Annotated in this window: 37 protein-coding genes and 1 pseudogene (1 of these 38 only partly in view); 24 read left to right on the top strand and 14 right to left on the bottom strand. The window is 46.3% G+C overall.

Annotated features, from left to right (window positions below; genetic code table 11):
* From NDI44_RS05810 to NDI44_RS05825, 4 genes are all read left to right on the top strand, one after another.
* Positions 1-281 carry the final stretch of a retropepsin-like aspartic protease gene (locus NDI44_RS05810; RefSeq protein WP_190412760.1) on the top strand. 622 nt of this gene lie to the left of the window's left edge, so only the last 281 of its 903 coding nucleotides appear in the window; its start codon lies off the left edge, out of view; the stop codon is at positions 279-281.
* A 389-nt stretch (positions 282-670) separates the two neighbouring features.
* The gene (locus NDI44_RS05815; protein WP_190412761.1) at positions 671-2,332 is read left to right on the top strand and encodes a D-Ala-D-Ala carboxypeptidase family metallohydrolase; all 1,662 of its coding nucleotides are present in this window, start codon (positions 671-673) and stop codon (positions 2,330-2,332) included.
* 344 nt (positions 2,333-2,676) lie between these two features.
* A complete protein-coding gene (locus NDI44_RS05820) occupies positions 2,677-3,291 on the top strand; it encodes a gamma-glutamylcyclotransferase (RefSeq protein WP_190412762.1) in 615 nt (204 codons plus the stop codon).
* Between the two features lie 194 nt (positions 3,292-3,485).
* Positions 3,486-4,430 (top strand): phosphodiester glycosidase family protein, encoded by a 945-nt coding sequence (locus tag NDI44_RS05825; protein WP_190412763.1) that lies wholly within the window; start codon positions 3,486-3,488, stop codon positions 4,428-4,430.
* Positions 4,431-4,658: 228 nt separating this feature from the next.
* Here the strand turns inward: NDI44_RS05825 and NDI44_RS05830 are convergent.
* From NDI44_RS05830 to NDI44_RS05845, 4 genes and pseudogenes are all read right to left on the bottom strand, one after another.
* Positions 4,659-4,958 (bottom strand): annotated as a pseudogene (locus NDI44_RS05830) (DUF433 domain-containing protein).
* A gap of 195 nt (positions 4,959-5,153) precedes the next feature.
* The gene (locus NDI44_RS05835; protein WP_190412764.1) at positions 5,154-5,966 is read right to left on the bottom strand and encodes a short-chain dehydrogenase; all 813 of its coding nucleotides are present in this window, start codon (positions 5,964-5,966) and stop codon (positions 5,154-5,156) included.
* A 196-nt stretch (positions 5,967-6,162) separates the two neighbouring features.
* A complete protein-coding gene (gene bchH, locus NDI44_RS05840) occupies positions 6,163-10,029 on the bottom strand; it encodes a magnesium chelatase subunit H (RefSeq protein WP_190412765.1) in 3,867 nt (1,288 codons plus the stop codon).
* An 89-nt stretch (positions 10,030-10,118) separates the two neighbouring features.
* The gene (locus NDI44_RS05845; protein WP_190412766.1) at positions 10,119-11,750 is read right to left on the bottom strand and encodes a hypothetical protein; all 1,632 of its coding nucleotides are present in this window, start codon (positions 11,748-11,750) and stop codon (positions 10,119-10,121) included.
* A 567-nt stretch (positions 11,751-12,317) separates the two neighbouring features.
* On the opposite strand from NDI44_RS05845, the gene NDI44_RS05850 reads away from it, so the two are divergent.
* Positions 12,318-13,391: a peptidoglycan-binding protein gene (locus NDI44_RS05850; protein ID WP_190412767.1), complete on the top strand. Its 1,074-nt coding sequence runs from the start codon at positions 12,318-12,320 to the stop codon at positions 13,389-13,391.
* Positions 13,392-13,563: 172 nt separating this feature from the next.
* The gene (locus tag NDI44_RS05855) at positions 13,564-14,013 is read left to right on the top strand and encodes a hypothetical protein (RefSeq protein WP_190412768.1); all 450 of its coding nucleotides are present in this window, start codon (positions 13,564-13,566) and stop codon (positions 14,011-14,013) included.
* 58 nt (positions 14,014-14,071) lie between these two features.
* On the opposite strand, the gene NDI44_RS05860 is transcribed toward NDI44_RS05855, so the two are convergent.
* A complete protein-coding gene (locus NDI44_RS05860) occupies positions 14,072-15,106 on the bottom strand; it encodes an S-layer homology domain-containing protein (protein ID WP_190412769.1) in 1,035 nt (344 codons plus the stop codon).
* A gap of 96 nt (positions 15,107-15,202) precedes the next feature.
* Between NDI44_RS05860 and topA the strand changes: the two genes are divergently transcribed.
* From topA to NDI44_RS05885, 5 genes are all read left to right on the top strand, one after another.
* Positions 15,203-17,413, top strand: coding sequence for a type I DNA topoisomerase (topA, locus tag NDI44_RS05865; protein WP_190412770.1), 2,211 nt, complete (start codon positions 15,203-15,205; stop codon positions 17,411-17,413).
* A gap of 1,016 nt (positions 17,414-18,429) precedes the next feature.
* Entirely contained in the window at positions 18,430-22,665 is a 4,236-nt protein-coding gene (locus NDI44_RS05870; RefSeq protein WP_199304835.1) for a type I polyketide synthase, read from the top strand.
* Positions 22,666-22,784: 119 nt separating this feature from the next.
* Positions 22,785-25,184: an SDR family NAD(P)-dependent oxidoreductase gene (locus NDI44_RS05875; protein WP_199304836.1), complete on the top strand. Its 2,400-nt coding sequence runs from the start codon at positions 22,785-22,787 to the stop codon at positions 25,182-25,184.
* A 112-nt stretch (positions 25,185-25,296) separates the two neighbouring features.
* A complete protein-coding gene (locus tag NDI44_RS05880; RefSeq protein WP_190412771.1) occupies positions 25,297-32,229 on the top strand; it encodes a PfaB family protein in 6,933 nt (2,310 codons plus the stop codon).
* A gap of 185 nt (positions 32,230-32,414) precedes the next feature.
* Positions 32,415-34,070 (top strand): PfaD family polyunsaturated fatty acid/polyketide biosynthesis protein, encoded by a 1,656-nt coding sequence (locus tag NDI44_RS05885; protein ID WP_190412772.1) that lies wholly within the window; start codon positions 32,415-32,417, stop codon positions 34,068-34,070.
* A 135-nt stretch (positions 34,071-34,205) separates the two neighbouring features.
* Here the strand turns inward: NDI44_RS05885 and NDI44_RS05890 are convergent, their stop codons facing one another.
* Positions 34,206-35,114: a LysR substrate-binding domain-containing protein gene (locus NDI44_RS05890; RefSeq protein WP_190412773.1), complete on the bottom strand. Its 909-nt coding sequence runs from the start codon at positions 35,112-35,114 to the stop codon at positions 34,206-34,208.
* 227 nt (positions 35,115-35,341) lie between these two features.
* Here NDI44_RS05890 and NDI44_RS05895 point away from each other — a divergent pair, with 227 nt between their 5' ends.
* Positions 35,342-36,223: an aspartoacylase gene (locus tag NDI44_RS05895; RefSeq protein WP_190412774.1), complete on the top strand. Its 882-nt coding sequence runs from the start codon at positions 35,342-35,344 to the stop codon at positions 36,221-36,223.
* A 144-nt stretch (positions 36,224-36,367) separates the two neighbouring features.
* Positions 36,368-37,246 carry a hypothetical protein gene (locus NDI44_RS05900; RefSeq protein ID WP_190412775.1) on the top strand — a complete coding sequence of 293 codons (879 nt, stop codon included), beginning with the start codon at positions 36,368-36,370 and terminating at the stop codon, positions 37,244-37,246.
* Between the two features lie 176 nt (positions 37,247-37,422).
* Here NDI44_RS05900 and NDI44_RS05905 read toward each other — a convergent pair whose 3' ends face one another.
* Positions 37,423-38,028, bottom strand: coding sequence for a thioredoxin family protein (locus NDI44_RS05905; RefSeq protein WP_190412892.1), 606 nt, complete (start codon positions 38,026-38,028; stop codon positions 37,423-37,425).
* A 72-nt stretch (positions 38,029-38,100) separates the two neighbouring features.
* Here NDI44_RS05905 and NDI44_RS05910 point away from each other — a divergent pair, with 72 nt between their 5' ends.
* Positions 38,101-38,505, top strand: a complete 405-nt coding sequence (locus NDI44_RS05910) for an NIL domain-containing protein (protein ID WP_190412776.1) — start codon at positions 38,101-38,103, stop codon at positions 38,503-38,505.
* 37 nt (positions 38,506-38,542) lie between these two features.
* On the opposite strand, the gene NDI44_RS05915 is transcribed toward NDI44_RS05910, so the two are convergent.
* A complete protein-coding gene (locus NDI44_RS05915; protein WP_190412777.1) occupies positions 38,543-40,696 on the bottom strand; it encodes a HEAT repeat domain-containing protein in 2,154 nt (717 codons plus the stop codon).
* Positions 40,697-40,774: 78 nt separating this feature from the next.
* Here NDI44_RS05915 and surE point away from each other — a divergent pair, with 78 nt between their 5' ends.
* From surE to NDI44_RS05935, 4 genes are all read left to right on the top strand, one after another.
* Positions 40,775-41,452, top strand: coding sequence for a 5'/3'-nucleotidase SurE (surE, locus tag NDI44_RS05920; RefSeq protein ID WP_190412778.1), 678 nt, complete (start codon positions 40,775-40,777; stop codon positions 41,450-41,452).
* 97 nt (positions 41,453-41,549) lie between these two features.
* Positions 41,550-41,738: a hypothetical protein gene (locus NDI44_RS05925; RefSeq protein ID WP_242030430.1), complete on the top strand. Its 189-nt coding sequence runs from the start codon at positions 41,550-41,552 to the stop codon at positions 41,736-41,738.
* Positions 41,735-41,992 carry a hypothetical protein gene (locus tag NDI44_RS05930; RefSeq protein ID WP_190412779.1) on the top strand — a complete coding sequence of 86 codons (258 nt, stop codon included), beginning with the start codon at positions 41,735-41,737 and terminating at the stop codon, positions 41,990-41,992. Before NDI44_RS05925 ends, NDI44_RS05930 begins: the two co-directional genes overlap by 4 nt.
* Before the next feature lie 11 nt (positions 41,993-42,003).
* Positions 42,004-42,939, top strand: coding sequence for an NAD-dependent epimerase/dehydratase family protein (locus NDI44_RS05935; RefSeq protein WP_190412780.1), 936 nt, complete (start codon positions 42,004-42,006; stop codon positions 42,937-42,939).
* A gap of 68 nt (positions 42,940-43,007) precedes the next feature.
* On the opposite strand, the gene pgsA is transcribed toward NDI44_RS05935, so the two are convergent.
* From pgsA to NDI44_RS05955, 4 genes are all read right to left on the bottom strand, one after another.
* Positions 43,008-43,535 (bottom strand): CDP-diacylglycerol--glycerol-3-phosphate 3-phosphatidyltransferase, encoded by a 528-nt coding sequence (gene pgsA / locus NDI44_RS05940; RefSeq protein WP_190412894.1) that lies wholly within the window; start codon positions 43,533-43,535, stop codon positions 43,008-43,010.
* A gap of 110 nt (positions 43,536-43,645) precedes the next feature.
* Positions 43,646-44,284: a sugar transferase gene (locus NDI44_RS05945; RefSeq protein WP_347276560.1), complete on the bottom strand. Its 639-nt coding sequence runs from the start codon at positions 44,282-44,284 to the stop codon at positions 43,646-43,648.
* A 466-nt stretch (positions 44,285-44,750) separates the two neighbouring features.
* Positions 44,751-46,637 (bottom strand): hypothetical protein, encoded by a 1,887-nt coding sequence (locus tag NDI44_RS05950; protein WP_190412782.1) that lies wholly within the window; start codon positions 46,635-46,637, stop codon positions 44,751-44,753.
* A gap of 74 nt (positions 46,638-46,711) precedes the next feature.
* Positions 46,712-50,338 (bottom strand): hypothetical protein, encoded by a 3,627-nt coding sequence (locus NDI44_RS05955; RefSeq protein ID WP_190412783.1) that lies wholly within the window; start codon positions 50,336-50,338, stop codon positions 46,712-46,714.
* A gap of 530 nt (positions 50,339-50,868) precedes the next feature.
* Here NDI44_RS05955 and NDI44_RS05960 point away from each other — a divergent pair.
* The 4 genes from NDI44_RS05960 to cobT all read left to right on the top strand — a co-directional run bounded on the left by NDI44_RS05960 (position 50,869) and on the right by cobT (position 54,224).
* Positions 50,869-51,576: a Crp/Fnr family transcriptional regulator gene (locus NDI44_RS05960; RefSeq protein WP_190412784.1), complete on the top strand. Its 708-nt coding sequence runs from the start codon at positions 50,869-50,871 to the stop codon at positions 51,574-51,576.
* Between the two features lie 58 nt (positions 51,577-51,634).
* Positions 51,635-52,162 (top strand): universal stress protein, encoded by a 528-nt coding sequence (locus NDI44_RS05965; protein ID WP_190412785.1) that lies wholly within the window; start codon positions 51,635-51,637, stop codon positions 52,160-52,162.
* Positions 52,163-52,276: 114 nt separating this feature from the next.
* Positions 52,277-53,032, top strand: coding sequence for a DUF2232 domain-containing protein (locus tag NDI44_RS05970; RefSeq protein WP_190412786.1), 756 nt, complete (start codon positions 52,277-52,279; stop codon positions 53,030-53,032).
* 91 nt (positions 53,033-53,123) lie between these two features.
* Positions 53,124-54,224, top strand: coding sequence for a nicotinate mononucleotide-dependent phosphoribosyltransferase CobT (cobT, locus tag NDI44_RS05975; protein WP_190412787.1), 1,101 nt, complete (start codon positions 53,124-53,126; stop codon positions 54,222-54,224).
* Between the two features lie 92 nt (positions 54,225-54,316).
* Here the strand turns inward: cobT and NDI44_RS05980 are convergent, their stop codons facing one another.
* Positions 54,317-54,694: a hypothetical protein gene (locus tag NDI44_RS05980; RefSeq protein WP_190412895.1), complete on the bottom strand. Its 378-nt coding sequence runs from the start codon at positions 54,692-54,694 to the stop codon at positions 54,317-54,319.
* A 490-nt stretch (positions 54,695-55,184) separates the two neighbouring features.
* Between NDI44_RS05980 and NDI44_RS05985 the strand changes: the two genes are divergently transcribed.
* Positions 55,185-55,820, top strand: coding sequence for a phycobiliprotein lyase (locus tag NDI44_RS05985; RefSeq protein WP_190412788.1), 636 nt, complete (start codon positions 55,185-55,187; stop codon positions 55,818-55,820).
* Between the two features lie 49 nt (positions 55,821-55,869).
* Complete coding sequence (locus NDI44_RS05990; RefSeq protein WP_190412789.1) at positions 55,870-57,024, top strand: extracellular solute-binding protein; 1,155 nt, start codon at positions 55,870-55,872, stop codon at positions 57,022-57,024.
* Here the strand turns inward: NDI44_RS05990 and NDI44_RS05995 are convergent.
* A complete protein-coding gene (locus NDI44_RS05995; RefSeq protein WP_242037060.1) occupies positions 56,972-57,646 on the bottom strand; it encodes a hypothetical protein in 675 nt (224 codons plus the stop codon). The genes NDI44_RS05990 and NDI44_RS05995 overlap by 53 nt on opposite strands.
* Positions 57,647-57,671: the final 25 nt, after the last annotated feature.

Below are 57,671 nucleotides of genomic sequence, written 5' to 3' on the forward strand. Positions count from 1 at the left end.
TTCTGGATACAGGGGCAAGTAAAACGTTGATCACCCGACAGATGGCTTATGACCTAAAGGTGAAACCCGTAGGAATGGCGAACGTGAAGACGGCGAATGGAGTAGCTGGAATATACTTTGGGTTTGTTAATTCGATTCAACTAGGTGGAAATCTCGTCAAAGATGTGCTGGTAGGAATCGGACAACCCGACTTGGACATTGGACTGCTAGGACATGACTTCTATGACGGCTATGACATCACCATTAAAAAAGATGTGGTGGAGTTTCGTCGCCAGCGCTAAAGTAAAGAGCGCGATTTTCAATTGGTTACAGTGGATTTTGACCTCTTCCTACCCCTCCCCCTATAAGGCTACGGTGTACGGACAAAGCGCTCTCAGACCTAACCCCCAACCCCTTCCTTCGTAGGGAAGAGGAGCAGTATTCAAAGCCCCTCTCCGTGTCGGAGATGGGTTTGGGGAGAGGTCAGCCGACTTGTGTGTACACCGTAGCCTTATAGGGGAGAAAGCTAGATTTTCTGGCTTCTCTGTCCGCAAAGCGGACGCTTGGGGCGTCACCGTGCCGTTTAGTTAGCGATCGCACTGATTGATATTTATTCTAGGAATCACTCTGGAAAAGCTTCGGAACGGGTGCCAAAGTCATAGAGTGGTTAAGTGGGTTATCAAAACTGGCTATGCCAACACTGACACCAGACCAGCGCAATTACTACTACCTCTTAGAAGCGGAACGAACTGGCATTCACAAGCCGATTCTGGCAGCGCTTTATCAAGTGCTATCTTCACCGCAGTTTTCGGACGGAGAAAAGGGACTGGGCATCTCCCCAGCGAATCGCATTCCCCTACAGGAGGTGGATTCTTTTCCCAAACAAGTGCAATATGCTGCCAATACTATCCGCAGTTTAAGTAACAATCTGGTCGCTCAGGGGTGGAAAGGAGCGGATCTGTGGGACGTACAAAAAGGGCGCTACAGCGATCGCTTTATTCAAGCTGTGGCTGATGGTTATGCACCGCCAGCAAGCGAACCGACAGCAGCGCGGTTGGAAGCCAGCGATGCCAAGGCGTTACTGCAAGCGTACCTAAAAGACATCGAAACCGATTTCAGTGCGGAAGGCTTGCCCCACAATCTTGCCTACCTGGATAAGGCGCTACTGACCCTAGTGGAGCGAGTTCCAGAATACTATACTGGCTTGCCTCATCAACGGGATGCTGCCCTGGAAGTGGTGCGGATGTGGCGTCAGATGGATACAGAAGAAGCCGCGATCGCGTCTTTGCTGTCTCCTGGCACTGTCATTGGCGATAACTTCGAGGAATCCCAGATGGATGTTCCTCTCAAGCAATTTATCCAGCGAATTTCTCCCAATTACTCCGGTTATCCCTATCAGCGAGAAGCCCTGCTGCGGCTAGCCCAGCTGTGGCGTCAGCTAGAATCGCGGGAAGTTGCGATCGCTTCTTTGAAAAACAACACCTCCGCCGATACAGGGATTAAAATTGTCGATCCGGCCCTGATTGCCTTTATCCAGCGCATTCCGCAGTATTATCAAGCTTCAGGCAACCAACGCAACGCGCTAACTGAATTAGTTCGGATCTGGCGAAAGTTGGACTCTCGCGCTTCCGCGCTGACATCATTGGGAATCGACCCTCTACTGCTGAGTGGCACGACGAGCGATCGCACCAAATTATCGAGTCTTGCTGCCCAACTAGATCGAGAATTGCTGAATTTTGTTCGGCGTCTGCCGATTGAATATAAAGAAATCGACCACCAACGAGAAGCTTTAATCCGCCTGGTTCAACTTTGGCGCGATTTGGCAACCAGAGATCAAGCCATTCGCTCCTTATTTGAGGATCTCAAACGCATGAATCAGGCACGGAAAGATTCTCCGGACGCCGCACCCAAGCCTGTCCCAATCGCTGTCGCCAAGCGTCCCGACAGGTGGACGCTAAGGAATATTCAGCTGTCTGCCCCCATCGTTCCGGATGGCAACTTTACCTGGGCAGAAGCTACCCACGGCGGCACCCGGATGCCTCCTAACCAGGCAACGCTGGATGCCATGATCCGGATTGCGAGACTCGCACAAAGGGCACGCGATCGCATTGGGCGACCCTTTATCATCACTAGCTGGTATCGACCTCCAGCGATCAATCGTGCAGTTGGTGGGGCAAGATACAGCCGTCATATTGTTGGAGATGCGATAGACTTTCTCTGCGAAGGTCTTTCTGGCGATCAACTTTACTGGTCTCTCGACCCTTGGTGGCCCGGTGGTTTGGGTCGTTACACCAGCTTCCCGAACCTGTGTCATCTTGATGCGCGAAGCTATCGGGCACGCTGGCGAAACTAAAGTGAGGCACAGACGTACACAAATGCTCCTTTTTCCATCAATGGTGAGGGGTTAGGGTTAGCTGACAAATCTTTCCGTATAGGTTGGGTTTCCCGCTGTTGAACCCAACCGCAGCCAGTGTTTCGTTGGCTCCGTGCGGGAATGAAACCCAACCTTGTATTTGTACTTCCGCAAGGAAACTCCAAAATATTTGGCTTTTTCAACCCTACCAATCTTTATCCGGTTTCCGGAGGAGAAAACAAAAATTTAATCTACGGTTTGCCTATCGGGATATGAAGGTATACAATAAAAACATTCTGCTAGAATCATGTCCATAGTAAAAACATTTCTATACCTATAGATAGATGAGCGATCGCATTGGACACTTAAAACACACCTGGGTACAATCTCATAATCCTTCACATCCAGCATTGAGATTGCAACAACAGCAACAAACAGAGCCGATGTTCTACTATTTTGCTTACGGTTCTTGTATGTGCCCGGTCGATTTAAAGCGTACATTCGGCGAGAACACCCATAGTTACGTGATTGGTGCTGCCACACTGAAAGGATATCGGCTAGGATTTTATCGTCGCTCAGCGCTTCGTAACTGTGGTGTTTTAGATATGGTAAAAGATCCATCAGCCTCAGTTGAAGGAGTTCTGTATCGACTACCGTGGAGATTGAGCGATCGCTTAGATGAACGCGAAGAAGTCCCTCAAGGCGGTTATCGCCAGGAAATGGTCAACGTTTCCTGCCAAGGTCGGACATATACCAGCGTTCGTACCTACGTTGTCGTTAACAAATTAGCAGAAGAACTCGCCCCCAACGACTGGTACTTCAACGTTGTCCTGCGCGGTGCCTTAACCTGCGGGCTTCCAGAACAGTATTGCTGGCAACTGTTTAACCATATGCATCAGTTACAACAGCGCCATTGGGTCTCATCAGTCTCTAGGGTTCGTTTAGTTAGCGGTAATTGATCGTTCGTCATTCGTCATTAATGATTCGTTTTTGATCAGAAATTCTGAGCAAACACCTAAAAGCTCATGACAACTGACAATTAGCTCGTGTTTATTATTTATTAAAATACTTGTAGGGTGGTTAATTTTCACCCTCATCCTAGGTATTGCTAGGCTTAAAATGTAAACATACATTTTTTGTAAATTCTTGGTGTATGTTTACAAAAGCAAAATTTCTAGCCACATTCTTAGTAATATTTATTATTTTATCTGTTGTTCATGTTTATTCCAAAAATACTTCAACGAGTCCTCAAGTTCAAGCACAAAAAATAATAAGCAGAGAAAATACAGCTAATAATTTATGCGATTGCCAAAGCCAAGAATGCCAATTCAGCATAGAATTTATCAGAACGGATCATCAAGGAAATACAAAGGCTAAAGGGGCAAATTATGTTCTTATTTTTGATCCAAAATCTCCGAAACTAGATTTTAAGGTTAGTCTTGCTTTAGCCCATGAAATTTATGCTAAAGATGCTAAAGGAAGATTCCGCAAAGAATATGTTCCAAAACAATTTCATGAAATTATAGCCGATGATAATGCAAAACTAAATGGCAAAAAACCGATTGCAGCCATTAACGGGGATTATATAGATCCTGAGAATAAACCCCAAGGCTTGAACATTTCGAGGGGGGTAGAATATTCGGGTTTATTTAAAGATAAGCGGTCTTCCTTTGGAATTTCAGAAGGTACAAAAGCGCGAAAAGCGACAATCCAGATTGGGAAAAGAAACGAGCAAAATTTAAACTATAACTTAGTAGGAGGAAATGGAAGATTTTATAAAGATGGAATATTTAAAGATATTTGTAATGACTTGGGAGAATATGCCTGTCAACACGAAACCAGCCGCTCAATGGCAGCGATTACTTCCAAAGGCTATGTAATTTTATTGGTTAACAACGTCGAAACCGATGGACCATTGTATCCTGATAAGTTTGATGATGTCCTGAAAGGAATTTCTAAAAACCACTGTTTAGGAAATATTCAGGAAGCAATGTTATTTGATGGTGGGTTTTCAACAGCTTTTTACTATAACAACAAAATCTATGTAGAAAACTCTAATCCAATTGGCTCAGTTTTCTTAATTTATAAAACCGAGTAAAACTTTATTAAGCTACTTCTCAATTCAAGATACAGCAGTTCCCTATTGGAGCTAGTCAGGTTTAACTTCATCCCGTTCATAGAGAGGTTTTTTTTATATTCCCTCTTGTGAAAGTTCGCGGGTTGGGGTGAGTTTCCAAGTCTATATTGAGCTAAGAGTGAGAACTGCTATAAACGGTACACCAATCTTGTTAAGCGAAGCCTAATTTGTAGCTGCTCTAATTAAAAATTAGATTTTTATAGTAATCCTAAATGATTCGGGTACCCCGTCGGGGTCAAACTTAGCTTCATTTTGCTTGCGTATTTCACTTGCGCGTTTTTGCCGCTGTTGCAAATACACTTCAACTTCTTGCCGATGCCGTCAATAGTAGCTGATTACAGCATAAATATTCGCTAACTGCAAAGAAGGATATTGAAACACAATTTCCTCAGCAGTCGCCCCGGAATTGAAAGCAGCTACAACTGTATCTAATGTTACCCGTGTTCCGCCCACACGCACCAAACTATGAGCGTTTACTTTTAAAGGAATAGTTCTGCACTAATTGTTGAAAGTGTCATAGCACATTCACCTTAGTTATTGTTTTGGTTATAGATATATTTTATGACTTTTGCAAAACTAATATTTATAGGAGGAGAGATCGCGTCTCTCCAAATCTTCCTTATGAGTTGTTATTGTGTACGGTGAAACAGCAAGCGAAGCGGCGGGTTGCGCTTCGCTAACAATTCACTTAAGTTCATTATGGATTTCAGAAAGTAGTTTTTCTACTTCTTTGGTTTTTGCTTCTCTATTCGATCTTTCCAACTTCTCATCCAAAATTAGTTCTATTCCAATTTTGACTGCATCAAAATATTTTAAACATTCCTCCTCGCTTAACTCATGGATTCCTTTACTTAAAATAGAATAGATAATTCTATTTCTAAATAAAAAATCTGGCAGAAATTCTTTTAGTAACCCTATTTTTTCATCCATTCTACTCCTGCAATAAGTTTCCTCATTCCATGAATCTTTTTTTATTTCTATTGCTTCTTGATGAGCTTGTTCAACTAAATCTTCAAATATTCTTCTTAAATAAACAAAAGAACCAATTCCAACTCCATGGCTTACAAGACCAATAGCCTTACTCAACTCATTATACTTTTTTGTACTTAAAATTTTTTTATACTTACCAATTTTATTCAAAGTTAAGTCAGCAATTGAAGGGGCTTGTCCAAACTTTTGGATTTTCTCATTGTACACTTTAAAGCAAAAATCTATTCTATGGCTTGCATTTCTAGAACATTTATAAACATTACAAAATATTCTTTCGGAAAAGGCATAAGTCTTTTTGTACTCAGTCGTACGTTTCTCAAAGTCGTGTATAAAAGTGCTATCTTTTTTGCACTCTATGCAATATGCATCAAGAGTTTCTCTAAAGAATTCGACATCTAGAACTTTTGGCCAGTTCTCTCCAGTTATATCAAATGTTTTGTAAAGAGGAACTCTAAAAAAGAATTCAAGAGAAGATGGAAAGTCGTTATTCTGATTAGTATCTACCATTTTTTATCCTTCACAATCACGATAAAATACTTAAAGTTGCTTTAATCAAAACTAATATAGCGTTTCCTCTGTGGGTGGAATATATCGCGATTCTGACGTTCGATCGACCTTGGTAGGGACATGGTATCGCCTTGTCCCTACAGATGTATCGCACCGAATCAAGAATTTCTATATATCCCTAGCATATTATTTATGATTAATCAACAGTAACGCCTTCAATTTCCGCCTCCGATAGCTCATACAATTCACGTAGCTTCTGTAATTTTTCCTCATCTGGTTGCCAGAAACCCCGCCCATTTGCTTCGATCATTCTGGCGACAATATTGCGGAAAGCTTCGGGATTTGCTTCTCGCAATTTTTTCGCCATTTCTGCATCTAAAGCATAGGTATCTGCTGCTTGTTCGTAAACCCAATCATCGGTAAAATCAACAGTCCCTCCCCAACCAATTAACGCTGTCATACGTTGGGAGATTTCATAAGCACCACCGGAACCTTGATTCGCCATTGCTTCTGCCCATTTGGGGTTCAGCAATTTGGTACGATACTCCATACGAAGTAAATCGTCTAAGTTGCGGGGAGTGGTGTCTTTAGAGAAGCTTTCGACGAAGCTGGCGCTAACTTTTTTACCACGTTGTTTTTCTGCGGCTTTTTTCAAGCCGCCAGTGTTGGCGTAATATTCTTGAATATCGGTAAGACCATATTCAACCGAGTCGATTTCTTGGACAATGCGATCGCTTGTTTGCAACAACTGCGTCAGCACTTCCGGTCTAGCTTGTCCTTTGTCTTTTCTACCGTAGCTGAAGACATTGCGATCGCGCCAAGTATCGCCCAATTCATCGCCAGATTCCCAGTTACCATCGGTTACGCGATCGTTCACTAACGAACCAAAATCACCGGCGGGGTTAGAAAATAATCGCGCTGAGGGATTGTCTATACCTTGAGATTTCAACGCTAAAGCGTGTTTGCGGATAAAATTTTGGTCTTCCGGTTCCTCAGCATCAGCGGCACGTTGAAACAAATCATCCAATAATTCAATAATGTTGATAAAGGTATCGCGAAAAATTCCTGAAAGATTCCCCAACACATCAATACGCGGATGACCGACTTCTGCGATTGGTTTCAATTCATAACGGACAATTCTTCCCGTACCTTCCTTAACAGGTTCAGCACCTACTAATTCCAGTAAAATTCCCAGAGATTCGCCCTTTGTTTTAATGGCATCCAATCCCCATAACATTACCGCCACAGTTTCCGGATAAGAACCCTGTTCCTTAAAATGCTGATCCATAATCTTTCTAGCAACTTCTCGACCCCTTTCGTAAGCGGCTGGTGAAGGCATCCGATAGGGATCTAAAGCGTGAATATTCCTACCCGTTGGCAACACACCAGCACCATCCCGCAACAAATCACCACCCGGTGCAGGCGGAATATATTCACCATTAAGTCCCCGCAACAGATTAGTAAGTTCGTCGCTGTTTTGTTGCAATAAATCGCGAATTTTTATTGCTTCATCTATTAAATCTGGAAAATTAGGATTGATGCGAAATCTAACATATGGATCAGTTTTGGTTAAATATTCCCAGTGTGCTGACAATGCTGCCTGTTTGTCTTCGCCTTTAGCAACTGCTTCAATAATGTCTTTTGGCAATTCAAAGTAAGCATCTAAATAGCTAATTAGCCCTTCTGGAGTTGGTGGTTCCCCCAGCGTATGCAAACCAGATGAGAAAAGACGATTTTCTAGAACTTGCAGATATTCATACAGTTTTACTAAATAAGAATTAAAAACATCTGCACTGAACAGTCTGGCATTCTCAGGAGAGAAGTCAATACCCAAGCGTTTAGCATCCTCAAAAGGACAATCTGCATCCAAACCCGTATCTACAATCTTTTTACAAATCGCTTCCTTGAGGGCGTAATTTTTTTGCGAGTCTTCCCGATACTCCGCGATTAAATCGCGCAGCGACACCAATTCTTTGTACAATCCAGCACGACCATAAGGCGGCACATTATGGGAAATCAGCACCCCGTAGCCGCGACGCTTTGCCAACATTGATTCAGAAGGATTGTTCGCCGCATAGATATATAGATTGGGGATATTTCCTAGCAGAATATCAGACCAAGAATAGCCCGTATTACCGAGCGGAGATCCGGGCAACCATTCAACCGTTCCGTGCATTCCGAAGTGAACGACAGCATCAGCTTGAAAGTCGTTTTGCAACCACTTATAGAAGGCGGCGTACTGAGGATGAGGTGTTAAATCGCGCTCAAAGATTAGCCGCATCGGGTCGCCGGAAATTCCCAAGGGTGGCTGTACGCCTATCCAAATATTTCCTAGTTGTATCCCTCCAATTTGAAATTCATCTCCATAAGTTTTGATGCCAGTTCCAGTGAGGGATTTCCACTGTTTTTCGATGCGAGTCGTTAGCAAATATCCCAGCCAATTTTCTAAGGTTTTAGCGTTAACGCTTGTACTTCCCTGAACTCCGCCGTCAACGGAGGTGAATGATCTTGCCCCCTCCCCGTTCACGAGGAGGGTTGGGGTGGGGTTCTCATCCGCTTCTTTCACCAGGCGAATTAATTCTTCCCCATCTTCCGGTAATTTTCCGACGTTGTAGCCTTGGTCTTTAAGGGCGTGAAGGAATTTAATAAGACTTCGAGGTACATTCAATAAAGCCGCTGTCCCCGTCGCCCCATATCCAGGCGGAAAACCATATAAAATTACGGCAATTTTACGTTCAGCCGTTGGCTTTTGTCGCAGGGAAATCCATTTTTTCAACCTTCCAGTTAAACGTTGAACTCGTTCTGGAATCAGATAAATATCTTCTCCTACTAATCCACCGAGGGGAACAGGATCGATTGCCCCATCCAGTTCTGGCAAAGCATATAAAACAACACTTTGTAACCCGCCCACACCCTGCCGCGTCCAAGAATGGATATCTTGAATTAGTAGCGGTGCAGCGACGATATAGGGTACATTCTTGGCAGTTAGAATGCGTTTTGCTACTTCCACTTGTCGCCCTGCTTCCATTGACCCCGCAGGGCCACCGACCAGAGGAAAGCCAATCGTAGAGACAATTGCATCTACTAGAACCGCATCTTCGGACAGAGATGAAGTTTCAAGATTACCGAGTTGTCGCTGTTGCATTTCGTAGTCTGTGGTCATCCAATCCCGCACCGCCACATGACCTTCGACGCCGTTGATAAAGATTGGCAAAGGTATCAACCCAGCTTTCTCAAAGTGGCGAATTAATTGGGAAATGTAAGGCTGTGTGGTGATTACGTGCTTGCGATAAAGCAGAATGCCGACAACTGGGGATTGGGAATTGGGAATTGGAAATTGGGAATTGGAAATTGGTGAATTCTCTTTGTTTTTATCTTCTCCTTTGCGAAGCTGTCGATACCATTCCAAATACGCCCTTGGAGATTCAAAAAAGCCTTGATAATCGGGATGCAGTAATCCCATATTTGGAGTTTCAACTGGCGGCGGAATTTCTCCTACCTTTAACTGCAAATATTTCTCTGCCAGCGCCCAGAACATGGACGCGACATTTTCTGTTCCACCAGCGTTCCAATAACCGTAAATAATTAGCCAGTTGCGTAAGTCTTGCACTTTTTGCACTGGCACAAATTTTAATAATTTTGGCCCAACTTTTAAAAAGCTAATATAACCGGCAAGTTTGTCTTCTTCTCGCCCGTTGCTGAATTTGTCGAGAATAAATTTAACTGGCTTGGGCATCCCCTTGGGTTTGTCGCCAATTTTGAACGCGCCTATCTGAGTGAGGCTCATCAATTCCAAGGCTGACTCGAAAACGAGGCGAATCGGAATATTTTGCACCCTTTGGCGCAACCACATGACTTGGTCGTAATCAAATAGCAGACTGCCAAAAAAGACATCTGCCCCTTGGAGTGCGGCTTCTACGGCGTCTGGTTCCGTCGTGAGGGCGCGATCGCTAAACACCCGAATATCCAACTCCGGACACCTAGCCTGAGCCAAATGAGCTGCCTTCCGGTACAAGTCAGCGTTGAATGATTCAAACCCAGCAATTAGAACAATGCGTTTCATGCCCAGAGAGATTAAAGGTTCCTACTTTCGATCTTAAGCAGGAACCTTGGGGATGGGATGCCTAAGCCCACCCCGACCTCAGATTGCTTTTAGTAACTCGCCCTGAGCATCCCGCTGAAGATATTAAAGTTCTTATCAATCAAACCGATTAAACTCTGAGCATTAGAGAGCGATCGCGGTGGGTTAGAAATCAGCGTATCTAAGGCAATCAAGCGATTAAAATCAACTTTGATGTCACCAGTCCGCTCGGTTTTCCCATCGCTTTCATAAAACTTGACCCCCGCCTTCTTGTGCATAATCTCAATCAACTCCTGCGCCATGATGCCATAGCCAATGGTAGTGGGATGAAGACCATCCAAAGAGAATAAGCCGCCTTGAGTGCGACCTGTTGCATCAGATTTAAAAAAGCGGGAATCTGGTACAGGTGAAAGTGCCTGAAGCTCAGGTGGCAACTCGTACTGACCACCCACTTCATCCCACCAAGTCGGTCTGGCTTCGGGGTCTTGAATATAGCGCCTGGATGCCAAGCGATCCAACAAGCCAGCCATTTCAAACAGATACCAATCTCTACCTTCCTGTCGAGCCTGAAGCACCGCCTCGGTTATAGAGTCGTTGTACTGGTCAATGGCACTATCAATGGCTCGTGCTTCTTCCTCTAGCAAGTAGGGATGCTTATTGGGATCGAAGTCTTCTTCGGTAAGCCAAGGCAAGGAGTAGTAAGGGAAGTATCGAGATCCCGGCTTAGCTTTTTTCCCTTCATTGTCTTTATTGATACCACGGGCAAAAGGAAGGATGGTGATGTGAGGAACCGTTGCCAAGATTACATGGCGAGCACGGATTTGCTTAACTTCCTCAACCAGCTTGTCCAGTTCAGCCTTAAAGTGAATCGGACGCCAGACAGTATAGCGATCGTTGACCGCCATATCGTCATAACCTTCAGCAGTCCAAGCTGCCTTAAATGTCAGAATACTACCCAGCGCATTGTTGCCACCGATGATAACAAGCAGCGTTTCAATGCCGTTACCATCGCTTTCTTGCGTCCCCTCAGCGCCCAGTGCTGCCGCCGCTTGCAGTGGTGTCAGCGCGTTGCCTTGTGCATCCCGCGCCGAATTCAAAACTCGGATAGCAGCGCGTTCGTTATGGTACTCAACAACCTGCCGGAGATAATCGTCTTTGGGCGGATTTTTCCGAATGATGTCTAGGCAAATGTCCGCAGTACGCGACAGGGTATTCCGCAAATCCCAACCATAGACCGCCAGGTTGTGATTAATCCCTCGTTGAATTGGGAAGCGGGAGCCTGCGTCACGTTCCCAATAATCCTCTATATCGTCCATGTAGTGGCGTATAAACAACAGCGCTGGAGCGAAATCCAACCAGTTGATATCACCAAACTCCCGATCGAGTTGTCGAGCCAGATGTTCTAGGTTCAGCGGAAATCCATCTCCTGGGCCGTCGTAGGTGGGATAACGCATCTGGTTAGACCAGCCCATTTCCTTGGCAATCATCATCGGATAGGAGAGGCTAGTATTAAAGATTGCCCCACTTTGAAAGCCGTGAGAGAGAGAGTCCCCAATCGTGACTAGCCGATGCTTAGGAGTTCCTTGTCTACTCACTTCAACGGCAATGCCCAGACTGGGATCTGTAATGGGTTTTCGCGCCTGTGCCTGAATAATTACATCGTCTGGCGTGCGATCGCGCATTCGATTTCCAGAGTCTGCCATAAAGTCTCCTTATTAAAAAAAGCGAACATTCGTTACCAGATGCTCCACAACCGATGAGATAAAATCCGGAATTTGTGTTAAATCAGCAGCGGTTTCAAATTAGCCGGTAGAATCTCTAAGACGATAAGATTCAATTAAATATTGTAGCAATTTGTAACAATATTTAAATCTTTTATTTGAAAACTGGACAGAAGATTAGGTAGAGGTTTTACTATAAAAGCCACCTCAAGTTCAAGAAAATTTAATTTCATAAAAAAGCCAGATAATTAATTAACTATTAATTATCATAAGTTGGAGGATTGATTTTAGGCATAATGTATTTTCCAAAATGTAATTATTAGAATTAAATAAGAAAATAGACAGAAGATGGAAATAATAACTAAAGTTATATTATCGAAACTTATTAAGCATTAAGTTATAAAATGCAAGTGTATCGCACAAGCAGTGTAACTCTCATCTGCTGCGTTCTTTTGTAGCGTTAAAATAGCACAAAAGCTAGACTTGCTCGATGGCTTTTTCTTGGCTAGTTAACAGAAAAGTTAGCAATACTGAATTCAGGTGGAATCTATGGCTTTTAATATCAGTGCGCTGAAATTACCTACACTCAAAATGGGCTCTAATGGAGCAGCAGTCAGTGCTTGGCAAAGCTTTTTAAAAGAGGCTGGTTATCCGATAGGAACCGTTGATGGAGACTTTGGCAAGATTAGCGATACAGCTACCCGTAGTTATCAGCAAAGGAATAACTTGCCGGTTAATGGAGTTGTGGATAATACCACCTACACCAAAGCTTTGAGCGACGGTTTTCTTTATAAAGTTCCCAATCTTACGGCAGCAATGTTGCTTGCTTATCTGCGCTTTGGCGAGGCAGAGGTTAAAGATTTACAAAAGTCTTTGAATACTATATTGGTTCCCGACTTAACCGTAGATGGAGACTTTGGAGCTAGAAGTAGCCAAGGGTTAGCCCAAGCTTATCTCCAAAGAGATGTGCGCTTGCGTGATGAATTGGAAAATCTACTTTCTGCAACGACTAAGCAGAAATTAGGCGCAGATTTTATCCCAGCAATGGATATCCTCAACGCCTATGCCAAAAGAATTCGATTTCGCTTGAGTGGTCCGCATTGGTATGACAACTTTCCGACTAGCCGCTCGATTTCTGATTTAGCTTCGCCTTTCCGAGAAAAGGTAGCAGCTTTTCAAAAAGCTTTAATTGATGCGGGTGCCCAAACCATTATTGCCGCTACCTATCGACCTCCACAAAGAGCTTATATGATGCACTATTCGGCTCGGATTAGTCGAGGAGAAATCAGAGCAGAAAATGTACCAAATATGGCGGGAGTTGACATTGAATGGGTACATTATACGAACGCTGTAGCTGTGCAAGCTGCACAACTGATGGTAGATGAATTCGGGATTGGGGGGAATCCGGTGGCTCTAAGATCTCGCCATACTGAAAGGCTAGCCATCGATTGGAACATTACCTGGGAAGGAATTCTAAAAATAAAAAAGAGAGATGGCACCCTGGTGAATATTGGCGCTCCCACGAATGGTGCCAACAATACGGCTCTCTATAGTGTGGGTGCATCTTATGGCGTATTTAAGCTAGCAAATGACCCGCCCCACTGGTCAGTTGATGGTCGCTAAGGCTGAGGAGTTTTTTGAGTTAAGATTTTGAGTTTAGATTGTAGAGACGCGATTTATTGCGTCTCTATTTATCGATAGTTCAGAAATTTAGATTGGGCAACAGTAAAGCAAAATGGTATGAAAACAAAAGGTAAACTTTGCTGATTGCCGAACATCTACCCAACTGAGAGCTATGCAAGTTCAAAGATTTGACCTTAGCGCGGTTATCATCCGCACTACTGCGATCGCTCTACTGGCATTAATCGCTGGCTGTTCATCCGATCCATATACAGAATCAGCACTCCAGCCAACCAAATCCTCGAATCGCGCCGCTACTACAGCAGAAGTGGGTTTAGCACGTCACTTGAAACGCACCAAAGCCAAATTTTACGGTGCATATTGGTGCCCTTTCTGCACAAAACAGAAAGAACTGTTTCCAAAAGAGGCGCTTGGCTATATAAACTACATTGAGTGCGATGCGGGCGGTAAAAATCCGCGTCCAGACCTCTGCACAAAGGCAAAGATCAAAGGCTTTCCCACTTGGGAAATTAAGGGGCGGCGTTACTCAGGTCTGCTTTCTTTAGAAGAACTCGCCGAGCTATCCGGGTATAAAGGCGATCGCAACTTCCAAAACCGAATTTGATGCGTGTCGCCAAACGCTTCGCTCAAACGAACAATGCCATGCCCCTACGATGGTTCCCTCATTGTGGCTGCACAACGGCTGGAGAGGAAATTGGTTGTGCTTGTCCGGCTTGTACGAGAGCTTGATAAATTGCAGCAGCCACCTCAGCACGAGTCGCCGCTTGATTCGGTTTGAGCAAGTTTTGATTCGGATAGTTAATCACAAGACCGGCTGCTGTAGACGCTGCGACACCTTGGGTCGCGTACTTAGGAATCTCCTTAGCGTCTTGATAAGTCTGCAAAGCTTGAGCCGGATTGGACGGTGGTTTCAGCCCTAAGCCGCTAGCAAGCGCAACCAAAACTTGCGCTCTCGGAATTTCTTGGTTTGGGAGAAACCGATTTCCCGGATATCCTTTCAAAAAACCCGTTGCCACAGCTTGCTTGATTCCAGCTTCAGCCCAGTACCCAGAGGGGACATCTTTAAAATTCAGAGCATTCTGAGCCGGTTTTTGACCAAAAGCTTTCCGCAACGGAGCCGTAAATTCCGCTCTCGTGATCGGTTGATCGGGGCGAAAAGTGCCATCGGTGAAACCCGCGAGGATGTTGCGCTCAACCAGCGCTTGAATGTAAGGACGCGCCCAGTAATTATCCGGAACGTCGGAAAAGTCGATCGGTTTAGCTGGTGCAGAAGCTGTGGGGGCTGGTACGGGAACAACCGCCGCTGGGGCGGAAGGCGCGGGTGGTGCTGCGGGAGCGACTGAGGGCGCTGGGGCAGAAGGCGCGGGTACGGGTACGGGAATCGGGACGCTTCTCGATACCGTGTTTGGATCGTCGGGTATGAGTAGCGTTGAGTTTGGGTCGCTCGGTGAAGCAGAAGGTGCCGGAACCGTTTGCTGGGTGGGCGATTCTCCGGGTATCACCGTTGGTAGCGGCGCTGCTGGCTTTGGACTCGCCGTGGCGTCAGGAGTCGGCAATCCGGTCAAATTCAACCCTGGCTCCCTTCTACCAATTGACCAGAAGAAAATCGTGCCAATCACGCCGAAGGCAACAACAATGCCAATCAACTCATCAAAGCCAAGCCGAGAGGAACGTGGATCGGGGGGAGGTGATGTCATTTACCTGAGTTCATGCAGCAAGTAGCTTATACCCTAAAATGCCTAGCTAAGTCATCCTTCTTAAAGCAAGAATTAAAAATTTTTGGAGGACAGAGTATGAAACTTGTTTTAATTGAAAGTCCTGGCAAACGGCAGAAATGGCAGAAAAGCCTTGGTTCTGGCTACCGAGTGATGGCAAGCATGGGTCACGTCGTTGAGCTGGCTAAAGACGGGGAAGATGCACTGGGATTTGACCTATCAGGCGATCGCGTTACTTGTCGATTTGTCCCCCGTGGCGACCGAGGCAAAAAGGTTCTCACAGAATTAAAACAAGCCGTCAAATCAGCAACCGAAGTCATATTTGCGACAGACCCAGACCGGGAAGGTGAGGTCATTTCTTGGCATCTGGCACGAGAACTCAAGGTAAAAAATCCCCGGCGAGTAGTGACGAGCGAAATTACAGAAACTGCGATTAAAAAAGCAGTGAGCAAACCCCGTCCCCTCGACCAGAACTTAGTAGATGCAGCTCTTCTGAGGACGTGTCTCGACAAGCTAGTTGGCTTCAGAGGCTCCCCTCTGGTTTGGTCGCTCAAAAACGGAGCCAAGTCAGTCGGTCGGGTTCAAAGCGCAACCTTGCACCTATTATGCGATCGCGAGAGAGCAATTACAGCCTTTGTCCCTGAAGATTACTGGTCTGTTTACGTTGACTACGCCGAGGGGTTTCGAGCCTTTTATGCCGGACAAGTGAATCGTTCCGATGAGCCTGAAGTAGAGGAAACCGATGATTCTGAGTCTCCTGACAGCAAAAAAGCTGCTGAAGGAACCAGAGTGACAACACAAACTCAAGCGGATCAACTGGTAGCGATGGCGAAGAGTCATCCGCATCAGGTAGTCAGCACCCAAGGTAAAGTGAGTTTCAAAAAACCACCCGCCGCATTTACTACCAGTTCCCTTCAGCAAGCAGCAGGAGCGCGTCTAAAGCTGAATCCAGAGAAAACAATGCAAGTGGCGCAAAAGCTGTACGAACAAGGATACATCACCTATATGCGTACAGATAGCCCAACTTTATCTGAGGAGTTTTGCGCTTCGGTGCGGAAGTATCTGGAGCAAAATGACCCAGAGAATGTCCCCCAAAAGACGACTGTTCGTAAAAGTGCAGCGCTGTCCCAGGAGGCGCACGAGGCAATTCGACCGACAGAGATTACCCGGCTACCATCCGTCATTAAAGCAGAGTTAACACCCGAAGAAGCTGGATTGTATGATTTGATATGGCGACGCGCGATCGCTTCTCTCTGTCAACCAGCGCGACTCCTGAAGACGAAAATTGTCACGAAATCTGGTAGCGTTACTTGGCAAGCTTTGGGTCAGGTGCTACAGTTTGAGGGCTATCTGCGCTACTGGCGGGACATTGGCTCAGACCAAGTGTTGCCGACGCTGAAAGAGGGGCAATCGCTTACCTGTACCCAAGCGGGTGCCGATCAGAAGCAGACAATGCCACCACCCCGCTATTCTGAGTCTAAGTTGATTCAGGTGATGGAGAAACAGGGGATTGGGCGTCCTAGCACCTATGCTCCGATGGTAAAGACTTTGAAAGAGCGGGAGTATGTGGTTCTGAAGAAGGCGTTGCTCGTTCCGACCCAGCTAGGGATGGAAGTTGATGAGTTTTTGGGTCGGGTGTTGCCTGAGCTGATTCGTGCAGATTTCACGGCAAAGATGGAGCGGGAATTGGATGCGATCGCTCACGGTAAGCTGGACTGGCAAAAGTATTTGACTAGCTGGAACCGCGACTATTTTGCCCCAGCACTCAAGAAAGCCGGGGCAAAAATTCCCGTTTCTATGCCGACTGTAACGAATCCAAGCCGAGTTAAGGTCACTCCACCTGTTTGTGAACCCCCGGATACTCGCACCGATACTAGCACGGAGACTCGGTCTGAACTTACTAATATTCGGTGTCCGAAATGCAAACATCCAATGACGAGGGTTTACTCGAAGTCTAAAAAACTTCAAACAGACCATTTTTTGAGCTGTGATGAGCGCAATAATGGCTGCGGTGCTGTAATGTTTTTTAACGTATCCACGCTAGAGTATGAATTGCCTGACGCTAAGCGGAAAAATCCGCCGCGTTCTGACAAGCCTTCTCAGCATTCTTGTCCGATTTGTGGCTCTTCCCTAGAGCGTTACAAATACACCAAAAATGGTCAAGATAAGGTGATGTTGCGTTGCTCTAACCCGAAAACCAAACAAAATAAATGCAAAGAGGTAGCCTTCTTTGAGAGTAAAAAAGGTAACTGGTGGTCGCCAAAATTTGGCGAGCTTGGCGCGGAGTAATTCAGTAAGAATGCGTAGCTATACCTGTGGCTTAGTTTCTTGATTTACAAAGCGCCTAATTGAAATACGTTGTTTGCTTGTGGTTTAAGGGTCTGGCGTGTACGCAATCATTATTAAGTTTTAACTAAAAAATAAACGCCAAGTCAGTCCCCCAATCCCTCAACTTGAATTGCCTTCTATTGGAGATATATTTTAAACTACAGCAAAACCATTCACAAAGAACAGCGGCATCTCAACACTTTGGTAGTTGCCCTTACACATAGCTGGAAATAAAATAGCTATGTGTAAGCATACTTTGGTTGGCATCAGTAGTTAATAGCATCACATTTATTTAAAGGTTTTCTTCATACATAACAATAAATATAGCTAAATTTAAAGTGATAGCAGACCTTATTTTTACTACAACGCTTAATAAATTTAAAAAGTATTTTTGTTGTTTTAACCGTTGTTTTAATAAAAAGTTGGACAAGAGAAACTTACCTATTTTTTTATAAATTCTAAAATCAAAACTAAAATAAATACACTCTTTTACCTTTTCAAATTGAATCAAATTTAAATTGCAAAAAATTGAAACCTGTAGTTTCAGCGTACTTGCGATTCTAAATTACCAATTTTAAATACTCTAAGTTTTACTGTGCCTGGGTTTTAACCCCTAAAAATTTTTTTAACCACGATCCCTTAGCTTTATACCCTGTACCCAAGGCTGGGTAGGGAATCTCAAAAAAACTGTTTATTATACCATAAAATTTCAACCATAAGAAAATTTGTTAAAATAGTTAACTTGCTTCAAGGGACTGAAATTGCTATTATTTAAATTCCTGATTTTGCCTATCTCCGTGCAGCCTACAAAGCTTTCGCCCAAGCTGAGAATATAAAGCTGGGTGTACCCACTCGTGTGAAAATAAACAGCAAACTTCCACAGGTTTAAATTGAGTGGATATACAACTACACTAAAGCGGAATAACTTGGTATCATAACCCTTTGAACCAGGAACGTCACTAGCGTCAGGTTGAGGAATGAAGTCTGATAAATCATTGATAAACAACAAAATTAAGCGGCAACTGCAACAAACACCAGTGGCGATTATCGGAATGGGTTGCATTTTTCCGCAAGCCAGGACTCTAGAAGAGTATTGGGAAAATATCATTACAAAAACCGATTGTATCTCTGATGTTCCTCCCTCACGCTGGCGGATTGAGGACTACTACGATCCAGATCCCAAGGCACCGGATAAGACTTATTGCAAACGAGGCGGATTCATCCCGGATATTGATTTTGATCCGATGGAATTTGGGCTGCCTCCCAATATTCTAGAGGTGACAGATGTCGCCCAAATGCTCTCGTTGGTAGTTGCCAAACAGGCAATGGAAGACGCTGGTTACGGTGAATCCAGAGATTTTAATCGGAAAGGCACAGGCGTCATTCTGGGCGTAGGGGGCGGGCAGAAACTAATTACGCCGCTAACTGCCCGTTTGCAATATCCCGTTTGGGAGAAGGTTCTTAAAAACAGTGGTGTATCTGACGAAGATACCCAAAAGATTATTGAGAAGATAAAACTTGCCTATATCGGCTGGGAGGAAAATTCTTTTCCGGGCATGTTGGGGAACGTGATTGCCGGACGAATTGCCAACCGCCTAGATTTAGGAGGAATTAACTGTGTTGTAGATGCAGCCTGTGCCGGGTCATTAAGCGCCCTGCGGATGGCTTTGAGTGAATTGACCGAGTATCGTAGCGACATGATGATCGCGGGCGGTGTGGATGCCGACAATTCGATCTTCATGTATATGTGCTTTAGTAAAACGCCTGCCTTTTCTAAAGAAGGGAATTCCCGTCCCTTCGATATAAATTCCGACGGGATGCTGTTGGGTGAAGGCATGGGAATGATGGTTCTCAAGCGGCTTGAAGATGCCGAACGAGATGGCGATCGCATTTATGCCGTCATCAAGGGAATGGGCACCTCCAGCGATGGCAAATCTAAGAGCATTTATGCTCCTCGTTCGGAAGGGCAAGCCGTAGCGTTGCGTCGAGCTTATGAAGATGCTGGATTTGCACCCTCAACAGTCGGTCTGATTGAAGCTCATGGTACAGGAACCGTCGCTGGCGATCCGACAGAGTTTGCAGGCTTAAATGAAGTTTTTAGCCAAAACAACTCCCAAAAACAACATATTGCCTTGGGGAGCGTTAAGTCTCAGATTGGACATACCAAAGCAACAGCAGGTGCAGCCAGCCTGATCAAAACGGCTTTGGCTTTGCACCACAAGATATTACCCCCGACGATTAATGTCACCCAACCCAACCCTAAACTTAAAATAGAAGACTCACCCTTCTATTTGAATACCGAAACCAGACCCTGGCTTGGCATTGATGATGAAACGCCAAGAAGAGCAGGGGTCAGTGCGTTTGGCTTTGGAGGCACGAATTATCATGTCGTCCTCGAAGAATATCAAAGGGAACATCAACAGGCTTATCGTTTACACAGTACGCCAGCGACCATTCTGCTGGATGCTCCAACAGTAGGAGAATTATTGGCGAAGTGTGAAACCCTAGAGTCGCAATTAGCAAGCGATCGCGGCACACAACATTACACAGAACTTGTCAGCGCTGCGAGTTTAAAAATTCCCGTTGCCTCAGCCAGAGTGGGATTTGTCGCCACCTCTGCCGCAGAAGCCCGTGAATTATTGCAGATTACGATTGACTTACTCAAAAACAAACAGCAAGCCCAATCGTGGGAGCATCCTAAAGGAATCTATTACCGCAAAACTAGCCTGAACCCCCAAGGGAAGGTAGTGGCGCTGTTTTCGGGGCAAGGTTCGCAGTATTTGGAGATGGGTAAGGAACTTGTCCTTAACTTCCCTCAGCTTCGCCAAGCTTACAGCGATATGGACAAATACCTGGGCAAGAATGGGTTGCCACCCATTTCCCAAGTCGTTTTCCCGTGTCCTGTTTTTGACAACGCCCAAAAGGATGCCCAAATTGCGGCATTACAACAGACCGAAAATGCCCAACCCGCAATTGGTGCCTTGAGTTTTGGTCTCTACAAGATTATAGAAGAGGCAGGGTTCAAGCCTGATTATGTGGCAGGGCACAGCTTCGGGGAACTGACAGCACTATGGGCGGCGGGCGTTCTGAATGACGAAGATTACTTTTTCCTCGTCAAAGCCAGAGGTCAAGCGATGGCATTCCCCGACGATCCAAAAGTTGATACCGGCATGATGCTGGCGGTGAAAGGGGATATTTATAAAGTCAAAGAAGTTGTCGAGAATTTCCCCAAAATCACCATTGCCAACTGGAACTCTAACAATCAGGTGGTATTAGCGGGGGCGAAGGGAGAAATCGCCAAAGTCCAGCAGAAATTGGAGCAGCTTGGGTATTCGGTTGTTTTACTACCCGTTTCCGCAGCTTTCCATTCACCGTTTGTCGCTCACGCTCAAAAACGGTTTGCAGAGGTGCTGGATCGCGTTACTTTTAATCAGCCGAAAATCCCGGTATACTCCAATACAACCGGAAATCTTTATCCAGACAATTCCCATACCATCGGACAAACCTTAGCTGCACATATTGTCAATCCTGTGCATTTTAAGCAGGAAGTTGAAAATATTTACGCAGCCGGGGGATATTTCTTTGTCGAAATTGGCCCCAGGAATATCCTGACCAATCTGGTGAAGAATATCCTCGAAGATCGACCCCATTTAGCGATCGCCTTGAATGCCAGTAGCAAAGGAGATAGCCAGCGCCAGTTGTGCGAAGCCTTTGTTCAGTTGCGCGTGGCTGGCTTGTCTTTAGATAACCTCGATCCTTACCTAGTTAAATCAAAAACATCCAATTCTCAGCAAAAGAAGAGATTGAATGTGCCTTTAAACGGCGCTAACTATGTCAGTGAGAAAACCAAAGCTGCTTTTGAACACGCTTTGCAAAACGGACACCAAATCAAGGGAAATCCAGAAAGGGAAAACAGGAATGGGAAATTGACACAGGAGCCGAAGAAATCTTTAGCCCCGAAACCAACACCACACATCGCCCCAATCCCTACCCCTCAACCCGTAATTCCCGTACCCGTAATTCCCCAAGTCAAAATGCCAGAGCCGATACCAGTTCCACCCGCAACCAAATCAGAGGCGCAACCCATGCAACAATCTTCTGTAAATAATCAGGGTCTTCTAGAAAGTTTAGAGCGCAACATGATGCGCTTTCACGAACATCAAGCTGCCAGCCAGCAAGTTCACGAACAATACCTGAAAAATCAGTTGGAATATTCCCAAAGATTTTTCCAGCTCATGCAGCAACATTATTCTCTTTTGGGGGCGGGTAATGGTGCGAATGGGTCAGTTGTGAATGGTCAGGCGTCAATCGCGCCGGTTCGGAACTTTGAGCAAGGACAAAACGGACAAGGAACCTCTGACAAACCACAGTATTCGGTTGTTTCCCCTACTGCCACGACTGTCGTACCGACACCCGAGAAGCTGATACATTCTGGGCTAGCTGCCCCAGAAACCGTCCCTACAGCGGTGCCAGTAATTTCCCAACCCGTTTCCAGCAATGGTTCGCAGGCAGCCCAGGCTCGCTCAGTAGAGACAAACAGCGTTTTAACTCAAATCGCTCAATTAGAGCCAACAGAAGTTGCGCCCTCTTTCATCGAAAATACCCCTAGTGCGTCCGTAATCGCGCCGGTGGATTTGACCCCCCTGATTCAAGCGCTGTTAGAAGTAGTCAGTGAGAAAACTGGCTACCCCACGGAAATGCTAGAGCTTTCAATGGACATGGAAGCGGATTTGGGGATTGACTCGATCAAGCGGGTGGAAATCTTGGGAGCAATGCAGGAGTTATTCCCTGATTTGCCGCCGGTGAATCCAGAACAGCTAGCCGAACTCCGCACCCTCGCTCAAATTGTTGAATATATGGGCAACAAAGCGCCATCAACAGAGGTCGAGGTTTCTGCTCCAGCGGCAGCAGTTTCAGCGAAGGCAGAAAACGGATTTGTCTCCCAGGAGAAGGCGAATGCTCTGATCCAATCCCTGTTAGAAGTAGTCAGTGAGAAGACTGGCTACCCCACGGAAATGCTAGAGCTTTCGATGGACATGGAAGCAGATTTGGGGATTGACTCGATCAAGCGGGTGGAAATCTTGGGGGCAATGCAGGAGTTATTCCCTGATTTGCCGCCGGTGAATCCAGAACAGCTAGCCGAACTCCGCACCCTTGCTCAAATTGTTGAATATATGAGCCAGGAATCGCGGGTGGCTGAAAAAAAAACTTAACCCCAGAATCGCAGCAAGTTGAAGCTTCAGATGAAGCTTCAACTGAAGCTGAGCACAAGATTCAACGCGGTCGGGCGAGGCTCCAACCTCTAAGTGAGGCAGATTATCTGGATTTCACCTTGCCCGACCATCACATTTGTTTGCTGACCGATGACGGTAGCCCTGCCAGTATCAGATTGGTCAAGTCTCTTTCAGACCGAGGGTGGAAAGTGGTTGTATTAAGTTTCCCCGAATCTGTTATTGCCCAACGGCTACCGTTACCGGGAGGAATTAACCGTGTGGTGCTGGCAGATTTGAGCGAGGAGCATTTGAAACAACAGCTGATGGCGATCGCGCAAAACTACGGCTCCATTGGCGCGTTCGTTCATCTGCATCCCTCAATTCAAGAAAGTCTTGGGCAGGAATCGGAAAGAGCCATCCTCAAGCATATTTTTCTGATTGCTAAGCACCTCAAAAAATCCCTGAATGAAGCAGCACGTCAAGGACGCAGTTGTTTCCTCACCGTGAGCCGCCTGGATGGGCAATTCGGTTTAAGTCGCAAAACAGAGTTTAGCGCCATTGGTGGGGGGCTGTTCGGCTTGACGAAAACCCTCAACCTGGAATGGGAACGGGTGTTTTGTCGCGCCATCGATTTGAGTCCCGCTTTCGATGAAGAATTTGTCGCCCAATCGATTGTCGCGGAACTTCACGACCCCAATCGGTTGATTACCGAAGTCGGGTACAGTTCCCAGGGGAGAACCACCCTGGTAGCCGAGATGTGTAGGGTTAAGAAGAACGCTCGCGGCACAACACATCAAATTACTCCATCCTCGGTGTTTCTCGTCAGCGGCGGTGGACGCGGGATTACTTCCCAGTGTGTCATCAAGCTAGCGCAACGCTACCGATGCAAATTTATCCTCCTCGGTCGCTCAAGCATCAATCCGGAGCCAGCATGGGCAAAAGGCTGTGTTGATGAATTTGATTTGAAAAAGCGGATTATGGCAGATATTACTGCACGAGGAGAGAAACCCACCCCAATCAAAGTCCAAAAGACACTGAAGGGGATTTTAGCCCAACGAGAAATCGCCCAAACGCTGGAAGCGATTGAGCAAGCGGGTGGGAAAGCAGAATATCTCAGCGCCGACATTACCGATGCGATCGCTTTAAAGGAAAAACTAGCAGATGCCGTCCAGCGTTTCGGAGCGATCTCCGGAATTCTTCATGGCGCTGGCAATTTGGCAGATAAATTAATTGAGAATAAATCCGAACAGGATTTTGAAGCCGTTTATACTGCCAAAGTCAAAGGATTGGAAAATCTGCTGAGTTGTGTCAATCCGAATCAAATCAAGCATTTGGTGTTGTTCGCTTCAGCCGCTGGGTTTTACGGAAATATTGGTCAATCGGATTATGCGATCGCCAATGAGATTCTCAATAAATTTGCCCATCACTTTAAGCGCCTCCATCCCGAATGTCACGTAGCTTCCTTTAATTGGGGACCTTGGGATGGCGGGATGGTTACGCCTGAGTTAAAACAGATTTTTGCCGAACGCAAGGTTGAGGTAATTCCCGTTGAAGTGGGAACTCAGATGCTAGTTGACGAACTAGATTTTGGCGAACGGGAAACGGTACAAGTCTTAGTGGGGAGTCCTCTGGTAGTCGTGTCTGGAGAGCTAGATTCAGAACTCCGGACTTACCAAATTCATCGAAAATTAAACCTGAAAGCAAATTCCTTTTTGCAAGATCATGCGATTGGTGGTCAAGCGGTATTACCAACCGTTTGTGGTTCAGTATGGCTTGCCAATGTTAGCGAACAGCTATATCCTGGCTACAAGTTTTTTAGCTGCGAAAACTTCAAAGTCTTAAAAGGCATTGTTTTCGATGAAACATTGGCAAGCGAATACATCTTGGAAGTGAAGGAAGTCAATAAATCCCAGAACGAGCAGCTCGAACTCGCAGCGACAATATGGAGTGAAGCGGAACCCGGAAAACGCCGCTATCATTACAACGGGCAGGTGAAACTCCTGAAAGAAATTCCGGAAGCTCCCACTTATGAATTTGATGCAACTCAAAGTCAAGAGTTTGCGTTCCTATCGCCTTATCAGGATGGCACCTTGTTTCATGGCCCTAGTTTTAAAGGGGTCAAACAAGTTTTAAATATTACGCCAGAAACCCTGACGATGGAATGTGTTTTACCCCAAATCACTGAAGAACAGCGGGGACAGTTTCCGGCACAGGCATTCGATTTTGTCGCCAAAGATGTGCAATTTCAGTGCATGTTAATTTGGGTAAGGCATTTTTATCAGGCGGCTAGTCTCCCTTTACGCTGCCAGAAAGGAGAGCATTTCCAAATGATTCCCTTGGGTAAACCATTTTACGTGTCGATGGATGTCATTTCTAGCAATGAGACAAAGTTAGTGGCGAACATCACTTCCCACGATATCCAAGGAAAAGTTTACTCGCGAGTATTTGGGGCAGAAGTGACGATTAGCAAACAACTGAACCGTCTATTCTTTAACTCAGAAAAAGTAGGAGTTAAGTAATGGCGAGTTAAGAAACCATTCAGCGTGCTGTAGTAGCGATCGCTGCTACAGCACGCTGGCTAGAGCTTATTTAAAATAAAGTAGTTTTTTATTAATCTTTTAGGAATATTGAATGGAAAAAATTGCAATCATCGGTTTATCTAGCTTATTCCCAGGTGCAGAAAGTCCTGAGCAATATTGGCAGAATTTAATTGCTAAAAAAGATTTTAAAAGCTTAGCAACAGTCGAACAAATGGGAGTAGACCCCCAAAAGTTTTATTCGACAGATAAAGGGAAGCTAGATAAATACTATTGTTTAAAGGGAGGGTATATTCGAGATTTTCAGTTAGATACCAGCGAGTATCAGATGGCTCCTGAGTTACTGAAAAGCTTAGATGAAATTTATCAATGGTCTTTATACGTCTCAAAACAAGCATTAAAAGATAGCGGTTATTTAGGAAATCAATCAGTTCTGGAAAAATGCGGCGTGATTCTGGGGAATCTTTCTTTTCCTACCCGCTTTTCCCATCGTTTTTTTGCACCAATCTATCAAAAGTTTCTTGATTCAGCCCTTCAGCAACTTTTACAAGAAGAATCTTTCCAACTAAAAAAACCACCTTCTGATGGATCTCTTTTAAATGGAATGTTAGCTGGGTATCCGGCAGCAGTCATTGCTCAAGCGCTGTCTTTATCTGGAATTAATTTATCTCTGGATGCAGCCTGTGCGACATCGCTGTATGCAGTTAAATTAGCTTGTCACTATCTGTTATCCGGCAAAGCTGACCTGATGTTAGCGGGTGCGGTGAGTTGCGCCGATCCGTTCTTCATCAATATGGGATTTTCCATTTTCCACGCTTATCCAGAAGATGGGATATCGCGTCCTTTTGATAAGTCATCCGGAGGACTCGTAGCTGGAGAAGGAGCCGGAATGGTTGTCCTGAAACGATATAGCGATGCGCTGCGAGATGGCGATCGCATCTACGCCACAATCTGCGGCGTTGGCTTATCGAATGACGGCAAAGGGAAATTTGTCCTCAGTCCTAATCCCAAAGGGCAAATCTTAGCCTTTGAACGGGCATATACCGAAGCCGGAATACATCCCAACAGTATCGATTACATCGAGTGTCATGCCACGGGTACTCCTGTCGGAGATATCACCGAACTCAACTCGATGGAAACCTTCTTCGGTAAGCATCAAACGGTACCTCTGATTGGTTCTGTCAAATCCAATTTTGGTCACTTGTTGACGGCTGCGGGGATCGCGGGTCTCATCAAAGTGATTTTGAGCATGGGTGAAGAGATCATCCCGGCGACAATCGACGTAATTGACCCCCTCCGTTCAGAAAAAGGCGCGATCGCTGCTGAGCAGATGGTCACTTCCCCGACACCTTGGCCTCAAAAACAACCGACAAAACGTGCCGCCATCAATGCTTTTGGTTTTGGTGGTACTAATGCTCATTTGATTTTAGAATCTTCAGAGGCAACGGCTGGAGAAGGTGAGGATTCCCAATCCCCAATTCCCAATCCTCAACTCAACACTCAACACTCAACACTCAACACTCAACACTCATTAGCGATCGTCGGCATGGATGCCTTCTTTGGCTCCTGTAAAAGTTTAGATGCCTTCGAGCGCACGATTTATGAGGGAACGCAGCATTTTATCCCCCTTCCGCCTCAGCGCTGGCAAGGTATCGAAGAGCAACCCCAATTACTCAAAGAATATGGCTTGGCAAACGGTGAAGCGCCTCTGGGAGCCTACATTCAAGATTTTGAACTCGATTTTCTCAATTTCAAAATCCCGCCCCGCGACGAAGATCAACTGATTCCTCAACAGCTATTGATGCTCAAGGTGGCGGACAACGCTATCAAAGATGCAAAACTAGCGCAAGGGGGAAATGTCGCCGTGATTGTGGCGATGGGGACAGAACTCTCCTTGCACCAGTATCGCGGTCGATGCGATTTATCTTGGCAAATCAAAGAGAGCTTGGAACAAGCAAATATTTCTTTGTCTCCCGAAAAACTTGCCGAACTGGAAACTATTGCCAAAGATAGCTTGCATCCTCCGGCGCAAGTCAACCGATACACTAGCTTCATCGGCAATGTGATGGCTAGTCGCATTTCCGCCCAGTGGGATTTCACTGGTCCCTCCTTCACCATTTCTGCCGAAGAAAATTCGGTTTTTAAAGCTTTAGAAGTCGCTCAACTCCTGCTCTCTAATGGAGAAGTTGATGCTGTTGTCGTCGGCGCTGTCGATCTCTCTGGTGGATTGGAAAACGTATTATTCCGCCAGCAGTTAGCACCGATTAATCAAGGGATTCCCACCTTAAGCTTTGATGAAAACGCGAATGGCTGGATGGTCGGAGAAGGTGCAGGTGCCGTCATTTTAAAGCGGCACGAAACAGCCAAACAAGAGCAAGACCGAATTTATGCCGTTATTGATGCCATCAGCTTAATTCAGGATAATGCCAATCATCAATCGACGAGCGATCGCATGCTCACACAAGCTTGTCAGCAGGCGTTCGATTTAGCAGGTATTCACCCTACAGACATCGGGTATCTGGAAGTTTTTGGCAGTGGCGTCGCCTCAGAAGATGAAGCCGAAATCAAAGGTTTACTTTCTGCCTATCAAACTTCCCAAGCGAGTTTGAGTTGTTGCCTGGGAAGCGTCAAAGCCAACATCGGTCATACTTATACCGCTTCCGGGATGGCGAGTTTAATCAAAACTGTCCTCTGCCTGTTTCATCGGTATATTCCTGCGACTCCCCAGTGGTCTAGACCGAAACTGCCTCAGATGTGGCAAGGAAGTCCCTTCTACGTCACCACCGAATCGAGAACTTGGTTCTTGGAACCCGAAGCGTCCAAAAGAGTGGCTGCAATTAACGGCTTAGGCATAGATGGTACTTATTCTCACATCATCCTCTCGGAAGAATTGAGCCAAAAAGAGCGTCCTAGGAAGTATCTGGAACAAACGCCCTTCTATTTATTTCCCCTCACCGCTAATCATCAATCTGCGTTGCTCGAACGCTTGCATTCGCTCCAAAATCTGATTGAAACGGGTGAAGATCTATCCGTTGCAGCAACACAGACCTTTACAGCTTTTGGGAAATCGCCCCAGGCGACTTATACCCTAGCGATTGTCGGTTCTCATAAACAGGAAATCCTGCGGGAAATCCACTTAGCGATCGCAGGTATCAAAAAAAGCTTTGAAACGGGCGGAGAATGGAAAACACCACTTGGCAGTTATTTCACACCGAAACCTTTAGGAAAAGAGGGTAAACTTGCCTTTGTTTACCCAGGTATGGCTAGTTCTGCTCTCGGACTAGGACGGGACATTTTCCAGCTATTTCCTAAAGTTTACGATAGCTTCTCGGCTCTGACTCCCTATCCAGGTCAGGTCATGCACGAGAAACTTCATTATCCCAGAAGTTTAGAAAAACTTTCCAGTCAAGCACAAGCAGAGAAACAGGCAGAATTTTTGGGTGACGGAGTAGCAATGTGCCAAACCGGAATCAGTTTGGCAGTGCTATATAGCCTCATTCTCAGACAGTATTTCCAAGTCCAACCCCAAGTTGCATTTGGGTATAGCTTGGGTGAAGCTAGCAGTATGCTGTTTGCCCTTGACATTTGGCGCGATGATGGGAAATTAAGCGAAGCTTTAGTGTCCTCTCCTCTATTTAGAACTGATTTATGCGGTCCCTGTTTAGCGGGACGTAGGTTTTGGGGTTTGCCAGAAAGCGATCGCTCGGAAAAATTTTGGATTTCCTATGTTCTCAAAGCGCCCGTATCGACAGTTAAGGAAGTCCTAAAGCAGGAAGAACGTCTTTATCTGTCATTTATCAATACTCCAGAAGAAGTAGTAATTGGTGGAGATCCGCAAGCTTGCTTAAGAGTGATTGAAACTCTCAAGTGCAAATATTTCCCCATCAATTTTGACAGTGTATTGCACTGCGAACCAACAAATACTGAGTATGAGGGATTGGTTGAATTACACACAATTCCCATCCAAAATCTACCCGATATTCAGTTTTATTCTGGAGTAAATTACGCTCCGATTAAGCTAGATACTAATTCTCTGGCCCATAACGCCGCCAAAATCTGCTGTATAACGGTTGATTTCCCTAGAATTATTCATCGTGTCTACGAAGCTGGTGTCAGAATCTTTATTGAGGTAGGCGCAGGAAACAATTGTTCTCGATGGATTAGCGAAACGCTTAAGCAACAAGAGCATATTGCCATATCCATCAATACCAAAGGCGTTGATGACCATACTGGAGTGGTCAGGGTTTTAGCAAAACTTGTGAGTCACGGTGTCTCTGTGGATTTGTCCCCACTTTATTCTCAAGTGCCAGAAAAATCTATCCAACGTCAATCAATTGTTAAAAAAGTTACTTTGGGTGGAAGCCGAATTTATTCTAAAATTTTGACCGCTGAAAATTGTGAGATTTTCCGAAAAGAGATAACAAGAGGTAATAAAGCAAAAGCCATGACAATAGCAAAAGAACCCCAACAGACAACTAATCATCAAAACCAAATGATGAAGATATTTCAGCTACAAATAGCTGTAGCCGAACAATTATTGAATCAAAATATATCAGCTCAGAGCAATGGTCAGATAGCCCCTGCAACTTCAGATCCTCAGCGCAATAGTTACACAAAGCCTTCTAATATTGTTTGGGATGAAGCAGATTTACTAGAATTTGCTGAAGGGAAAATTTCCCGTGTCTTCGGTAAAGACTATGAAATTATCGATTCCTATTCCCGGCGAGTGCGGCTGCCAGTTCCGCCCTATCTCTTGGTGAGCAGGGTTACTAAACTCGATGGGGAAATAAATAGCTTTAAACCCTCTTCAATTACAACCGAATACGATATTCCACAGAATGCCTGGTACGCTGTTGATGGTCAAGCTCCTTGGGCAATCAGTGTAGAATCTGGTCAATGCGATTTATTATTAATCAGCTACCTAGGAATTGATTTTGAGAATAAAGGCGACCTAGTTTATCGCTTGCTTGATTGCACCCTAACGTTTCTAGATGATTTACCCAAAGAAGGACAAACCCTGCGTTATGACATCCGCATAAATTCTTTTGTGCGAAGCGGAGATAACCTACTATTTTTCTTTAGTTACGAGTGCTTTGTTGGGGATAAAATGATCCTCAAAATGGACGGAGGCTGTGCCGGATTCTTTTCCGACGAACAACTCGAAAATGGTAAGGGAATTATTGTTTCCGATAAAGAACTTGAAGCGCGAAGCAAGATTCCAAAGCAAAAGTTTGAGCCTCTGCTAATCTGTCAAAAATCAAGCCTAGATGAGTCAGATATGTTATCCCTCACCGAGGGTAATATTGCTGCCTGCTTAGGAGACCATTATTGGCAAGATGGCTTAAATCCCTCCCTGCGCTTGCCCCCGAAGGCAATGCTCATGATCGACCGCATCACATCAGTAGAACCGACAGGAGGGGCTTGGGGTTTAGGTCTAATTATCGGCGAAAAATTTCTTGACCCAGATCATTGGTATTTCCCCTGCCACTTCAAAGACGATCAGGTGATGGCTGGTTCCCTGATGGCAGAAGGGTGCGGTCAACTCTTGCAATTCTATCTTCTCTATTTAGGATTGCAAACCTACACGGTTGATGCTAGATTTCAACCGATTCCCGGTTTGCCACAGGTCGTCCGTTGTCGCGGACAGGTGACTCCCATTTCGGGCAAATTAATCTATCGGATGGAAATCACTGAAATTGGCATTACACCAAAACCTTATGCAAAATGTAATGTTGAAGTCATCCTGAACGGCAAAATTGTTGTTCACTTCCAAGACCTAGGCTTGCAGCTATCTGAAAAGAACCCTAATCATTCAATTTCTGTTGAACAAGCGATAAACAACTCTCAACAAAAGGCAGGATTACCCCGGAAACCAGCCTTATTAAATGAAGATCAAGTCAACGAATTTTGTCTGGGTTCGGTTGCTAAGTGTTTTGGCCCAGAATTCGAGATTTATGACAACGGTGGCGTCAAAGCTTCGCGGATGCCCAATACTCATCTCAATTTGGTGCATCGCGTTTTGGAAGTGAATGGTAAACGCCATGAACTAACAAAAAATTCCAGTATTGTTACTGAATACGACGTTCCCACAGAGCCTTGGTATTATCGCCAAAACTCCTCTCCGACAATACCGTACTCAATTTTAATGGAGATAGCTCTGCAACCCTGTGGTTTTCTCTCTGCTTATTTAGGAACTACTTTGTTGTATCCAAATCAAGACTTGTACTTCCGCAATCTTGATGGACAGGGTCGCCTTCTCAAGGATATAGATATTCGAGGAAAGACGATTACGAATACAGCCCGGTTACTGTCTTCATCCAATATCCAGGGAGTGATTATTCAGAGTTTTGATTTTCAAATGGTTTGCGATGGCGAACCGTTTTATGAAGGAACTGCCGCATTTGGTCATTTTAGCCCCCAATCTTTAGCAAATCAGGTAGGACTGGATCGCGGTAAGGATGTTCCACCCTGGTACGAAACGGAAAATACCACCGGACTCGCGAAAGCAAAAATCGACTTAAGGAGTCCGGAAAGTAGAGCCAAGTTTTATCGCCTTAATCAGGCTCGACCCCATTATCGGCTTGCTCAGTATCAGTTAGACCTCCTGAATGAAGTACGCATTATTCAAGGAGGAGGGAACTATCAGCAAGGCTACATCTATGCCCGAAAAGAGGTAAAGCCGAATGACTGGTATTTCAAGTGTCATTTTTACCTTGACCCGGTCATGCCTGGTTCATTAGGAATTGAGGGGATTTTGCAAGCGATGCAAGTCTATGCCTTGCAGAACGATCTTGGTAAACAATTCAAATCTCCCCGTTTTGTCCAAGCCATCGACCATCTAATCGTTTGGAAATATCGCGGACAAATTCCTCATGGTCATACCGAGATGTATTTAGAGGTTCATATTTCCAAAGTGGATATTACTCCAAACAAAGTTACCTTAATCGGTGATGCCAGTTTGTGGAAACCCAACCTGAGAATCTATGAAGTTAAAGACATCGCTCTTTGTTTAGTTGAGTCTGATTAAAATCTATCAAACTCACACTATGGTTCAGTTAGTACTGTTGGTGAATTAAGAACCTAACCCCCAGCTCCCTTCCCTAGTAGGGAAGGGGAGTCCGGAAGCCCCTCTTCTCCTAAGGGAGGAATTTGGGGAGTCAACCCAACCGACAATCTACAATCTGTTATTGGCTTGAATTGGAAAAAGAAACTATGTTGGCAATACCTTTAACGCAAAACAAAAATGGTCTTCGTTTCTCAGGAAATCCGAACAATCAAAATCCAGTCTGGCAGGGTTCTTTAAATTCTGTAGCTTTTGATGAAGAAGGTATCAAGACTAAACTGCTGAATTTAGATAAACCCTGTTACATCGTTAGCAAGCAAGGCCAAATTGGGGTCACGAACGAAGGTTATTTAGGGGATGCTAATAACGGCAAAACTGAATCCGTGGAAACTTTGACAGCAGTGCCACCGCTAGTTCCTCAACAGTTGGGAGACCCCAGTTTCCTGACTTTTCACGGGGTAAAATATGCTTATAGTACGGGGTCAATGGCGAATGGCATTGCCTCCGAAGAAATGGTAATTGCCCTTGGTAAAGAGAAAATTCTCAGTGCCTTTGGTGCCGCTGGCTTAGTTCCTTCTCGCATTGAAACTGCTATTCACCGCATTCAGCAAGCACTTCCAGAAGGGCCTTATGCATTTAATTTGATCCACAGTCCTAGCGAAGCTGCAATCGAGCGGGGTGCAATCAATTTATATCTCAAATACGGCGTCACTACCGTTGAGGCTTCAGCGTTTCTCGATTTGACACCCAACATTGTCTATTATCGAGCGGCTGGACTTAGTCTCAATTCGGCGAATCAAATCGAAATCAAAAACAAAATCATTGCCAAAGTTTCTAGGACAGAAGTTGCAACTAAATTTTTGCAACCAGCACCCACTAAAATGCTCAAGCAATTGGTTGCTCAAGGGCTAATTACTGAGTTGCAAGCTTCCTTGGCTGAAAAAATTCCAATGGCTGACGATATCACTGTAGAAGCCGATTCTGGCGGTCATACAGATAATCGTCCCCTAGTTTGTCTCCTACCTTCGATTCTGGCTCTTAGGGATGAAATTCAGGAAAAATATGGTTACGAACAACCTGTTAGAGTTGGAGCGGCTGGAGGAATTGGTACACCGCAGTCAGCATTAGGGGCATTTATGATGGGAGCCGCTTATGTGGTGACAGGCTCCATTAACCAATCCTGTCTTGAAGCTGGAGCTTCTACTCATACCAAAAACTTGCTAGCTCAAGCGGCTATGGCTGATGTGAGTATGGCACCAGCGGCGGATATGTTTGAAATGGGGGTGAAATTGCAAGTCCTGAAACGTGGCAGTCTCTTCCCAATGCGGGCGCAAAAACTCTTTGATTTCTACAAGAACTATGACTCAATTGAAGAAATTCCGCTTGTGGAAAGAGAGAAATTAGAAAAAGAAATCTTCAGGAAGAGTCTAGAGTCAGTTTGGGAAGATACGGTTGCTTATTTTTCTCAACGCGACCCGGATCAAATAACCAGAGCAGATAACAATCCTAAACGTAAAATGGCTCTGATTTTCCGCTCGTATTTGGGCTTGTCCTCCCGTTGGTCTAATGCGGGTGAGAAAGGTCGTGAAATGGATTATCAAATCTGGTGTGGCCCCTCAATGGGATCGTTTAATGAATGGGTGAAGGGTTCTTATCTGGCTCAAGCGAATAATCGTCGTGTAGTTGATGTTGCGGATCACATAATGATTGGTGCTGGCTTTTTGTACCGGCTGCAAAACTTGAAACTACAGGGGTTATCGATGCCTGCACAATACTGGAACTATTGTCCAAAACCTCTTTTTTAGGATAGTCTAAACATTTTTGGTACCAGGGGCTGGCATTTTAAAGAACTTTGCCGTAAAAAGCCTCTGGGCTGTCTCTATCGGTATGCCTTAAACTGTGGAGGCAAGCGATCGCGTATAGGCGTTTTTATGTTTTGATTAAGACGCTTTTGAGTTAGTCTGCGCGATCGCTTTTGTCACTTCCAAGAACTCGCGCAAAGTCGCTGAAGCATCGTCCTGTCGCCATACAGCCGCCATTGGGACAGTTGGTGTTGGTTCAGCGATGTTTTTGTATAAGACACCCTTGCGTTGAAGATTTTGGACATTAGCAGGGAGCAAGGCAACTCCAACCCCACCAGCGACTAAGCCGAGTATTGTTAGCATCAGCGTTCCTTCTTGGATGACAACGGGGGAAATACCCGATTGTTGGCACAGATGTTCGAGCTGTTCAGATAAGACTGGAGAGAATTGACGAGAAGGAAGGATGAACACTTCCTGTGCCAGTGCTTTTAAGGAAACTTGAGGTTGGCTCGCCAGTGGATGAGTCTCTGGTAAAGCGACAATTAAAGACTCATGGCAAATCGTCATCCAGGCTAAATCAACTTCTTCTTGCATCCAGGACGGCAAATGGAAAAAGCCAACATCCAGATGGCGATCGCGCAGTGCTTGCAATTGGAAGGAAGTTGCTAACTCTCGCCAGACGAGTTCCACAAGCGGAAAACGTTCAAGATAAACTCGCAGAATGTCTGGCAAAAAGCTGTTTGCCATTGAGCTAGTAAAGCCGATTACCAATCGCCCGATTTCTCCACGACTAGCACGTTGCGCCATGTTGACCGCACGATCTACGCTAGCGATCGCGCTTCGAGCTTCGTCTAAAAAGACTCTTCCAGCGAGGGTTAACTGGAGCGGTCGCTGGGTGCGATCAAACAGTTGCACTCCCAGATCGTCTTCGAGATCGTGAATTTGTTTGCTTAAAGGAGGTTGCGCGATATGCAGACGAGCAGCAGCACGAGAGAAGTTTAACTCCTCTGCAACCGCGATGAAGTAATGCAAATGCCGAAGCTCCATTCGTTCTTCACCACTATATCTTTGCTCTAATCTTGGCAAGATAGGGATGAAAATGTCAAATTTATATCAGTTTTTAAATACTATATCTTTGGAATATAGTTGCCTAGTCAAGAAAGTATTAGACATCTAGTAAACCCTTCGTTAATCTAGATGGAAAGACGTTATCAACCTCAACACATCTAAGTTAATAGATAGTGTTGTAAATAGGTATAGAGAGCCATTATTTTATGAAGAAGATCGAGCGTGTTGCCATTGTGGGGGGAACGCACGGAAACGAACTCACCGGAATTTACTTAGTGAAGAAATTCGAGCGATCGCCCAACTTAATTCAGCGACCTAGCTTTGAAAGTCTTACGTTGTTAGCAAATCCCAAAGCTTATGAAATTGGGAAACGGTATGTTGATACCGACCTTAATCGCTGTTTTCTTCGCAAGGATTTGGAGAATTCGAGCCTTTCTAGTTACGAAGCGCAACGAGCCAAGGAGATTTATGGAAAATTTGGCTCTGGAGGGAGCCATCAGGCAGATTTGGTTGTTGATTTACACAGCAGTACAGCAAGCATGGAGCTAACAATTATTCTCGCTAGCAAGCATCCTTTTAACCTTCAACTAGCCGCTTATCTCACATCTTTTCATTCAAAAGTGAAGGTACTTTATTCGACAACCAGAAATCAAGGCACCCCTCATCTGGACTCAATTTGTGAATTCGGCTGCACAGTTGAAGTCGGTGCGGTGGCTCAAGGGGTATTAGATGCAACTTTATTTCAGCAAACTGAGGAACTTGTCCAGGCAATTTTAGACTACACGGAAGCCTACAATCAGGGAACGCCGCCTCTTGTAAAAGATACGCTCACCATTTATCACAGCATCCAGACAATAGACTATCCCAGGAATGAGTTTGGAGAGATTCAGGCAATGATTCATCCCCAGCTTCAATTTAGAGATTATGAAGCGCTTCATCCCGGCGATCTCATGTTTTTAACGTTTGATGGTCAAGCGATCGCCTATGAAGGTGAATCAACAGTTTATCCAGTCTTTATCAATGAAGCAGCCTACTATGAAAAAGGAGTTGCCATGTGTTTGACTGAAAAGCAGCAAGTCACCATTTAGCAAAAGTCTCAAGTGTCGAATTCAGATTAAATCATTTCTAACTCTTCGTCAGTTAAAAAATATCGCGAACTTGGAATTTTGGATTTTATTGATTAACAAAAATAAAAAGTAAATCGATAATTCAAAAACACAAAGGAGTCATAAATGAAGGCGCAGCAGGCAGAACTTTACCAAAGTATTCAAGAATTCCCCCTTGACGATCCGGAGTCTGCTTTTCCCTTTAGTCAAAGGTTAGCAAGAGAAAACGGTTGGACAGTTCAATATACTCAGCGTGCCATTAACGAATACAAAAAATTTATCTTTCTTGCTGTTGTAATTGGGCATCCTGTCACGCCTTCCGAGCAAGTAGATCGAGTTTGGCATTTGCACTTAACTTACACTCATTCCTACTGGGATGAGTTTTGTAACAAAGTTTTAAAAAAACCATTGCACCATCACCCAACGAAGGGCGGTTCCAGCGAACAGGATAATTTTTACAGGTGCTATAACGAGACGCTGATTAGCTACGAAAAACTCTTTGGACAGCAACCTCCTAGCGATATCTGGTCGCCACCCGATACCCGATTTGGGAAAGACATCCAGTGCAAACAAGTCAACACTCATCGGTATTGGCTCGTACCCAAACCATCTTTTACTCTGGCTTGGTTGCCCTCTATTGATCTCCCTCGCTTGCCTTTGGGGCAATTCCTAGCGATCGCTCTATTGTCCTTTATATTAGTTCTAACTATCAGCAGCTCTACGCTACTGATAGCAGGGATTTCTACCCAGGCAACTCACTCTACAAGCTCTGAATTAGCACTGGCTCAAACAAGCGAAAATTCTCCGCTACCTCGCAAGACTCCAACTCCAACTCCTAAGAACAAAGATCGTCCTACTTCGGAAAAATCTTCAGGATCGTTTTGGTGGTGGCTACCAATATTCCTCATTTTTTCCCTGTTCGGAAGTCGCGGCAATAACAGTGGTGGTGGTAGTAGTGGTAGTAATGATAGTACGAACAACGGCTGCGGCTGTGGCTGTATGTGATCGGGCATCTGCTCAAGACTAGACAAGAGATATACAACTAGAGAAACCCTGTCCAAAACCCTTGAGTGGGCGTCATTTTTGGCGTTACCTTCAGCAATCAGATATCACCAGGATGGATTTCTGATTGATCAGTGCAAACCCCAAAAATCTTCTAACAGCGACTGTTCTCGTAATTCTTAATTGCTTTTTACTTGGCTACCGTGGCTGCGAGGATCATCCTGACTAACTTTGGCGGGTGTAACGGGTGATTGGAAGGCAGAAACCTGTCCCCCAGCTTGGGCGTAAGGCAGAGGTACAGAAGCAACAAGGGCGTCAATGTTTGCCTGCATGACGGGACGAGGCACCTCACCAATCGTTTGAGCGATCGCGTCTCCGTTATTGCCGAAATAGACAAAATGGGGAATCCCATCAACGCGGTAGCGCGTCATCTCTGGCAACCACTTATTGTTATCCACATTTAGCATGACAAAATTCATCGAATCAGCATACTGCTCTTTCAGTTCGCCCAGATCCTTTGCCATTGCCTGACAGCTGGTACACCAGTTCGCATAAAATTCCATCAACGTCGGCTTGCCATTGCTCAAAGCCACTTCTAACGGTGTAGATTGCTCAGCTTGGGTGTCCAGGGAAACTGAACTTGTCTCAGTTTGCAGTCCCAAGAATAGAAAAACGCTGAGGACAATCGCTACTAAAGCAATCAAGAAGTTTGTGACACGTTTCGCGCCGGTTCCTGGCGACGGCGGCTGAGAGGTTGCAGTTGATTCAGGTGAATTCACAGCCATCGAAGATTTTTTCACGATTGTTATAGATGAGCTACCTTTAGTGTACCAACTCCCTCCAGAGCTACCTTTGCCGTGAAAAAACGAGTAACGTTGACTTTTCCCAAACGAGCGATTCAGATGCCAGTGACTTATCGACTGGCGAAGGATTTTAATGTAGCAGCGAATATTATTCGTGCCCAAGTGGCACCCAATCAAATTGGGAAGCTAGTGGTGGAACTTTTGGGCGATATTGATGCAATAGATGCGGGAATCGAATGGATGCGATCGCAAGATATTAGCGTTTCTTTTGCCAGTCGCGAGATCGCGATCGATGAAGACGTTTGCGTTCACTGCGGGTTATGCACTGGCGTTTGTCCCACAGAAGCTTTGACGTTAGAACCGCAGACATTTCGGCTTAATTTTACGCGATCGCGCTGTATTGTCTGCGAACAGTGCATTCCCACCTGTCCCGTAGAGGCAATTTCTACTAATTTTTGAATTAAAAATGCTTCTTTTTGGCGAATTGAGTCCAAGACTAGGCGATCGCATAATTGTAGTAACCGCACCGCTCTTGAATGGCAGCGATCGCATCAAGGATCGTGCTAAGAGCAACGCTATTCTCGGATTTTAAGAGCATCTGGCGCAGATAAGGCAATGCTCCAGCGCTGCCGATTTTCCCTAGACTATAGGCAGCCTTCTCCCGAACGCTAACGTCTTCGTGGTTAACAGCTTGCCTGAGCGCCCCTACAGCCGACGGGCTATTGATTTGACCTAATGCCCAAGCAGCACTCCCTCGAACGCTAGCGTCTGGGTGGTTGAGAGCTTGTCGCAGTGCTGCTACCGCCCCTGGAGTGCCGATTTGACCTAATGCCCAAGCAGCGCTTCCACCCACAGTCGCGTCTTCATCGTTCAACGCCCCCAACAGCCCCACCACCGCAGCCGGAGAACCGATTTCCCCTAAAGCCTCCGCAGCCTTCTCGCGCACCCGATAGTCGGTATCGTGCAAAGCCTCCAGCAGCCCGGTTACGGCAATCTGGCAGCCAGTGCTACCTAAAGCAGAGGCAGCATTTTCGCGCACCCGATAGTCGGTATCGTGCAAAGCCTCTAGAAGTCCCGCTACCGCTGCTGGGGAGCCTATTTTTTCTAACGCAGCGGCAGCACTTTGACGAACCCCAAAGTCTTCATCATGTAACGCTTGTCGCAGCCCCACAACGCTGACTTCACTGCCGATTTTCCCTAAAGCCTCAGCAGCTTTTTCTCGAACATCAAAGTTTGGATGGTTTAAAGCTTTCAGTAGCGCCGCTACGCCTTCCTCCTTGCCCATAGAACCCAGGGCATAGGCAGCCATCCAACCCACCCACGAATCGTCATCGTCCAAAGCTTCTAAAAGCCCAGCTACCGCCGCTTGGGCAGGCGCAGGCTCGATGCCCTTTCTGCCGATTTTCCTTAAAGCATAGGCAGCACCCCTGCGAACATAAAAGTCACGATCCTTTAAAGCTTCTAGCAACCCTGACATTGCCGCCGGAGAGCCGACTAAACCTAACCCATAGGCAGCACAACTGCGAACCTCATAATCTTCATCTTTCAGCGCCTTCAGCAGCCCCGATACTGCCAATGGATTGCGGGTAAGGCCTAAGCCGAATGCAGCCCTCTCGCGTACCCGATAATCTCGATCCTGTAACACTTCCAACAGTGTCGCCACCGCCTCCTCGCTGCCAATTTTCCCTAAAGCATAGGCAGCTCTTCGGCGAACATCAAAGTCGTCATCGTTCAACGCTTGCCGTAGCGCCATCACCGTTTCTTGCGTGCCAATCGAACCTAATGCTTCGGCTGCTTTTTGACGCACCCGATAGTTTTCATCATTTAACGCTTGCAGTAGCGCTGATACCGCCTGCTGAGTGGGAATTTGACCTAAAGCATAGGCAGCATTGTAACGCACCCGAAAATCTGCATCGTTCAAAGCTTCCAGTAGCGCCGACACTGCTTCCTCGGTGGGGGTTTGACCTAAAGCGTAGGCAGCTCTCCCACGCACATCAAAGTCCTCATCGTTCAATGCTTGCCGCAGCACCCCTACGGCTGCCTGGGTACCAATCGCGCCTAAGGCATAAGCTGCACTCTCGCGCACCTGAAAATCTTCATCGTTCAACGCTTGCCGCAACCCCATCACTGCGGCATCGGTGCCGATAGAACCTAATCCATAAGCTGCACTCAAGCGAACACCAGAGTCGTCATCGTTCAATACTTCCAGCAGCGCTGTCACGACTGCATCGGTGCCGATGGAAGCTAAGCCATAAGCTGCACTTTCACGCACCTTAGCGTCAGGGTGGTGAAGCGCTGGGAGTAGGCTGGGGATTGCACTATCAGAGCCAGTGATGCCTAAAAGTTGAAATTTCAACTCTTGAGGAACTTCTAGAGAAGCAACTAAACCGACGGTTGCGGCTTGAAACTCCGGTTTAACGGCTCCTGCCATCTGTGCGCCTAACCTCAAATCCACTTCTAAGGCTAACTTCACGACTCGCACTACCTGAGCTTTTTCCTCCAAGCGCTGTAACATCTGCACTATGGGGTCTGTCCATTTCAGATAATTTAAATACTCCTGCTTGAGCTGGTCATCACTCAGTGAGAGTACCTGTTGGAGGAGGTTTTCGGCGGTGTAAGATTCCTGAATCGGTTGGTGATGCAATTCCATCTAGTTGCCTTCTCACATTTGAATCAATGGGTGCTTGAGCAAACCGTCTAGGCTACGTCCGACTCAGCAAAAAAATATATGACTTTGATTTTAACGAACGACGACGGAATAGACGCTCCTGGAATCCGAGCGCTGCACAAGGCGATGAATGGCAAGGGGGTGATTGTGGCTCCTAAAGACCATTTATCCGGATGCGGTCATCAGGTGACGACGACTCAAGCGATTCATGTACGGCGTCGCTCGGATTTTGAATATGCGATCGCGGGTACTCCCGCTGATTGCGTTCGCATTGCGCTTACGCATCTTTGCCCTACTGTCAAGTTTGTCCTTTCTGGCATCAACGCCGGTGGCAACTTAGGAGCCGATGTTTACATTTCAGGGACTGTCGCTGCTGTGCGCGAAGCAGCCTTTCATGGGGTTCCGGGGATTGCCGTTTCCCACTATCGCAAAGGCAAACTGAATGTCGATTGGGATGTGGCGGCGAGGTGGACGGCTGGAATTTTAGCCGATCTACTCAACCGTACCATTGAACCGGGAACGTTTTGGAATGTGAATTTGCCGCATTTGTTACCCGGAGATCCCGATCCGGAAGTGGTGTTTTGCGAACCTTCTCGGCAACCCTTACCAGTTAACTATCGCGTTGAAGGCGATAATTTTTACTACGTCGGAGAATATGCCAAACGCGATCGCACTCCTGGTAGCGATGTTGATGTCTGCTTTTCCGGCAAAATCGCCGTAACTCAGCTGCGACTTTAAAAAAGGTGAGGTAAGATACCGCTCCCATAAGAGTTAGCGAAAATCCCTTAATGCAGTCCCTTCGTGTAAGATAGCCAAGGTTAAATTGAACTCAATAGTGGTGGAACCATCCGAAGCACAATACCTAATTCTCAACGCCTTAGATACCTTAGAGCTACTTAGCAATGCGGTGTATGATGAAGACACAGGAATTTGGGTAATTGAAACCCCTAGCAATGTCTTACCCTATGCTCGACTCCTGCAAAATAGCGATATTGTTCCTATCAAATGGGTATCGGAACGATGACAAAACCTACTGAGATTGAAAAGCAACAGTATGCAAGAATAAAAGAACTTTTTGCTTTATCTCGACAGCGCTACTTGGATGCAGGAGGCGATCCTCGAAAGCGCCCAAGTGGTCTTAAAGGTGATGATTACTTGACCGATGAAGAAAGGCAAGAACTATTTGCGATCGCTCGCGGTGGAGTTAAAATCATCGGGGACGAAGTTCACTGTGAAGGGCGGTCTTGGAAAATATCCGCAAAAGATATAAATAATTAGAATTAATCAAAATGCGAATTTTAATCATGGGCGGAACCCGTTTTATCGGGGTTTATCTAACAAAAATTTTGGCGGAACAAGGACATGAAGTGGTGCTGTTCAATCGGGGAAATAAACCAGCGCCCGTTGAAGGTATCAAACAAATTCAGGGCGATCGCACGGATGCTTCGCAACTAAAAGAAAAGTTATCTCAAGAAAAATTTGACGCAATTTTTGATAATAATGGTCGGGAATTGAGCGACACCCAACCTTTAGTAGAAATTTTTAAGGATCGGGTGCAGCATTTTATCTACATGAGTTCTGCGGGTGTGTATCAAAAGTCAGATCAGATGCCTCATGTAGAAGGGGATGCCGTCGATCCAAAAAGTCGTCACAAAGGTAAGCATGAAACGGAAGCTTACCTAGCACAACAGAAAGTGCCTTTTACGTCGATTCGTCCTACCTATATTTACGGCCCTCAGAATTATAACGATCTGGAAGCTTGGTTTTTCGACCGGATTGTGCGCGATCGCCCAATTCTGATGCCCGGACATGGCTTCCATCTCACCCAACTCGGTCATGTGAAAGACTTAGCGGTAGCAATGGCAGCAGTGCTGGGCAATTCTCAGGCAGTGGGACAGATTTATAATGTGTCGGGCGATCGCTATGTTACTTTTGATGGTCTAGCGCGTGCTTGTGCGATTGCAGCCGGGAAGTCCCCTGAGAATTTACAAATTCTCCACTACGAACCCAAAAAGTTTGACTTTGGCAAACGTAAAGCTTTTCCTTTCCGACTTCAGCACTTCTTCGCCTCAGTAAATAAAGCCAAGACTGAACTAAGATGGCAACCAGAATATGACTTAATTTCTGGCCTAAAAAACTCGTTCCAGAAAGATTATCTTGCCTCTGGTCGGAACAAAGCCGAGATAGATTTCTCAATTGATAACGAAATTCTAGAAGCAGGCTAAATCAATCACAAACACCCGAAGACCCAAAAGAGCGATTAGTAGTAGAGATACGATTCATCGTGTCTCTACTAGCTAACCGCTGAGGGTTGCTCGGTTTTTTGGGGGAGAAGGTAAATAACTCCAGAAATCAAAGTAAAGGCAACGGAAATCCAGAAAGCAATTATGGCGGGAATTTCCCAAGAGACAGGCAGGGGTGCGATCAAAAGCGCGATCGCAATAATTTGACTGACTGTTTTTAACTTGCCCCAAATATTCGCTCCACTAATGGTCGTTTTGTTAACGCGCCAACCAGCGATCGCTAACTCTCTTGCCAAAATTAGAAATACGCCCCATGCCGGTACTTGACCGAGTTGAATGAGCGGCAATAGGGGAGCCAACACCAGTAATTTATCAACTAACGGGTCAAGAAATTTACCCAAATCTGTAACTTGATTCAGTTTACGAGCCAAGTAGCCATCCAACCAATCGGTAGCCGCCGCAACCAGAAAAATTACCAATCCCACAGTGCGAGTTTCCGTTGTTGGGGTGTCCAGGCAATAAAGCAGAACTGGCAACGCCAGTAAGCGAGATAAAGTAATCCAGTTGGGTAGCGTCATAACAAGCATCGATCTGATAAGTTAAAAAGACTGTAGACTCCGGACGGTTTCGGTCCAGAGTCTACAGCCTGAAATTCTAAGTTTACAGTTAGCGATTCGCGATTCGCTTTTTAACAAGCACCTTTTTTCTTCACAACTGCCATCACCGTCTTGAAAATCAAGCTGAGGTCGTAAGCAACAGACCACTTTTGCTGGTAATCAATATCCATGCGGACGATGTCTTCAAAGTCTTGGACGCTAGAACGACCGTTCGCTTGCCACTCGCCAGTAATTCCCGGCTTAACATTCAATCTTTCCCAGTGATGAGCATCGTAGCGCATGACTTCATCAACGGTCGGCGGACGGGTTCCTACTAAGCTCATGTCTCCCATTAGAACGTTCCAAAACTGCGGGAATTCATCTAAGCTGGTGCGACGTAAGAACTTACCGATGCGGGTAATTCGGGGGTCATTTTCGTTTTTAAAAATATGCCCTTTCGCTTGGTTATCGACCAGATGCTTGAGCTTCTCTGCACCAACAACCATCGAACGGAATTTCCAGATGCGGAACTTGCGTCCATTCAAACCGCAGCGAATCTGACTGTAAAAGACAGGACCTGGGTTATCCAGTTGCATTGCGATCGCAACTGGAATTGTAATTGTCGCTGCGATCGCTAACCCCACGACGCCTCCCAAGATATCAATCAGCCGCTTCTCTTTGCTAGTGACAGATGGATGACAGCTTGGCTTTGCAACATCAACCAGGTAGATTTCATCAAACGCCGACGAAGCAACGTCGAGGGATTCGGGGAGGTGGGAAGTAGTAATCACTGTTTTTAAGTTGGCTTCTAGAATCAGGTTGCTCTTATGTCAATATAGGCAACACCCCTTACAGATGAATCGTTGAAAGCCCTTACTTTACCGAATCTTTAAGGGAATCGGTATTTTTTTAAGTTTTGTTAGAAGTACGGTTGACAAGCTACAGATTTCAATTATTTAATCCTCTGCCTGTAGGAGGATTGAGAAGGATAATTCTTTTTACCTGAAAGTACGTCGTTACGCGTCTCTTGCGGGTCAGAACTTACCCGGCAAGGATTGAGAAGGATAATTTTTCACCTTGAAGTACTCCTCCCCAGTCTTTTGCAAACAAAGATTTTTCCCGATTTTCCTCCGCACGTAGGGGGAATTGCGGAGGGATGTTCTTGTGACTGAATACAAGCAGTCTCGGATCTCATCGCTAAACTGTTGCCGGTACTAACAAGTCAAAAACTAATGGTTCTTCTAGTTTTTGATAAGTGCTTGTCAGGATAGTGTTTAAATAGCGAAGATAGCGATCGCCCTGCTGAGCATTCAGTCGATACATCTGGGTCGCTTCTTTCTCAAAAAGTGGAGCCTCTGCGATCGCTTGATAGTCAGGATTTTGCTCAGAGGTGGAACTCAGCAGCCCAAACTCGGCTTCCGACGGCACGATACCCGCAGGCAGCTTTCCTTCCAAAAGCGCCATGACGCGAGAATAACAAACCCGCGTATTAATGCCGCGATACTCTAATAACTGCATAATTTCATTCAGCGGCAGCGGTTCTTCGGGTAAAGCGCGTAAAAGTTCCAAAAGCAGAAAATAATCGCTGTACTGCTGCGTTTGTTGCTCCAACAGTTGAGGATACAGCGGTAACGTAGCCAAACCGTAAGCCACTGGACTACAGTTTAGGGTTGAGTCGTTTGCGCCAGTATCCCGAATCAGGACTGCTTTTGGGAGTTTTTGTCGCAGCCATTGAGCGATTTCTCCGACGGCTGCGGTTCCGCCAGTACAGATAATTTGATGAATTCCCGATGCGGGTATCCCTGCCTGAGTTAGCAGCGCATTCAATTCTTGATTCAATTTTTCAAGAAACGGTTTGAACACGCGGTTTTCTAAATCTCGGCGTGTCACCAAACAGGACTTTCCGCCCAATTCCACAGTATAGCTGTCTTGCTGTTGCAGAATTCGTTTGACAGAATTGGCAGCTTCCAGAAGCGCTTGTCCCAGGGGAGAACTTTGCAATAACGATGCCAAGCGATCGCGCGTTGCTAAATCGGGTTCCCCGGCTTTGGGAAGGCTCAAGGATGAAGAATGCAGGATGAAGGATGACTCGAATTCATCTTTCATTTTGCCTTCTTCATCGTTCAAGAGTAATTGACCGATGATGTCTTGATCGATAGCGTTGCCTGCATAGGCGAGACTCCGACAAGCAAACTGGGAATACGTTAAGTCTTTAAGATTTTCGGGCAAATTCACCACAGCGAGTTCGATGGTAGTGGCACCCGCGTCGATCACCAGAGTCCCGCCTTGCCAGGGGACTCCCGGTAAGGTTGCACCTTCAATTCCTGCCAACAAAGTAGCGATCGCATCTTCAAGAAAGAAGATTTCCTCCGGATTTTCCACCAGATGGGCACCCAGTACGGCTTCGCGAATGTTAAAGCGGTAGGTATCTCCCCATTTAGCCGGACAACCGACAATCACACCACTCAAGCAACTCATCGCTGCATTCAGCGTAGAGGGCTTTAAACCAGCAGCACCCACCAAATTAGGCCTCGATTGTTCTGTTGGGGATAGCGGGTTTCCCTGCCTTCCTAGAGGTCTTAGAGTGGCAAATAACGCTTGCAATGAGCGCCCCAGCCAGTAAAGAGAAATTGGCTGGTCGAGCGACCACTGCAATATCGGCTCCCATTTTTTGGCAGATGAATAGTAAGGAATTCCCACCTTCAAGTACGGTTTAAAGCCTTGAATAAAGACTCCTTCTTTACGATTGGCAAGAGAAGACGCCAGAACACCCACTGCGATCGCCGCTGGTGTATCGGCGTAAGCGCTACTCGCAACCCCCGATGACTGCTCTGAATTGCTCCAAGCTGGCCCCGTGTAAGTCACTGCGGGTAAACGAAAGCTGGTTTGGGTAGATTCTGTCTGTCCTTGGCTTATCCAGTAGATGGGATATCGTTCACCCGTCGAACCATTTAACAAAACCGCAGACACGCCAGTTGTGCCAAAGTCAATACCTAAGTACCAGGCATACTTGCTGACATTCTCCGCAGGCGATGGTTTTGCAGACTCAAGGACAGTGGAAGAATGTATTGAATTTGGATTCATTATCCCGATCGGGAGCAATTTTGTACTTTCTAAAACTAATGGGGATTCAAGGGTAATTTCCTGAGTGGGTATCCCTACGGAGTTTTTTTTTCCGGGTTCGATGAGTCTGAAAATATATCCAGCTCCAGATCAAAATCGTCAGTTTGAGGCAGCGTCGGCTCAGAAACGGCTTCTTCCTCGGTTGCCATCGGTGGATTGTTAGGGAACTGAGCGATCGCATCGTCTGGTGGAGCGATCAGTTCTTCCAATCGCAATAATTCTTCCTGCCAATCCGATTCCCCTAGGTGTGTTATTTCCACTTGAGAAATTTCTGGCATTTCCTCAAATTCCCAGTCGCCTAAATCTTCTTCCTGCAACCCAGTTAGCGCATCAATATCGGCATCAGACGCGATCGCTCTTTCTCTGGGTGTTTCTAGACTCTGTTCCTCATCGGCAAATAATTCCCACGATTCATCGAACTCAATCGATACTGCTGTCTCCTCACCAGTAATTTCTGGCGTCTGTTGTGCTTCCGAGTCAGAGACGTATTCTTGCTCTAGCGCCGCCGTTTCGCTGGGTAGTAGATTGACTTCTTCGGGGAAGAATGACAACGATTCATCGAAATCAATGGTGGCTGGTGCCTCCCTTGACGGATTGGCTGACTCCTCCCACTCCCAGTCCGCAACGTATTCTTGTTCTAACGCCGCCGTTTCGATTGGTGGTAGCTCTAGCTCGACTTCTTCTTCGGGGAATACCAACGATTCGTCGAAATCGATGGCGGCTGGTGCCTCCCTTGACGGATTGGCTGGCGGTGGCATTTCTTCCCACTCCCAGTCAGCAACATATTCGTGTTCCAGCCCCGCCGTTTCTGTAGGTAGCTCCAGATCGACTTCTTCGGGGAATACCAACGATTCATCGAAATCGATGGTTTCTGGCATCTCTCCTGGCGTTTCTGTTGACGTGATTCCTAACGTCTGTTGCTGAGAATCGGCTATATATTCTCGATCCTCCTGTATTTCTAGTTCTGCTTCTGTTACCGAACCCAGCGAGGGCGATACTTCCGACGATTCATCAAGATTAGCGGGGGGAAGAAAAGCGATCGCTTTGTCTGGCGCTGGGTCTAAGGGTTCTACAGGGAACAAGGAAGCCAAATTCCAATCCGCTCTTTCATCGGCTGTTGTCGTGTTCGCCGTTTCCGGTTGCTCCTGATGGGAATTTTGTGGATGGTGAGCGATCGCGTTTTCTGTTTCTGAACCTAAACTGAATTCCCCAGACGGCAATCTTTCCGGCTCCTCATCTGTTCCCGGAACAGAATCCTCCTCCACAAAGCTATCTAGGGCGAGATCATCCCAATCTTCCATCAACAACTCATCCAGTTCCGTCACTGGCAAAGCTTCCTGGTGTCTCGTCCTCTGGGTTATTTCTGACGCTTCTGCTTGTGTTTCAACAGCGTCAACCGTCCCTTCTGGTATCTCCGTCCCAAAAAGCTCTTCCTCCTCTGCGAACCAGTCATCTTGAGTCTGGATGTCTGTCGCGTTATCGCTAAAATCCGCCTCTCTATGGCTCCTCTGCTCCTCTGATTGCGGGAATACGCCCTCCTGCGGTGCCTCAAAGCTAGACAGATCTTCACTCAGCAGTTGCAGTGTATCTCTATCCAGCCAGAAAAACTCGTCTTGGTCAACTGAGAAAGTATCCATCGCCAGCAGATTTTCGTCTGGCGAAGCTGGAATGTAGATATCTTCTTCCAGACTTGCAGCTTCCTCGGTTGCAGGTTGCTCTGTATCCTGGATTTGAGTATTCTGGATTTGAGTATTCTGGATTTGAGTGATTTCCTCCAGACTCGGAGGTGTAACCCTCGGTAAGAGAGATTCCGCTGGCAGTACTTCCTGCTCCTGGAACAGATCCTCCTGCAACAGATCGGTTAGTGCCGAAATGACCAGATCCCCTTCTTCCACTGTTTCAGGATTGAAGGCTTCATTGGTTTCGACATTTTGATCTTCACTGGCAATCGTCGGAGCGATCGCCCACTTCTCAACTTGGATAACCGTCTTTTCCCAATCTTCGGGAAATAAAACATTTTCCCAAGAGTCCTCGACTTGCTCGACTCTCGCAGGTGGTTGCGCGATCGCGGCATCTTCAGCGGGGTCTTCCAAACCTGCAAACAGGGCATCCTCTAAAGAGTCCTGACTGCTATAAGGGCGAGGGTTCCTCTCTCCGGCTGAATCTTGAGGAATGATTGGATTTATACTTTCTGCTTGAGTTTGGGTATCTCCGGCGGGATTATTCTCCGGTTGTTTCTCAACTTTTTGAGCTTGTTGTTCGGGACTCTGTGAGATCGGCGGCGTCCCAAACAAGCTTTCAAAAAAATCGTCGATTTCGTCGCGCTTCCTGTCGGGAATCGTGGGAAGGATAGGCTCCGTCTGGAAGATAGTTTTCATATCATCGTCATCCAGCGATGCCATCTCCAGATTGCCCAAGTTCTCTAGATTCAAGTCTTCCAGACCGCTACTCTGGGCACCAGAGGTAGGGTTCGATGGAGTGCTAGCAGACGATGCTGTCCCAAAAAGATTATCCTTTGAGGAGGCTTGCCTTTGTACCGACTCGCCTAAGCGATCCGTTGGCAGATTGAACTGGGGACTTTGCGGCTGCTCCTGTTCCACCGAGCGGAGGGGCAATTCAACCCCCGGATACGGCAATGGCTGTCTGGCGACAGGAACATCATTCGGCGAGAAATTGAATTCGTTGCGATTAGAAGGTGGAGAGGAGGGTTGATCCAGCGTTTGGGGTTCCCTCTGGGGATAGGGCAGTTGCAGAGCGCCGATTCCTGGTGTTGTCGCAGCCGGACTCGCGCTACTTGCATCTACTTGTGACTGCCGAGACGATTGCAAAATTGCTGAGGCTTCTTGCTGGAACTGCTCGGTGAGCTGATTTACCAACTCTGTAAACATCACCTCGCTTTGCTGCCCCAAGTTGTGCATTTTATCAAGTCCTTGGGCCAAGGACTCTTGATAGCTAACAAGATTGCGTTGCAGTGCCTCGAAGACTGTACGAATGGTTGAATCCAGCGTTGCTAGCAGTTGATCGGATTTTGCCTGTAACGTTTGCAGTTGTTCCAGGCGCTCTCGCGGATGTAAAGGTAAAGAATTGCTAGATATCGCGTCTGAATAGCTAGGTGAGAAATTATACGGTTGTTTTTGACCTTCTGGAGGGAGTACCTCAGCACTCAAAAACTGAGTTTCCAAATTTCTCAGGGTTTGAGCCATCTGTTGCGTGAGAGTTTCCTGCAAGCGACTAGAAAGTACCTGCAAAAATTCGGAAATTAGTTGCTGCTGTGCCGCTTGTTGCTGGGCAAGCGTTCGATGGTGCAGCCGATAACTCTCCATCTGTCGAATCTCTAGAACCAGAGATTCCCGCTGTTGGCGGAGACTCTCCAGATCCCCCTGCAAGGAGTGCATCAAGCTGGTTCGCACCGCTTCCATGTCTTGCTCAACCGCTTGCACAATCTGTCGTGCTGTTGCCTGCGGTTGGTATTCCTGATGCCGAGCTTCATCTCCAGCGCCTAATTGTTGCTGTGAGACTAAATAGGTACGAACCTGCTCTAGAAGCCGACGCTGCTCTTGGACATCAACTGATCTGAGCCAAGGCCGACGGGAGCTGGCCTTGTGGAGGATGCTGTCAATATTAGCGATTAGTGTAGAAATCGCATCCGTCTCGTGAGTCACAATGGAATCCCTGGCTAGAACGATTGCACAGTTATCAGAAGTTACTATACTGCCACTGCCTATAATGTTAGACTGCCCAACAAGAACAACTTATATTAAACAGGGTGTTGCATCTACCGGGTGAATTATTTCAAGACTGGTAATTCTAAATGTAGATAGAATTTTGGGTTGTAGCGTTTTGTCACCCAATGGGTACAAAGAAGGCGATCGCCCAAAATCAAAGCGTTTTGGATTAAGATGTGAGTTTTGCTAGATGCGTCAGCAGCGAGTCGCGGGTTTCCTCTATGAGGATAATAAAGATAGGGTCACTGGCTCAATGGGTGCCTCCTAACTCTAATTGGTACGCTGCCAAGAGCCTCCTGTTCAGCCTAATTATCTTCGAGAGCGTAAACACCATATTCGGGAGATGCCGACCTGATTGCTGAAAGTTTCCGGCTCAACGGTTGCTCTTGATTCAAACGCTACCAGCTAGCCCCACTCCAGTGGGCCACTCTTTATCAGTTCTTAGCTTTTTCATTTGTGTTGGCCCGATGGAAGACCGATACACCCCCCGCGAACCGAACTCTAACATGAATGCGTTGATTCGCTCCACACCTTTGTTTACCGGCTTACCAGAGACCGTTGTGGAGAAAGCCACTTCCCATGTCGTCACTCGTACCCATCCTGCAAATCAGGTGATTTTGCTGGAAAATGACTGGGGCGGCTCTGTCTACTTTATTCTGGAGGGTTGGGCGAAAATTCGCACCTACAACCTTGATGGTAAAGAGGTAACGCTGAATATTCTTGGCAAAGGAGAACTTTTTGGCGAAATGGCAGCGTTGGATGAGGTTCCTCGTTCAACGGATGTGATTACGCTAACTCCTACGACGATTGGCAGTATGCCTGCTCAAGATTTTGTTCAGTTAATTCATAACGAACCACTAGCAGGCGTTCGCTTGGCTCAGTTGATGGCAAAACGCCTGCGTCAAGTCAACCGTCGCCTCCGATTGCGAGAATCAGATAGTATGTCCCGCGTTGCCGACACGTTATTATTCTTAGCAGAAGGACAGGGAAAAACTGCCCAAAAAGGAACGATGATCCCCAATTTACCCCATCGTGAGTTAAGCAGCCTCAGCGGTCTGGCGCGAGAAACGGTGACACGGGTTTTAACAAAGCTGGAAAAAAAGGCGCTGATTATGCGCGACCACGATATCTTGTGCATTCCCGATTTGGCGGCTTTGGAACGGCTAATCGTCTAATAAATACACGGCAGCGGCACTCTGGGTGCCCAACTGCCATTTATCTGGGTGCCTAGTCATGGGTTTTCAGAAAATATTGGTTGCTATCGACGACTCTTCTTTATGTCAGGCTGTCTTCGCTCAAGCGCTGGAATTGGCGCAAGCGAATCGTGGAGCAATGATGCTGCTACATTGCCTCAATAGCGAGATACTCGATGAAATAACGCCACGGCTCTCTGGTGAGATGGGTTTGTATCCTCAGATGATGACATCCTATGAGAATCACCACCTCACGCTCGAAAGGCGAATCCAGCAGGTGCAAGATTTGCTCCGAAGTTACTGCGAAAAATCTACCCGTCAGAAAGTGCCGACGGAGTTTGATTACAAAGTAGGCGAGGCTGGGCAAATGTTATGTCAAGCGGCTGAGAATTGGGGTGCCGATTTGATTGTGATGGGACGTCGGGGGCACAAGGGATTGACAGAAGCTTTGCTGGGGAGTGTGAGTAATTATGTGCTGCACCACGCTCCCTGTTCGGTGTTGGTAATTCAGGGCATAGATACGGAGCATCCTGAATCACTGGCGACTGGGGAAATAGCGGATGGATAAAGGGATACTGGAAATTGGTAATGGGTCTTGTAATTCTCTCCTGAAGCTGCTGAAGCTCGGCTCAAAACGGGAATAGAGGTTAAATTTAGGATCTGGCTTTGTTTTTTAATCTGCATGAGCGATCCTTTTGAAGACGGTCAAGCTTCTGGTCTGGGGAATTCTCAGAAAATCGAAGATGAGGCGAATCTAAGCGAAACGCCCCCGGCAACCAGTGCCCAAGGGAACAATTATTCCGAACCCCAGGTGAAAGCAGTTGCTCCCCTGATCATGGTGGAAACTGCCTTTCTGGCTAGTACTTGTAGTCTGATTTGGCTGATTAATTATTACTTTCCAATGGGACCGCTGCTGCGGATGTTTTTCCCAATCCCGATTGCCCTCGTATACCTGCGATGGGGACACCGGGCGGCTTGGATGGCAGCGTTGGTTTCTGGGTTGCTGTTGTCCGTCCTAATGGGACCAACTCGCAGCATTCTGTTTCTGATCCCCTACGGTCTCATGGGTGTCCAACTGGGGGCTTTGTGGCGGCGCAGGAGCAGCTGGCTGTTCTCGATTGGTACGGGGACAATTATTGGTACGTTTGGATTCTTTTTTCGGTTTTGGCTGCTGTCGATTTTATTGGGGGAAGACCTCTGGGTTTACATGACTAGCCAGGTGACGGAACTGGCAGAGTGGGTATTTGTCAAGATCGGGCTACTGCAAGAGCCGAGTCTATCTTTGATTCAAGCGATCGCATTCGGCATGATTATTCTCAATAATGTTATCTATCTGTTTGTCGTACATTTGGTGGCTTTGCTGCTACTCGATCGTTTGGGCAACCCGATTCCTCGCCCCCCGCATTGGGTGCAAGTGCTGCTGGATTATGAAGAATGAGGGTTAAAGGTTAAAGGTTACAATTTTTGCCTTTTCCCTGTTGCTTTGAGCCTTACCACGACTCAACCCTCAATCCAAAATCCAAAACTCGATGATTCATGTCTACACTCAGATAGAACAGGGACATCGATGGCTCCAGCGATATCGGGGACGTCCATCGGTGTTTGCTTGTCTTTTGGGCTTTACCGCCACCGGGCTGATCCCCGGTATTTCAGCAGCTGGAGCAACGCCAGAGGATCGACAATATACAGCGATCGCAGATGCGGAATTTTTGTATAAAGGCCCTCAGCCTCAGCCTCAATATCCTCTGCCTCCTCTGCAAGCGGGTGCCTCTCCAGTGCTAATCTCCCGCGCGGTGGTTGAAGCACTTGGTATTCCCGTTTATTTATTCAATGCTGGATTGCCCCAGCCGCCAACTGTTCCAGTCATTGATTTGGAAGGTGCCCCTGCCCAGTGTCTCCGCGGCGGAAATGCTTTGCCTCTCGCGACAGTGAAACATCTGTGGGAACAAGGACTAATTTGGGGGCAAAAACTAGCGGTAAGTATCCCGGATGGATATTTAATTCTGGGAGAGTGCGTGGTAGGGGGAACGACAACGGCTTTGGCAATTTTAACGGGCTTGGGTGTCCCCGCTGCCGGTAAGGTCAACAGCAGCCATCCTAGCTGCAATCACGCGCAAAAGTGGGCGGTGGTGGAAGCTGGGCTGAAAGCCTTTAGGAGCAGAGGAGACGAGGAACATCCTTTCCAAGATCCGTTACATCTGGTTGCGGCAATTGGCGATCCGATGCAAATTGCGGTTGCGGGGATGGCGATCGCTGCAAGTCGCACTTGCGGTGTCATGCTGGCTGGTGGAACGCAAATGCTGGCTGTCTATGCCTTGATGCAAGCGCTTGGGCGTCAATATTCCCTATCTTGGGAACCCGAACAAGTTGTGGTGGGAACGACTCGCTGGGTGGCAGAAGATCCAACTGGTGATACGGTCGGGTTAGCAAAAACAATTAGCCCAGTCCCCTTATTGGGGACTGGGCTGAGTTTTGCGCCCTCTCGTTATCCTCAACTGCGGGCTTATGAGCAGGGATACGTTAAAGAAGGCATGGGTGCGGGCGGATGTGCGATCGCGGCTCATTTAACTCAGGGTTGGCACCAGGAGCAATTACTCCAAGCCATTGAAATGTTAATCGAGCGTTGTTGAAGTCTGAAATATGAAGTGTGAAGCATAAAGCCAGTCTTTATTCTTTCTTCTCTATCTGCAAGCCTTCTACCTGTATCCCGCCTGCCGATTGTTTAAGAGTGAATTCTCTGAGAGAGTAACTGTTCTTCTAAAGCAGCAATGCGATTATAGGCAGCGGTGAGCTGTGCCGTTAGCCGTTGGATTTGAATGGTCGGTGACAAATCTTTCTCGCTGCTATGAGAGTTACTATCTACAGAGTTTGTATCAACTAAGACATCTTTGTGCTCCATTACTGGAGACTGATTGCTGTAGCTTTTATAGGCATAGCGGCTATTACTGACTCCTAAAGGTGCGGGTGTACCTCCTTGGATAGCCGCTGCTTTGCTTTTAGACAAAGCTTCAGAGACTTTTTCGCTCAACTGGTCAATCATTTCGTAAAGGACATCAACTTTATGATTTAAAGTGATGACTTGCTTTTGAAGTGAATCCATGCAATTCCCACTAGGCGTTAACTTGATTTCTTTCATGTTATAAAAAAATAGTTAAAAAACTGTTTTACTTACAAATTATTTAACTATTGAGCAAGATGAATTTATAAAGCTGGAGTTGGGATCGATTGAGCCTTTTTAGGTCAAGGCTGAATAAACATGAAAAGCGGTTTTTCTAGCAGGATTTATGATGTAGAAATATTAAATTCTCAATTCTGAAGATTTATTGGAAATTTTCGCGATTCTAGCCCTATATTCCGTTTATTTTGATTTTCAGCCCTAAGAAGTTCCTCTATCAAAAGGAGGAACAGAAAATATACTTATCCAATATACTTATCGAATAGATAAAGAAGATGGCAACGGCGATCGCAGTGCAAAAAACTGTAGCAAAGGCTAGAACCTTTATCAGCACCGAAGAACACGGACGTATGCTAAGTTAATCAAGCAAGCTAATTACCTTTTACTTGCGTTAAATATTGCTTTTTTGGAAAAAATGCTCAGCATCAGAGAGTTTTTTACCGCTTGCACGGGGGTATGGACAACAGAAAGAATGTATCATTCTGTCCTTAGCGGTCAGATTGAACGCTCTCATACGGAATATTCGGTAAAAGCCCTGACATGGGAACAAAAGCAGCAAATTTTGTCCTTTTCTTCGTCAAATGGCATAAAGGTAAATCTTGCCCAAGCAACCGAAGAAGAAAATGCCTGTCCTGGGTTTGCGATCGCCTTTGATACCGTCTCGGAAACGGGCGAACGAGTATCCATGAGTTTGAAGGCTTTATTTGTGCCGGATGCCTACGTGGTGCCTGGGGAATCGCCCGCCGAAATCCCCGCTCCACCGATCGTGGCGGAAGTTGTAGATGGGGAAGCGATTAAGGGTTTTTATCTGCGGGATGAGGGATACTCAGAAGCGGGAGCGATCGCGGGGCGCTTTACCTATCAGCCCACTCGCCAAACGCTGGAAATGATCACCTATTATCGACGTTCTGTTGCGGTCGATCAAATGCGGATTGTAGCGCCGGATACGCGGCTCAGAACGATTATTACTTACCAACGACCCGAACCCGGAGAACAACCAACGGTAATCGATTTGGTCGGCTTTGGCGTCGAGCGCCGACAAGCGCTATAAACAGCGAATAGCGAATTGCTAATCAGAAGGATTGCTAGTTGCTACAACTATGAAGAGACGGTCTTTTCTGCTGGGTGCTGGAACGCTGACCTTGAGTCAGATGCTTGCAGGGTGTGGAAATTCCCAAAACCCCACACTAAGAGTTAGACTTCTGAAAAATTCCATTCCCGCTCAGCTATTAACTAAATTTCGCCAGAGCCTCAAGCAATCGACAACTCTAGATTTTACGCCAGCCACACAGTTAAAAGATTTATTTGCGAGTCTAGAAACTTGGCAGAATCCCGGTAAAGCGAACCAGGGCTGGGGTCGGAACTTACCGCTGATTACCTCGAAAAAACCCGTTATTGCCGATCTAGTGACTTTGGGAGATTTCTGGTTAGCACAGGCAATTGAGCAGAAACTCATTCAACCCCTCGAACTTACACAGGCGGGAGGGTGGAATCAATTGCCAATCCGATGGCAAGAACTTGTGAAACGCAATAGTCAAGGTCAATCTGACCCCGGTGGAAAAATTTGGGGTGCGCCCTATCGCTGGGGAAGCACAGTAATTATCTATCGCCGCGACAAATTCAAATCTTTGGGATGGACACCGACGGATTGGCAAGATTTGTGGCGAGAAGAACTGCGCGATCGCATTTCACTTTTAGATCAACCGCGAGAAGTGATTGGTCTAACCTTAAAACGGTTGGGTCATTCTTACAACACGGAACGGATAGACAGAATTCCTGAGTTGAAAAATACCCTGCAAAAGTTGCACCAGCAGGTGAAATTTTACAGTTCCGATACCTATCTGCAACCGTTATTGCTAGGAGACACCTGGCTGGCGGTGGGTTGGTCAACAGATGTATTGTCGGTGATGAAGCGCGATCGCAACATTGCTGCGGTGGTTCCTGTGTCTGGAACCGCCTTGTGGTCAGACTTATGGGTGCAACCTGCTGGTGCTGCGGCGAATCCTCTGTTGCAAGATTGGATTAATTTTTGTTGGGAATCCAAACCTGCTACGGAAATTTCTCTGTTCAGCCGCGCCGCCTCACCAATTGTTGCTGGCATGAACCCAGCAGAGTTACCTGAATTTTTAAAAACGAACTCGATCTTGCTGCCAGATACTCAGATACTGGACAAGAGTGAATTTCTGTTTCCGCTTCCCCAGTCTACGGCGCTTGCGTATCGTTCCCTGTGGCAGGAAATCTGCCCAACGGTTTAGAACGAACTCGCAGACTATTTTGACCAGAGGAGACAATATCCAGATCGCAGACGACTGGATTGGTACTGAAATTACAAGTGTAGGTTGCTAGCGGTTCTTGTGGTTGATTGGCAATAAACACCCTGGTGTTATAGCCATAATCTCTGGCAACCGTCCCAAAGCTGTTGACAAAGCTATAGCGTCCTATATAGTTCAGAAGGCTCCAGAGTTGTCGGTTTACAACCAAATCCACCCGCTGGCGATCCGGGTACGCTAGCCAGTTCTCTAGTAATTTGCCACCAAACTGTTCCTCCGCCCACCAAAGGCTGGGAACCGTTGGTTTAGCTTGGGACATACTATCGGCTCTAATGACTTGACTTCTCGGTGGGCGAGACTCTGGATCGAGTAGTTTTAAGTCTAAAGGTTCGGGAGAAGGCAGCAGTGTGGGTGGTGTTTGTGCCTGCGTTAACAAAGGGACAAGACACGAAGTAAGAATTGCTAAAGCTGATAACAGCAAGGAAGAAGCAATCTTTTTCCTTGTTTGGTGGATCTGGCTTCTGGCAGCATTGTCATCTGCCGTGTACGCCTGCCTAAATTGTTTAAGTTTCGCTCCAGATTTGGTTGGTTCCTGTAGAGGTTCCATGTTTACTCGCGCTAATTCATGCAGT

It is taken from the genome of Trichocoleus sp. DQ-A3 (genome assembly GCF_039961975.1).
In the GTDB taxonomy this organism is placed as follows: Bacteria; Cyanobacteriota; Cyanobacteriia; order Cyanobacteriales; family FACHB-T130; genus FACHB-T130.

Coding starts and splice junctions, on each gene's coding strand:
- bchH (WP_190412765.1), bottom strand. CDS start 10,029: ATGAAACGCATTGTTCTAATTGCTGGGTTTGAATCATTCAACGCTGAC.
- pgsA (WP_190412894.1), bottom strand. CDS start 43,535: ATGACGCTACCCAACTGGATTACTTTATCTCGCTTACTGGCGTTGCCA.
- NDI44_RS05970 (WP_190412786.1), top strand. CDS start 52,277: ATGAGCGATCCTTTTGAAGACGGTCAAGCTTCTGGTCTGGGGAATTCT.
- NDI44_RS05895 (WP_190412774.1), top strand. CDS start 35,342: ATGAAGAAGATCGAGCGTGTTGCCATTGTGGGGGGAACGCACGGAAAC.
- NDI44_RS05845 (WP_190412766.1), bottom strand. CDS start 11,750: ATGGCAGACTCTGGAAATCGAATGCGCGATCGCACGCCAGACGATGTA.
- topA (WP_190412770.1), top strand. CDS start 15,203: ATGAAACTTGTTTTAATTGAAAGTCCTGGCAAACGGCAGAAATGGCAG.
- cobT (WP_190412787.1), top strand. CDS start 53,124: ATGATTCATGTCTACACTCAGATAGAACAGGGACATCGATGGCTCCAG.
- NDI44_RS05835 (WP_190412764.1), bottom strand. CDS start 5,966: ATGGTAGATACTAATCAGAATAACGACTTTCCATCTTCTCTTGAATTC.
- NDI44_RS05890 (WP_190412773.1), bottom strand. CDS start 35,114: ATGGAGCTTCGGCATTTGCATTACTTCATCGCGGTTGCAGAGGAGTTA.
- NDI44_RS05930 (WP_190412779.1), top strand. CDS start 41,735: ATGACAAAACCTACTGAGATTGAAAAGCAACAGTATGCAAGAATAAAA.
- NDI44_RS05855 (WP_190412768.1), top strand. CDS start 13,564: ATGCAAGTTCAAAGATTTGACCTTAGCGCGGTTATCATCCGCACTACT.
- NDI44_RS05960 (WP_190412784.1), top strand. CDS start 50,869: ATGGAAGACCGATACACCCCCCGCGAACCGAACTCTAACATGAATGCG.
- NDI44_RS05990 (WP_190412789.1), top strand. CDS start 55,870: ATGAAGAGACGGTCTTTTCTGCTGGGTGCTGGAACGCTGACCTTGAGT.
- NDI44_RS05850 (WP_190412767.1), top strand. CDS start 12,318: ATGGCTTTTAATATCAGTGCGCTGAAATTACCTACACTCAAAATGGGC.
- NDI44_RS05900 (WP_190412775.1), top strand. CDS start 36,368: ATGAAGGCGCAGCAGGCAGAACTTTACCAAAGTATTCAAGAATTCCCC.
- NDI44_RS05885 (WP_190412772.1), top strand. CDS start 32,415: ATGTTGGCAATACCTTTAACGCAAAACAAAAATGGTCTTCGTTTCTCA.
- NDI44_RS05935 (WP_190412780.1), top strand. CDS start 42,004: ATGCGAATTTTAATCATGGGCGGAACCCGTTTTATCGGGGTTTATCTA.
- NDI44_RS05880 (WP_190412771.1), top strand. CDS start 25,297: ATGGAAAAAATTGCAATCATCGGTTTATCTAGCTTATTCCCAGGTGCA.
- NDI44_RS05860 (WP_190412769.1), bottom strand. CDS start 15,106: ATGACATCACCTCCCCCCGATCCACGTTCCTCTCGGCTTGGCTTTGAT.
- NDI44_RS05995 (WP_242037060.1), bottom strand. CDS start 57,646: ATGGAACCTCTACAGGAACCAACCAAATCTGGAGCGAAACTTAAACAA.
- NDI44_RS05980 (WP_190412895.1), bottom strand. CDS start 54,694: ATGGATTCACTTCAAAAGCAAGTCATCACTTTAAATCATAAAGTTGAT.
- NDI44_RS05815 (WP_190412761.1), top strand. CDS start 671: ATGCCAACACTGACACCAGACCAGCGCAATTACTACTACCTCTTAGAA.
- NDI44_RS05905 (WP_190412892.1), bottom strand. CDS start 38,028: ATGGCTGTGAATTCACCTGAATCAACTGCAACCTCTCAGCCGCCGTCG.
- NDI44_RS05965 (WP_190412785.1), top strand. CDS start 51,635: ATGGGTTTTCAGAAAATATTGGTTGCTATCGACGACTCTTCTTTATGT.
- NDI44_RS05950 (WP_190412782.1), bottom strand. CDS start 46,637: ATGAATCCAAATTCAATACATTCTTCCACTGTCCTTGAGTCTGCAAAA.
- NDI44_RS05985 (WP_190412788.1), top strand. CDS start 55,185: ATGCTCAGCATCAGAGAGTTTTTTACCGCTTGCACGGGGGTATGGACA.
- surE (WP_190412778.1), top strand. CDS start 40,775: ATGACTTTGATTTTAACGAACGACGACGGAATAGACGCTCCTGGAATC.
- NDI44_RS05915 (WP_190412777.1), bottom strand. CDS start 40,696: ATGGAATTGCATCACCAACCGATTCAGGAATCTTACACCGCCGAAAAC.
- NDI44_RS05820 (WP_190412762.1), top strand. CDS start 2,677: ATGAGCGATCGCATTGGACACTTAAAACACACCTGGGTACAATCTCAT.
- NDI44_RS05870 (WP_199304835.1), top strand. CDS start 18,430: ATGAAGTCTGATAAATCATTGATAAACAACAAAATTAAGCGGCAACTG.
- NDI44_RS05825 (WP_190412763.1), top strand. CDS start 3,486: ATGTTTACAAAAGCAAAATTTCTAGCCACATTCTTAGTAATATTTATT.